Consider the following 54,883-nt stretch of genomic DNA (forward strand, 5'->3'; position numbering starts at 1 on the left):
AAACGCCCGGTTACATTCCGAACCCGGAAGCTAAGCCTTTCAGCGCCGATGGTACTGCAGGGGGGACCCTGTGGGAGAGTAGGACGCCGCCGAACTCCTTTTAGAGCTCTGGCTCTTGGGCACACAGCCCGAGAGCCAGAGCTTTTTTGCGTTGAGGTAAGGTCAGTGAGCATCGTTGGCACGTTTCCCACAGGAGGCCCCCGGGTGGAGGTTCAGGAGACTCGCGTCCAGACGGACCGTGTGCTCACCATCCCGAACATCCTCAGCATGGCTCGGCTCGTTGGCGTACCCCTCTTCCTGTGGCTGATTCTGAGGCCTGAGTTCGGTGGGCCCAAGAGTGACGGCTGGGCCCTTCTGGTACTGGCCCTGAGCGGCATCAGTGACTACCTGGACGGCAAGCTCGCACGGCACTGGAACCAGATCAGCAGCCTCGGCCGGCTTCTCGATCCCGCGGCCGACCGGCTCTACATTCTCTCGACTCTGGTCGGTCTCACCTGGCGGGAGATTCTGCCCCTCTGGTTGACCGCTGCACTTCTGGCGCGAGAGCTGGTTCTGCTGGTGATGGTGGGCATCCTCCGGCGCCACGGCTATCCGCCGCCCCAGGTGAACTTCCTGGGCAAGGCCGCCACCTTCAACCTGATGTATGCCTTCCCGCTGCTCCTGCTCAGTGACGGCACGGGATGGATCTCGTCACTGGCTGCCATTTTCGGATGGGCGTTCGCCGGATGGGGTACAACGCTGTACTGGTGGGCAGGAGTCCTCTACGTGGTACAAGTCCGCCGCCTGGTCCGTGCGGACGCCATGGCCGACTGAACTTGCGGATTGGTCCCACCGTGGCTGTCCGATGGCCCGTGGTCGAAAAGTGGGGGACAATCCTGGCGGGGGAAGTCGGCTAGACCGTCGTCTCTTAGAGGAGGACGCTTCCGACATGAAGGCCGTCGTGATGGCCGGAGGCGAAGGCACGCGTCTTCGCCCCATGACCTCAAGCATGCCCAAGCCGCTCCTGCCCGTGGCCAACCGCCCGATCATGGAGCACGTTCTGCGGCTGCTCAAAAGGCATGGGCTCAATGAAACAGTCGTTACCGTCCAGTTCCTGGCCTCGCTCGTCAAGAACTACTTCGGTGACGGCGAAGAGCTCGGTATGGAGCTGACCTATGCCAATGAGGAGAAGCCACTCGGTACCGCCGGAAGCGTCAAGAACGCCGAAGAGGCATTGAAGGACGATGCCTTCCTCGTCATCTCCGGCGATGCTCTGACAGATTTCGACCTCACCGAGCTCATCAATTTCCACAAGGAAAAGGGCGCGCTGGTCACGGTTTGTCTGACGCGTGTTCCCAATCCGCTGGAATTCGGCATCACCATTGTCGACGAGGAAGGCAAGGTGGAGCGCTTCCTCGAGAAGCCCACCTGGGGCCAGGTCTTCTCAGACACGGTGAACACCGGCATCTACGTCATGGAGCCCGAGGTCTTCGACTATGTCGAGCCCGATGTGCCCGTCGACTGGTCCGGTGATGTCTTCCCGCAGTTGATGAAGGAAGGCAAGCCCGTCTACGGCTTTGTGGCCGAGGGGTACTGGGAGGACGTCGGCACTCACGAGAGCTATGTGAAGGCGCAGGCCGACGTCCTGGAGGGCAAGGTCGACGTCGACATCGACGGGTTCGAGATCTCCGCCGGCGTGTGGGTTGCGGAGGGCGCGGAGGTGCATCCCGACGCCGTGCTCCGCGGTCCGCTTTACATCGGTGACTACGCCAAGGTCGAGGCCGGCGCGGAGCTCCGTGAGCACTCCGTCGTGGGCTCCAACGTGGTGGTCAAGAGCGGTGCCTTTCTGCACAAGTCCGTGGTTCACGACAACGTCTACGTGGGGCCGCACAGCAATCTGCGCGGGTGCGTGGTCGGGAAGAACACCGACATCATGCGTGCGGCGCGGATCGAGGACGGGGCGGTCATCGGTGATGAGTGCCTGATCGGTGAAGAATCGATTGTCCAGGGCAATGTGCGAGTCTATCCGTTCAAGACCATCGAAGCCGGTGCTTTCGTCAACACCTCGGTCATCTGGGAGTCCAGGGGGCAGGCGCACCTCTTCGGAGCCCGCGGTGTGTCCGGAATCCTGAACGTCGAGATCACGCCGGAACTGGCCGTGCGGCTTGCCGGTGCGTATGCGACCACCCTGAAGAAGGGCTCGACCGTCACCACGGCCCGGGACCATTCGCGTGGTGCCCGTGCGCTGAAGCGGGCGGTGATCTCCGCGTTGCAGGCCAGCGCCATCGACGTACGGGATCTGGAGAATGTTCCGCTGCCCGTGGCCCGGCAGCAGACCGCGCGGGGCAGTGCCGGCGGGATCATGATCCGGACCACGCCCGGGGTGCCGGACTCCGTGGACATCATGTTCTTCGACGGGAACGGTGCCGACCTGTCGCAGGGCAGCCAGCGGAAGCTGGACCGGGTGTTCGCGCGGCAGGAGTACCGAAGGGCGTTCCCCGGTGAGATCGGGGACCTGCATTTCCCGGCCAGCGTCTTCGATTCGTACACCGGGTCGTTGCTGCGGAACGTCGACACGACGGGCATCTCCGAGTCCGGGCTGAAGGTCGTCGTGGACGCGTCCAACGGCAGCGCCGGACTCGTGCTGCCGAGTCTGCTCGGGAAGCTCGGCGTCGACTCGCTGACGATCAACCCCGGTCTGGACGAGTCCAGGCCGACGGAGACGGCCGACATGCGGCGGTCGGGGATGGTGCGTCTCGGGGAGATCGTGGCGTCCTCCGGTGCCGCCTTCGGGGTGCGGTTCGACCCGGTCGGTGAGCGGCTGTCCCTAGTCGACGAGAAGGGGCGCATCATCGAGGACGACCGGGCGCTGCTCGTGATGCTGGACCTCGTGGCCGCGGAGCGGCGCAGCGGCAGGGTCGCGCTCCCGGTGACCACGACCCGGATCGCCGAGCAGGTGGCGGCGTACCACGGGACCCAGGTCGAGTGGACGACGACCTCCCCCGACGACCTCACACGCGTCGGTGGTGAGGAAGGGACGATCTTCGGCGGTGACGGCAAGGGCGGGTTCATCGTCCCTGAGTTCAGCAGCGTGTACGACGCCACCGCGGCCTTCGTACGGCTCATCGGGCTCGTGGCGCGGACGCAGCTCACGCTGAGCCAGATCGATGCCCGGATCCCGCGGGCGCACGTCCTGAAGCGGGACCTGGCGACGCCGTGGGCTGTCAAGGGGCTCGTGATGCGGCGGGTCGTCGAGGCGGCGGGAGATCGCTTCGTGGACACCACGGACGGCGTGCGTGTGGTGGAGACCGACGGGCGCTGGGTGATGGTGCTGCCCGACCCGGCGGAGGCGGTCACCCACCTGTGGGCCGAGGGGCCGGACGACGCCTCCGCGCAGGCCCTGCTGGACGAATGGTCGGCGGTCGTGGACAGCGCAGGCCGGTAGAACCGGCTGCACGTGTGCGTGCCGGACAAGTGTCCTCAACGGGGCCTGTCCGGCACGCCGGTGGGGCCGTTCGGAGGTAGTGGCCGCGACGTGCGACGATGTGCGGCATGCCGCAGCAACCCCCCATTCGGAGCACACCGACGCGGCCCCGGCGCCCGGATGCGTCCATGTCATTGCTCACCAACGTCATGGACCACAGCCTCGACGACGGATATGCCGAGGCCGCCGAGCGGAAGAAGGCCGCGGGCGACGCCGGGCTGCCGAAGACGCTCAGGGCGAAGCTGGGGCTCGCGGCGGGCCTGGTGCTCGCGGCCCTGATCGTGACCGTCGGAGCGGCCCAGGCACGGGTCGCCGCACCGGTGGTCGCCAAGGAGCGGGAAGAGCTGGTCGACCGCATCGATCGGGAGAGCGAGACGGCGGACAAGCTGGAGGACTCCGTCGACGAGCTGCGCGCGGACGTGAGCGCCCGGCAGCGCGAGGCGCTGAGGCACAGTGGCAGCGCCGGGTCCGACCTGGTGGGCATACTGTCCGGCGCCGCCGCGGTGCACGGTCCCGGCGTGAAGCTCGTGGTGAACGACGCCAAGGACACCGGTGCGGGCGGTGACGGCGATCCGCGCGAGAACTCGGGGTTCGCCGACACCGGCCGGGTGCGTGACCGGGACATGCAGCGCGTGGTCAACGGGCTGTGGGAGTCGGGCGCCGAGGCCGTCTCCATCAACGGGCAGCGGCTGACGGCGCTGTCCGCGATCAGGGCCGCGGGGGACGCGATACTGGTCGACAACAAACCGCTGGTGCCGCCGTACACGGTGCTTGCGGTGGGGGACGGGCAAGAGCTGAGCACGCGGTTCCAGAACAGCGCGGACGGCCTGTATCTGAACGCGCTCCAGGAGAGCTACGGAGTCAGGACGGCCATCTCCGCGGAGGACGACCTCCGGCTGCCTGCCGCACCGAGTGTGATCGTACGTACAGCACAGCCGAGCACTGAGAAGAGCGAGAAGGGCACATCGTGATCGCCGTACTGGGCCTCGTCGTGGGAGTCGTGGCCGGCCTGTTGGTCCGGCCTGAGGTTCCGGCGGTGGTCGAGCCTTATCTGCCGATCGCTGTCGTGGCGGCGCTCGACGCCGTCTTCGGCGGTCTGCGCGCCATGCTCGACGGCATCTTCGACGACAAGGTCTTCGTGGTGTCGTTCCTGTCGAACGTGGTCGTGGCCGCGTTGATCGTGTTCCTGGGTGACAAGTTGGGCGTGGGTGCCCAGCTGTCCACCGGTGTGGTGGTCGTCCTCGGTATCCGGATCTTCTCCAACGCCGCGGCGATCCGCCGGCACGTGTTCCGGGCGTGAGGCGGATGAGCGAGCACGACGACAAGCGCGCCGAGGAGAACGGCGACCCGCGCGCGGAGCAGCGCGACGCGACCGGCAAGCCCGGGAACCGGCTCCGCAAGGAGCTGCCCCAGGAGGTGGCCGCGGCGGAGCCTGCCGCCCAGGACACCCCGGAGCCTGAGCCGGCTCCCGAGCCCGTGCCTGATCCGGATCCGGAGTCGGAGCCGGAAGCGGCGCCCGAGCCGCGGCTGACCGGTCGGCAGCGGCTGGTGCAGGGGCTGTGGCCGCCGCGGCTCAGCCGGGCCCAACTCATCGTCGCGCTGCTGCTGTTCGGCCTGGGCTTCGGGCTGGCCGTGCAGGTGGCGTCGAACAGCGACAGTGACAGCGCCCTGCGCGGTGCGCGCCAGGAAGATCTTGTTCGCATCCTCGATGAACTGGATGACCGTACCCAGCGTCTTGAGGACGAGAAGCAGGGTCTCGAGAAGCAGCGCGACGAGCTGGAGAACAGCTCCGACCAGGCCGAGGAGGCCCGGAAGCAGACCATCGAGAAGGAGCGGCAACTCGGCATCCTGGCGGGCACGGTGGCCGCGCAGGGGCCCGGCATCACCATGACCATCGAGGACACGAAGGGGACGGTCGAGTCGGACATGCTGCTCGACGCTGTCCAGGAACTGCGTGCGGCGGGTGCCGAGGCGATCCAGGTGAACGGCGTACGGGTCGTCGCCGGTACGTATCTCACGGATTCCGGCAAGGGTGTGAGCGTCGACGGGAACAAGATCAACGCGCCCTATCGTTTCAAGGTCATCGGCAAGTCGCAGGACCTCGAGCCGGCGCTCAACATCCCCGGAGGTGTGGTGCAGACTCTCGAGAAGGAACAGGCCATCGTCACCGTGGAGCGGTCGACCAAGATCGTCGTGGACGCCTTGCGAGCAGCGAAGCGGCCTGACTACGCTCGGTCGTCCTCCCAGTGAACCGGCGGTGCATGGGCGGCGTCCGGCGAGGGCATGAGGTTGCGGGGGGTCGGCGCACCGAATGGGTGGTGCGTGGTGGAAACTGTCTGGTGCAGACGGACGTTGTCAGGATGTCCGGGTCGGCCAGAGTGTTCAGTCAGGGTTCGTCCTGCCCCACGGGCGGGTCTGTTTCGGTCAAGGGGAATCGCCCGTGAAGTTGTTTGCGAAGTTGTTCGGCAAGAGCCCGCGAGAGGGCAGCGACAATGCGACCGCCCGTCATCGCGCACAGCCTGACGCGGAGGGTCAGCGGCCGCTGTTCCGGGACCAGGTCGGCGGTCCGGGCGGCGACGTTTCCGGAGGTCAGGGCGCGCCGTCGGTTGACCCTGCGCAGCCCGGCGGCATAGGTTTCGGGCAACCCTCAAGTGCGGGTGGAGGGTTTTCCGACCCGTATGCGTCCAATGCTCCGGGTGGGCAGCCGCGGCAGGAGGATCCGATGTCGGCCCTGGTGTGTACGAGGTGCGGCAACCGCAACGCGGAGAACAGCCGCTTCTGCTCCAACTGCGGCGCGCCGCTGCGGCCGGGCGCGACGCCGGAGCGTCCGTCCGAGACGACCTCCACGATCTCCATCTCCGGTCTCGAGGCCTACGACGCCGAGGCCACCGGCCAGACGCCTACGCCGACGCTGTCTCCCGAGGCGCAGGCGGCCGTGGACGCGCTGCCGCTGGGTTCCGCGCTCCTGGTCGTGCGCCGCGGGCCGAACTCGGGCAGCCGTTTCCTGCTGGACGGCGATCTGACCACGGCCGGCCGTCATCCGCAGAGCGACATCTTCCTGGACGACGTGACGGTCTCCCGGCGGCACGTGGAGTTCCGTCGCGGTCAGGACGGCTCGTTCACGGTGGCCGACGTGGGCAGCCTGAACGGCACGTACGTGAACCGCGAGCGGATCGACCAGGTCGCTGTCAGCAACGGCGACGAGGTGCAGATCGGCAAGTACCGGCTGGTCTTCTACGCCAGCCAGCGGGGCTACTGACCCGGACCGCCTCCGGGTGATCCCAGCGAAGGTCCGTCCGTCAGGGAAGGTCCATGCTTCATACACCGAGCGGCGGTGCCGGGCACGGCGCCGCCGCCACGGACAGTGGGCTGATGAGCATCGGCACGGTGCTGAACGTGCTGCGCGACGAGTTTCCCGAAGTCACCATCTCCAAGATCCGCTTCCTGGAGTCGGAGGGGCTCATCGAGCCACAGCGGACTCCCTCGGGGTATCGCAAGTTCAGTGCCCGCGACGTCGAGCGCCTCGGTCACGTCCTGCGGATGCAGCGGGACCACTATCTGCCCCTGAAGGTGATTCGCGAGCACCTGGAGGCCATGGAGCGCGGTGAGGCGGTCCCGCTGCCGACCGTGGGCCGTCAGCGTGACGGCGATTCCGCGCCCGAGCCCTTCGAGGGGCCGCCCACGGCTGCCAGGGTCGGGCGTGAGGAGCTGCTCGCCGCCGCCGGGGTGGACGAGGAGGAGCTCAAGGAGTGGGAGTCGTACGGGCTGGTCACTCCACTGGAGGACGGGGCGTACGAGGCCGAGGCGGTCACCGTGGCGGCGCTCGTCGCCGAGCTGGGGCGGTTCGGGATCGAGCCGCGGCACCTGCGGGTGATGAAGGCCGCCGCCGACCGCGAGGCCGGGCTCGTGGACCAGGTGGTGGCCCCGCTGAAGCGGCACCGGAACCCGCAGACCAGGGCTCATGCGGAGGCCCGTACCAAGGAGCTGGCGGGGCTCACGGTGAAGCTGCACGCCGCGCTGGTGCAGACGGCGCTCGGGGTGCGGCTGCCATGAGGCGGCCGGACACGTGGGGGCCGGATCAGGCGCCCGATCCCGGCCCGACTACCCAAACGTCCCGAGCACGGCCTAGGGTTGCTGTGTGAACGAGCTCGATGTCGTAGGTGTCCGGGTCGAAATGCCCTCCAACCAACCGATCGTGCTGCTGCGTGAAGTGGGAGGCGACCGTTACCTCCCCATCTGGATCGGGCCGGGTGAGGCGACGGCGATCGCCTTCGCCCAGCAGGGCATGGCTCCCGCGCGGCCGCTGACCCACGACCTGTTCAAGGACGTGCTGGAAGCCGTCGGTCAGGAGCTCACGGAAGTGCGTATCACGGACCTGCGTGAGGGCGTCTTCTACGCGGAGCTGGTCTTCGCCAGCGGCGTCGAGGTGAGCGCGCGCCCGTCCGACGCCATAGCGCTGGCCCTGCGCACCGGGACGCCGATCTACGGGAGTGACACGGTCCTCGACGACGCCGGCATCGCGATCCCGGACGAGCAGGAGGACGAGGTGGAGAAGTTCCGCGAGTTCCTCGACCAGATCTCCCCGGAGGACTTCGGCAGCAGCAGCCAGTGAGCTCCGGAGGCCGGTGAGTGCCGGCCGGGCGGGGAGCATGAGCGGTCGTGAGACGCGTGGGCGGCCCGGCGGACGATGAGTCCGCGGCAGGGCCGCCGCCGTATGTGTGAGGGGTGAATTGCCCGCATGTGCCGGTGGCCGGTGCGAGCGTCACACGGCCCGCGCCGAAGGCATTCGGCTAGCCTTTCCCCGCGGTGGGGCACGGGAAACCACTCTTAGGGTGATTATCACTCGGCGTGGCGAGTGTGGCGATCGTTGACGCACCCCGGGTGACTGCCTACCGTCGAGAAGGCAGGTCAAGGACGGAGGTCGGCGTGAGCAGCAGCGGCGACGGTACGGCTGGGGGCGGCCCCGAGCGCAGTCTCAGGGCGAGCGGTCCGTACGCTCCCCCCGGCTCTCGGCTCCTTTCGGGCGGGGGGTACCCCCAGCCCGACGGTGCGGCCGATCAAGCTCCGCAGCGACCGTCGGCGGTGCCGAGCAGCGGAGGGACGACGTCCATGGCGTCCGAGCAGATCGGCTATCGAGGCCCCACGGCCTGCGCGGCCGCCGGTATCACCTACCGGCAACTGGACTACTGGGCCCGCACCGGTCTCGTCGAGCCCAGCGTGCGCCCCGCCTACGGGTCCGGGACACAGCGGTTGTACAGCTTCCGGGACGTCGTCGTCCTGAAGATCGTCAAGCGGTTCCTCGACACCGGGGTGTCGCTGCAGAACATCCGCACGGCGGTCCAGCACCTCAGGGAACGCGGTTTCCGCGACCTGGAGCGGATGACGCTGATGAGTGACGGTGCGACGGTCTACGAGTGCACCTCGCCCGACGAGGTCCACGCCCTGCTCCAAGGGGGGCAGGGGGTCTTCGGAATCGCCGTGGGAGTGGTGTGGCGGGATGTCGAGGGCGCGCTGTCCCAGCTGCACGGGGAGCGGATCGACACCGGCGAGACCCTGGTCGGGCCCAACCCGGCGGACGAGCTGGCGCGGCGGCGGAACCGGGCCGTCTGACCCGTTGGACGGTGCGGTGCGCAGGCGGCCGCAGGAGGCGGGACGTTTCCGCACCGGGTTGTAAGCGCTGTCTCCCGGGGCGGCCGGGACGGTTCGGCACGGCGTTGTCAGTGGCGTAGGGCAGCATCGGAGTTGTGAGAACCGCGCCCACGATCCTGCATCTCGACATGGATGCCTTCTTCGCCTCGGTGGAGCAGGCGTCCAAGCCGAGCCTGCGCGGGAAGGCCGTGGTCGTGGGCGGGCTCGGGCCGCGGGGTGTGGTCGCGACCGCGTCGTACGAGGCCCGGGTGTTCGGGGTGCACTCGGCGCTGCCCATGGCGCAGGCCCGGCGGCTCGCGCCCAACGCCGCGTATCTCGTGCCGCGCTTCGGGTTCTACCGGGCGATCAGCGAGCGGGTGATGGAGCTGCTGGGGGCGCTGTCGCCGCTGGTGGAGCCGCTGAGCCTGGACGAGGCGTTCGTGGACCTGGAGGCCGGAGGGGCGGCCTGGGACGAGCGGTCGGCGAAGTTGGCCGGGGTGAAGCTGCGTGCGGACATCCGGGCCGTCACCGGGCTCACGGGGTCGGTGGGACTGGCCGCGTCCAAGATGCTCGCGAAGATCGCCTCTGAGCAGGCCAAGCCCGACGGGCTGGTCGTGATCGAGCCGGGGACGGAGCGGGCGATGCTGGGGCCGATGTCGGTGCGGACCCTGCCGGGGGTCGGGCCGGCGACGGGCGACCATCTGCGGCGGGCCGGGATCACCACGGTCGAGGAGATCGCCGAGGCGGGTGAGGACGAGCTGGTCAGGCTGCTGGGAAAGGCGCACGGACACGGGCTCTACGCCATGGCCCTGGCGCGGGACGACCGGCCCGTGGTGGCGGAGCGGGAAGCGAAGTCGGTGTCGGTCGAGGACACCTACGACGTGGACATCCACGACCGGCTGCGGGTCGGGCTGGAGGTGCAGCGGCTCGCCGACCGCTGCGTACAGCGGCTGCGCGGGGCCGGGCTGTCCGGGCGGACCATCGTGCTGAAGGTGCGGCGGTACGACTTCTCGACACGCACCCGGTCCGAGACGCTGCGCGGGCCGACGGACGATCCCGGGGTGATCCGTGAAGCGGCGGCCAGACTGCTGGACTCGGTCGACACCACGGGCGGCGTGCGGCTGCTCGGAGTGGGTGTCAGCGGGCTCGCCGACTACACGCAGGAGGACCTGTTCGCGCAGGCGGCCGGAGAGCGGGCGGTCGCGGAGGGCCCGGTCGAGGAGCACGCCGCGGCGCCGGTCGTCGAGGAGCGGCCCGCGCCGGCCGAGCGGCGGTGGCCCGCCGGGCACGATGTGAGGCATGCCGGGTTCGGGCACGGGTGGGTGCAGGGCAGCGGCCTGGGGCGGGTCACCGTACGGTTTGAGACGCCCGGCTCCGAGCCCGGGCGGGTGCGGACCTTCCGGGTCGACGATCCGGAGTTGGAGCCGGCGGATCCATTGCCGTTGGTGTTACGCGAGTCCGAGGGGGGCCATGGGCCGGATGGTGAATCCGGGGGTGTGGGGCTGCGCTCCGCCGCCCCCTAGGCGTCCGCCGGGGGCCTTCAGGCCGTCTCGTCCTTGCCGGCCAGTTTGCCGAACTCGTGGTCCTGGAGCGGGGGAGGGGCGGCCACGTCGAGGCCGTAGTGGTGGTAGAGCTGGAGTTCCTGCTCCGGGGAGAGGTGGCGGCCCACGCCGAAGTCGGGGGCGTCCCTGATCAGGGCGCGGTCGAAGGGCACATGGAGGGCACCGTCGATCAGCTCGCTGGGCTCGAGGGGGACGAAGGCGTCCCTGCTGAACAGGCCGGTCCGTATCGCCGCCCACTCCGGGACGCCGGTGGCGTCGTCGAGGTAGACCTCGTCGATCGTGCCGATCCTGGTTCCGTTGCGGTCGAACGCCTTGCGGCCGATCAGGTTGCGCGGATCGATATCGGTTCGCACGGGCCCTCCACATGGTCGCAACTCATCCGTAAACACAACAAAACGGCACAATCGAGGAGGCGGCCACTCGAAGGTTCGTGCGTTGACCGCGCTGGTAGGCTGACAACGGCTGCTGACCCCGTGCGGGAGAGTCCTCCAGACACCATCGGAGGCGCCGAAGGAGCAAATCCTCCCCGGAATCTCTCAGGCCCACGTACCGCACGGACGAGGTCACTCTGGAAAGCAGGGCGGATGTCACGGCTTCCGCCCTCACCGACGGTGAAAGCCGGAGGCCTTCGGGCGATCCGGTGAAGCTCTCAGGTTGACATGACAGAGGGGGAGGCCGTCCGGGTACCCGTGCCGTGGTGCCCCTCGAAGGTCGTGTCAGACCAGGAGGCCTCCGCATATGACCGCCCATCGCATTCCGCTCTCCGAGCTCGAAGAGGCAGTTCCCTTCGAGCAGCGCCACATCGGCCCCGACCATGAGGCGTGCGCCAAGATGCTCGCGCACGTCGGCTACGGCTCGCTGGACGAGCTGACGGCCGCCGCGGTCCCGGCCGTGATCAAGAGCGCCGAGGCACTGGACCTGCCGGGCGCCCGCAGCGAGGCCGAGGTGATCGCCGAGCTGCGCTCCCTCGCCGACCGCAACCAGGTCCTCGGCTCCATGATCGGGCTCGGCTACTACGGCACGTTCACGCCGCCGGTGATCATGCGCAACGTCATGGAGAATCCGTCCTGGTACACGGCCTACACGCCGTACCAGCCGGAGATCTCGCAGGGCCGGCTCGAGGCGCTGCTCAACTTCCAGACCATGGTCGCCGACCTGACCGGACTGCCGACCTCCGGCGCCTCCCTGCTCGACGAGGGCACCGCGGCGGCCGAGGCCATGGCGCTGTCGCGGCGTCTGGGCAAGAACAAGAAGGGCCTGTTCCTGGTCGACGCGGACACGCTGCCGCAGACCATCGCCGTGATCGAGACCCGGGCCGAGCCCACCGGTGTCGAGGTCGTCGTCGCCGATCTCAGTGACGGCATCCCCGCCGGGATCGCCGAGCGCGAGATCAACGGCGTGCTGATCCAGTACCCGGGCGCCTCCGGAGCCGTACGGGACATCAAGCCGGTCATCGACCAGGCGCACGGGCTCGGGGCGCTCGTCACCGTCGCCGCCGATCTGCTCGCGCTGACCCTGCTGAAGTCGCCCGGGGAGCTCGGCGCGGACATCGCGGTCGGTACGACGCAGCGGTTCGGCGTGCCGATGGGCTTCGGCGGACCGCACGCCGGTTACATGGCCGTCGGGGAGAAGATGGCGCGCAGCCTGCCCGGGCGGCTCGTCGGTGTGTCCGTGGACGCCGACGGGAACAAGGCCTACCGGCTGGCGTTGCAGACGCGTGAGCAGCACATCCGTCGTGAGAAGGCCACCAGCAACATCTGCACCGCGCAGGTGCTGCTCGCCGTCATGGCCGGCATGTACGCCGTCTACCACGGGCCGGAGGGCCTGAAGAGCATCGCGCGGCGCACCCACCGGTACGCCACTGTCCTCGCCGCCGGGCTCGCGAACGGCGGTGTCGAGGTCGTGCACGGGGCCTACTTCGACACCCTGACCGCGCGCGTCGAGGGCCGGGCCGCCGAGGTCGTGGCCACCGCCGCCGAGCGGAACGGCGTCAACCTGCGGCTCGTCGACGCCGACCACGTCTCGATCTCCTGCGACGAGACCACGACGCGGGCCCAGCTGCGTGCCGTTTGGGCCGCGTTCGGGGTCGAGGGTGTCGTCGAGGCGCTGGACGCCGCCACGGAGGACGGGCTTCCGGGTGCCCTGCTGCGGACCGACGAGTACATGACCCACCCCGTCTTCCACCAGTACCGCTCCGAGACCGCCATGCTGCGCTACCTGCGCCGGCTGGCCGACCGTGACTACGCGCTCGACCGGGGCATGATCCCGCTGGGCTCCTGCACCATGAAGCTCAACGCGACCACGGAGATGGAGCCGGTCACCTGGCCCGAGTTCGGGCAGCTGCACCCCTTCGCCCCCGCCGCGCAGGCCGAGGGCTACCTCACGCTCATCCACGAGCTGGAGGACCGTCTCGCCGAGGTCACCGGGTACGACAAGGTGTCCCTCCAGCCGAACGCCGGGTCGCAGGGCGAGCTGGCCGGTCTGCTCGCCGTACGCGGGTACCACCGTGCCAACGGGGACGAGCAGCGCACCGTGTGCCTGATCCCCTCGTCCGCGCACGGGACCAACGCCGCGAGCGCGGTGATGGCGGGCATGAAGGTCGTCGTCGTCAGGACCGCCGAGGACGGCGAGATCGACGTCGAGGACCTGCGGGCGAAGATCGAGCAGCACCGTGACGAGCTGGCGGTGCTGATGATCACGTACCCGTCCACCCACGGTGTGTTCGAGGAGCACGTCTCCGAGATCTGCGCCCAGGTGCACGAGGCGGGCGGGCAGGTCTACGTCGACGGGGCCAACCTCAACGCGCTCGTGGGTCTCGCCAAGCCGGGGCACTTCGGCGGGGACGTCTCGCACCTGAACCTGCACAAGACCTTCTGCATCCCGCACGGCGGTGGCGGGCCCGGCGTCGGCCCGGTGGCGGTGCGTGAGCACCTCGCGCCGTATCTGCCGAACCATCCGCTGCAGCCCGAGGCGGGCCCGGAGACCGGGGTCGGTCCCATCTCCGCGGCGCCGTGGGGCTCGGCCGGAATCCTGCCGATCTCGTGGGCGTACGTCCGGCTGATGGGCGGCGAGGGGCTGAAGCGGGCCACGCAGGTGGCCGTGCTCAGCGCCAACTACATCGCCAAGCGGCTGGAGCCGCACTACCCGGTGCTCTACACCGGCCCCGGCGGGCTCGTCGCGCACGAGTGCATCATCGACCTGCGGCCGCTGACCAAGGCGACCGGTGTGAGCGTCGACGATGTCGCCAAGCGGCTCATCGACTACGGCTTCCACGCGCCGACGATGTCGTTCCCGGTGGCCGGGACGCTGATGATCGAGCCGACCGAGTCGGAGGACCTGGCCGAGCTGGACCGGTTCTGCGAGGCGATGATCGCCATCCGCGCGGAGATCGAGAAGGTCGGCTCCGGTGCATGGCCCGCGGACGACAACCCCCTGCGGGGCGCCCCGCACACCGCCGGCGCGCTCGCCGGGGAGTGGGAGCACGCCTACAGCCGTGAGGAGGCCGTCTTCCCGGCCGGAGTCGCGGCCTCCGACAAGTACTGGCCGCCGGTGCGCCGCATCGACCAGGCTTTCGGCGACCGGAACCTGGTGTGCTCCTGCCCGCCGCTGGACGCGTACGAGGACTGACCGACCGACCGGTCAGAGGGAGGGGCTCCGCTGATGCGGGGCCCCTTCGCCGTGCAGGGGTTCCGCGTCACGCGACGGCGAGTGACACCTCGGTCGACTTGATCAGGGCGATGACCGGGGTTCCGGCCGACAGGCGGAGGTCGTCCGCGGCGTCCTTGGTGATCGCCGCCGTCAGTTCGCCGCCCTCGACGGTGATCCGGACGGAGGCCATCGCGTCGCCGGCCGTGATGCCCGTGACCGTGCCGGGGAGCCGGTTGCGGATGGACAGGCCGTCGACCGGGGCGGTGGCCAGCGCGACCTCCGTCGACTTCACCAGGGCGCGTACGACGGTGCCCGGGGTGAGGCCGAGATCCTCGGCGGCCTCGCGGGTGATCGCGGCGGTGAGGTCCTGGCCGCCGCTGAGGCGAACCCTGACCGTCGCCATGGCCTCGCCCGGCGTGACAGCGGTGACGGTGCCGGGGAGCTGGTTGCGGATGCTCAGGCTCATGGGTGCACGGTAGCCCGGCGAGGCCCTTATGCCGGGTATGCGTTCGTCTGCGTCGCCTCGACCACCGCCCGACGAGATGGCGGGAGAGTTCTCGCGTACCGGTGGACCGCCCGAGGTGAGGGCCTCGCATGCGGACCGGGACCGGGTGGTGGAGGTGCTGCGCGTCGCCGCGGGTGACGGGCGGCTGACCATGGAGGAGCTCGACGAGCGGCTGGAGGCCGCGCTGTCCGCCCGTACGGTCGGCGAGCCGGCCGTGCTCACGACGGATCTGCGGTCAAGGCGCGCCGCCGGGCGGGGGCGGCAGCCGGCGCGCCTGTCGTGCTGCGGGTGCGGATCACCGGTGAGATCAGCTTCGGGCAGGTCGTGGTGCGCCGGCCCCGGAGAGGCTTCGGCAGGAGAAGAACCGGCGGCTGAGGCCCGTCAGCCGACGTGCACCCGCGGCCGCCGCTTCCGGTCGCGTTCCGCCTCGCGCAGGACCTCGCGGGTCACCGGGGCGACCTCGCCCTGGCCGAACAGGAAGAAGCGCAGGAGGTTGGTGAAGGGTCCGCCCTCGGTCCACTCGAAGTAGATGTGCGGGGTGCAGCCGGTCAGGTCGCGGGCGTGCAGGAGCAGGGCGGCCAGCGCGTTGGGGACGGAGGAGGACTCCAGGGTCAGAACGCGGTAGCGGCCGTGGAGCACCTCGCCGCGTACGGTCAGGCTCGCCTCGAACTCCGACGGGTCGGTGACCGTCACTTCGACGAAGACGAAGTCCTCCTGCCCGGGCACGTCGTTGTCCTGCCGGATCTGCTCGATCTTGTCCCGGTACTCCGCGATGTCGCGCCGGTCGGGCTCGTTGGCGATGAACCGCATCCTGCGGCTGGCCATGTCCCGGACGAAGCGCTCCGCCATGCCGTCCAGCGACACGCTGGTCACGCGCAGTTCGAACGCCCGGGCCAGCCGCGACAACAGGGAGACCAGGATGATCCCGGCGATGAAACAGGCACCGATCTTCACGCCGTCCGGGCGCTCGATCACGTTGAGCACGGTCGTGTAGAGGAACACCGCCGAGATGACCGCGAAGCCGATGGTCCAGTTCCGCTGCCGGGCCTTGCGGGCGGCGATGGTCACCGCGATCGCGGCGGAGCTGATGAGGACCAGCACACCGGTGGCGTAGGCGCCGCCCTGCGCGTTGACGTCGGCGTCGAAGATCCAGGTGACCAGGAAGGCGATCAGGGTGAAGACGATGACCATCGGGCGTACGGCGCGGGCCCAGTGCGGGGCCATGCCGTAGCGGGGGAGGTAGCGCGGCATCAGGTTGAGCAGGCCGGCCATCGCGGAGGCGCCGGCGAACCACAGGATGGCGATCGTCGAGACGTCGTAGACGGTGCCGAAGGCGTTGCCCAGGTAGTCGTGTGCCAGATAGGCCAGGGCGCGTCCGTTGGCCTGGCCGCCCGCCTCGAACTCCTTCTCGGGGATGAGGAGGGTGGTGATGAAGCTGGTGGTGATCAGGAAGACGCTCATGATGAGAGCGGCCGTGGTGAGCAGCTTCTTCGTGTCCCGGATGCGGCCCTTCGGGTTCTCCTCCGTGTCGCCGTCGTCGCCCTTGACATGCGGCATCACGGCGACGCCGGTCTCGAATCCGGACAGGCCGAGGGCCAGCTTCGGGAAGACGAGCAGGGCGACGCCGATCATGACGAATACGTTGCTGTGCTGCGTGGTGAGGGCGCTGGACCAGTCGGTGACCACATGGCCGGCGGTGACCACGTGGTAGAGGCCGACGACCACCACGACCGCGTTCAGCGCGAGGTAGGCGCCCACCAGGGCGACGGCGACGCCGATGGCCTCCAGGAAGCCCTTGAGGAACACCGCGCCGAGCAGCGCGACCAGGATCAGGGTGATCAGCAGCTGCTTGTCGTGCAGGGCGCTGTTCAGGTGCGGGTTCTCCACCAGGTGGGTGGAGGCGTCGGCGGCGGACAGGGTGATGGTGATCAGGAAGTCGGTGGCGGCGAAGCCGAGCAGGGTGAGGACGAACAGCTTGCCCTGCCAGAAGGAGAGCAGCCGCTCCAGCATCGCGATCGAGCCCTCGCCGTGCGGGCTCTCCTCGGCCACCCGGCGGTAGACCGGCAGGGCGCCCGCCAGCGTGACGATCACCAGCACGATCGTCGCGATCGGGGAGAGCAGTCCGGCGGCGAGGGCCGCGATGCCGGGCTGGTAGCCGAGCGTGGAGAAGTAGTCGACGCCGGTCAGGCACATCACCCGCCACCAGGGCTGGCCCTTGTGCGGGGGCTCCGGTTCGGCGTGGGGTCCGGTGTGGCCGCCGCCCTTGCCCATGTCGGACAGGCCCTCCAGCATCCAGGCACGCAGGCGACTGGGCGGGGTGGGCTCCGTACGGCTCGGTGGCACGTGCTCAGTGGTGGCCATCGAAGGTGCTCCCGAGAGGCGGCGCAGGGTCATTTCGGCCATCACTGGACGGCCCGATCAGCGTAAGCGGAGCGTGATGTCGTGGCCCGAGGATGAGAGGGCTGAGGGCGTCAAGCTTCCGTTAAGACTCGGCGTCGGGCGTCCGCGGCCGGGGCGCCGGGGTGTGAAACGCGAGCTGAGGGCGGGTGGGGTGGCGGATGGGCGTCCCGTCCGTGCGTCGGTGCGGTGTCCGCGGCCGGACCGTGTCTGAACACCCTGTGTGATCGCAGGCCGAGTGGTCTCCGTAAGGTTCGTTCAGTATTCCGAATGTTTCGCCCAACCTCACACTCTTGCATCGGGGTGAGATTCGCCGTGCGCGAGGGGTTGTCACCCTTTGGCGACTGTCTCTAGGGTGCGGCAACGACGCAGCTTTCTGGAGTTAATCCGAAACTTTCGAGGAGCATGATGGGCGACCCGGCACTGTCCCGCCGCGGCTTTCTGGCGGCTTCCGCCGCGGCCGGTCTGGGGATGACGGCACTGGCCGCATGCGGCGGGGACTCGGACGGAGGGTCGTCGGGGACGACCACGATCGAGTGGTGGAACATCTCCACCACCGAGCCGACCAAGGGTGTCTGGGCTGCGCTCGCCCGCAAGTTTGAGGCGCAGAACCCCAAGGTCAAGATCAAGATCGTCCAGCTGGAGAACGACGCCTACAAGTCGAAGATGACGGCCCTGACCTCCTCCGGGAAGCTGCCCGACATCTTCCACACCTGGGGCGGCGGAGTCCTGAAGCAGCAGGTCGACGCCGGACTCGTCGAGGACCTCACGGACAGCACCAAGCCGTGGGGCGACGCCCTGCTCCCGGTCGCCAGAGAGCCGTACCTGATCGACGACAAGGTCTACGGCATCCCGTTCGACATCGGCATGATCGGCTTCTGGTACAACAAGGCGCTCTTCGAGAAGGCCGGCATCAGCGCGCCCCCGACCACGTGGACCGGCTTCCTCGACGCCGTACGGAAGCTGAAGTCCGCCAAGGTCACGCCCCTCGCCCTGGCCGGCAAGGAGAAGTGGCCCGGCATGTACTACTGGGCCTACCTCGCGATGCGCACGGCCGGCGCCGACGCGTTGCAGAAGGCCTATGTGGACAAGGACTTCACCGGCGCCCCCTTCGTCGAGGCGGGAGAGCACCTCGACGAACTCGTCGGTCTCCAGCCGTTCCAGAAGGGCTACCTCGGCGCCGCCTACTCCTCGCCCACCGGCCAGGCCGCCAGCGTCGGCAACGGCAAGGCCGCCATGGAGCTCATGGGGCAGTGGGCCCCCGTGGTGCAGGCCGACGCGGGCAAGGGTCTCGGCAAGGACCTCGGATTCTTCCCGTTCCCCGCGGTCGAGGGCGGCAAGGGCGCTCTCACCGAGGTGTTCGGCGGAGGCGGCGGTCACGCCCTGCGCCGGGGCGCCCCGCAGGCGGCCGTCGACTTCCTGAAGTTCTTCGCGTCCGAGGCCACCGACCTGGAACTGGTCAAGAAGACCGGTATCCTCCCCGTGGTCCCGGCGGCCGAGAACGCCATCGCCGACCCCAACATCAAGGCCGTACAGGAGCAGTTGAAGAAGGCCACCGGCTTCCAGCTCTACCTCGACCAGGCCTACGCGCCCGCCGTCGGCCAGGAGGTCAACGACAGCGTCGCCGCGCTCATCGCCGGTTCCAAGTCTCCCGAGCAGGTCGGCCAGTCGATCACCAGGACCGCGAAGGAAGAGCAGTAGCCGGCGATGACCTCCACGTTCCTGCCGGACGAACGGACCGGCCCCGACGCCGGCCTGCCGCCCCAGCCCCCGGCCGCGGACCGGGCCCGGAGCCGGGCCCGGCGACGCGCGCTGAACTGGCTGACCGCGACCGGCTTCCAGCTGCCCGCCCTGGTGCTGTTCATGGGGCTCGTGCTGCTGCCGATGCTGTTCGCCCTGTACGCCGCGTTCTTCCGCTGGGGCGGCTTCGGCATGCCCACCGACTACATCGGCGGCGAGAACTTCACCCGGCTCTTCCAGGACGAGGTCTTCCTGGGCGACCTGTGGCGCTGTCTCGTCCTCGTGGCGCTGTCGCTCGTCCTGCAGCTGCCGTTCGCACTCGGCATGGCCGTCCTGCTCAACCAGCGCATGCGCGGCCGGGCGGTGTACCGGATGCTGTTCTTCGCCCCGTACGTCCTGTCCGAGGCGATCACCGGGATCCTGTTCGGCATGATCTTCGCCCCGGACGACGGCTTCGCCGACCAGCTCCTCGGCAGGATCGGGCTGGAGGGACTCGGCGGGGAGTGGTTCGCCGACCCGTCCATGGTCATGGCGACCCTGTTCCTGGTCATGACCTGGAAGTACTTCGGCTTCCACATGATGCTGTACCTGGCCGGACTCCAGGCCGTCCCGAGGGAGCTGACCGAGGCGGCGCTCATCGACGGGGCCGGTCCCTGGCAGCGTTTCCGCAACGTGACGCTGCCGCTGCTCGCGCCCACCCTGCGCATCAGCGTCTTCCTGTCGGTCATCGGGTCCATCCAGCTCTTCGACCTGGTGTGGGTGACCACCGCGGGCGGTCCCGACCACCACTCCGAGACCATGGCCGTGACCATGTTCCAGTACGGCTTCAAGCGCTACCAGGTCGGCTACGCCAGCGCGATCAGCGTGGTCATGTTCGGCATCAGTCTCGTCTTCGCCCTCACCTACCAGCGGTTCGTGCTCCGGCGCGATCTGGAGGGGGCCACCACGACCATGCGGGGTGACGGAAAATGACATCTCGTCAGAAGAGTGGCCGGAGCCTTCCGCTGCACCTCGTCCTGATCGCCGTCGGCGCGTTCATGGCCGTCCCTCTGCTCTACGCCGTGCTCTCCGGCTTCAAGTCCACCGACGAGCTGTCACGTAACCCGGTCGGTCTGCCCGAGTCGTGGGTGACCTCCAACTACACCCAGATCCTCGGCTCGGGGGACTTCTGGCGGCTGATCGGCAACAGCACGCTGATCGCGGTGGGCACGACCGTCCTGGTCGTCGCGGTCTCGGCCCTGTCGGCCTTCTCCTTCGCGCGGTTCGCCTTCCGCGGCCGGGAGGTGCTGTTCACGCTGTTCACGATGGGGCTGATGTTCCCGTTCGCGGTGGCGGCCCTGCCGCTGTTCCTGCTGCTGCGCTCCCTGGGGCTGCTGGACAACCCCCTCGGTGTGATCCTCCCGCAGGCGGCCTTCGGACTGCCGATGACCATCATCATCCTGCGGGGCTTCTTCCGGCAGATCCCCGGTGAGCTGGAGGAGGCGGCCACGCTCGACGGGTGCAGCTCGTTCGGCTTCTTCTGGCGGGTGCTGCTGCCCATGGCGCGGCCCGCGCTCGGCACGGTCTCGGTGCTGGCCGTCGTCACCAGCTGGAACAACTTCTTCCTGCCGCTGCTGGTGTTCACCGACGCGCAGTGGTGGACGCTGCCGATCGGGGTGCAGCAGTTCCAGGGGCAGTACTCCGCGGAGTACGCCAAGGTCTTCGCCTATCTGGTGCTGGCCATGGTCCCCGCACTCGCCTTCTACTCGGTCGCCGAGCGGCAGCTCGTCGGCGGCCTCACCGCGGGCGCCACGAAGGGCTGACGCGCGCCGCGCGTACGGCTCACCCATCCGTTTCGACGTCGAGGAGTCGCACCATGCGCAGAACCGCCATACGGCTCAGACTGGCTGGGGCGCTGACCGCCGCGCTGGTGGCCGGATCCATCGCCGCCGGCCCGGCGGCACAGGCCGGCGAGGAGCACGGCAAGGAACCCACCCTCGCCGATCTCGCCCAGCGGCACGGCCGCTACTTCGGGAGCGCGACAGACAATCCCGAGCTCGTCGACGCGCCGTACAAGGCCCTGCTCGGCAGCGAGTTCGACCAGATCACGCCCGGCAACGGCATGAAGTGGTACGCGACCGAGCCGCAGCAGGGCGTGTTCGACTTCTCCAAGGGCGACGAGATCGTGAACCTCGCCCGTGCCAACCGGCAGAAGGTGCGCGGCCACACCCTGGTCTGGCACAGCCAGTTGCCCGGGTGGCTCACGGGTCGGGAGTGGACGGCGCCGGAGCTGAGGGCCGTGCTGAAGAAGCATGTCCAGGCGGAGGTACGGCACTACCGGGGCAAGGTGTTCGCCTGGGACGTCGTCAACGAGGCGTTCAACGAGGACGGTACGTACCGGGAGTCGGTCTTCTACAAGACGCTCGGGCCCGGGTACATCGCCGACGCGCTGCGCTGGGCGCATCAGGCCGATCCGCGCGTGAAGCTGTATCTCAACGACTACAACATCGAGGGGATCGGCCCGAAGAGCGACGCGTACTACAAGCTGGCCAAGGAGCTGAAGGCCGACGGCGTCCCCCTGCACGGCATCGGCCTCCAGGCCCACCTCGCCCTCCAGTACGGCTATCCCACCACCCTGGAGGACAACCTCCGCCGCTTCTCCCGGCTCGGCCTCGACACCTCGCTCACCGAGGTCGACGTACGGATGATCCTGCCGGCGACGGAGGAGAAGCTGGCCCAGCAGGCCGAGTGGTACCGGGATCTGACGGAGGCGTGCCTGGCGGTACGCCGGTGCGTCGGTGTCACCCTCTGGGACTACACGGACAAGTACTCCTGGATCCCGGCGTTCTTCCCGGGCCAGGGCGCGGCCCTTCCATGGGACGAACAGCTCAAGCCGAAGCCGGCGTACTTCGCGCTGCGTGAGGCGCTTGGGGGGAGGTAGCGGGGGTGGGTGGCGCCCTGCTGTTGAGGGGGTTGGCGGGGCGCCAACCGGGATGGGCGGGGTGGGGCGGCCCGCGGCAGGTGTACGGGACGCGGCGCCCCCGTTGGCTCCTTGCCGCGCGCCCGCGTCGGTCGGCGCGATGCTGTGGGGACTCGGGGGCAGGGGCCGGTGCCGCTGTCCGGTTGGTGCGGGGGTGTTCGAAGGGCGCGGCGGGGGTGCCGTCTGGTTGGCGGCAGGCCTTGCTCGTGGGCGGTCAGGCTCGCACCGCCGGGGGACTCGAGGGGTGCGGTCGGTGGGGTCAGGCCTGCCCCGGAGGCATCGTGCTGGCGCGGATCACCAGGTCTGTTCCGAGTTCCACCCTTGGGGAGTCCGGCTGTTCGTCGCGGGTGAGGCGGAGGGCCGTGCGGGCGGCCAGTTTGCCCATGTCGGCGAGGGGCTGGCGGATCGTGGTCAGTGGGGGAGCCGACCAGCGGACTTCCGGAAGGTCGTCGAAACCGACCACGCTCATGTCCTGCGGCACCCGCAGCCCGCGCCGTCGCAGTGCCTCGATCGCGCCGAGTGCCATCTGGTCGCTGGCCGCGAACACGGCGGTGGGCGGCTCGGGCAGGTCGAGCAGCGTGTTGCAGGCGGTGAAGCCGGACTCGGGGCGGAAGTCGCCGGGGACGACGAGGGACGTGTCCATCGCGACACCGGCGCCTTCGAGGGCCGCTCGGTAGCCGTCCAGCCGGGCTCGGGAGCACAGCAGGCGCGGCGGGCCGGCGATCAGGCCGATCCGGCGGTGGCCGAGGGACAGCAGATGCTCGGTGGCCGCCATGCCGCCCGACCAGTTCGCGGCGCCGATCGTGGGCGCGTCCAGGGCGGGGGAGCCCGCCGGGTCGACGACGACCAGCGGGACGCCGAGGATCCGCAGTTCCTCGTGGAGCATCGGCTCCAGCGCCGACGTGACGAGGATGACGCCGTCGGACGCACGGGCCCGGAGGTTGCGCATCCACTCGCGGGCGTCGCCCGACCGACCGTGGATGGCCGACACCACGGTGCCGACCCCGGCCGCGTGCGCGACCTCCTCGACACCGCGGATGATCTCCACGGCCCAGGGACTGTCGAGGTCGTTGAAGACCAGGTCGAGCAGGGCCGCACGGGTGCCCGGCGCCGCGGGGCGCTTGCGGTAGCCGTGCCGGCGCAGCAGCTCCTCGACCCGGGCCCGGGTCCGCGGCGACACGTCGGACCGGCCGTTGACGACCCGGGACACGGTCGGCACGGACACGCCGGCCTGCCGGGCGATCTCCGTGATCGTGACCTTGCCCTCGGCGTCGGCCTCACGTGCTGCCACTTGCCCCACCTCCGTCGACGGGTGACCGCGAAACTTCCAGGAGTCTTCCGGAAAGCGGGCATCCGTGGGAAGGCGTACGAGCCAGGAACGGAGAAGTCGCCGCGGGTGACGGGGAGTGACGACCCCCGGACATGCGTCGGGGCCGGTTCGCAGAGTGTCCTGCGGCCGGCCCCTCATGTCTGCGGGCGGGGCGTCACCCTGCCCGGCGGCCCTCAGGCAGCCGTCATCACCTGGCTGCCGGCCAGCGGACGGTGCGGGGCGATGACCCGGCCGTCCGGCAGAAGCTCACCGGTGTCCTCGAAGAGCACCACGCCGTTGCACAGCAGGCTCCACCCCTGTTCCGGGTGGTGCGCCACGAGACGGGCGGACTCCCGGTCGGCGGATTCGGCTGACGAGCATGGTGTCTGGTGCTGGCACATGGGTGGGATCTTTCGCTCTGTCGTGATGGATGAGGTGACTGAGTTGTCTGAGTCGGTCGTCGTGTCTGTTCCGCGGCTAGAAGTGTCGTTCATGGCCGCCCCCCGTGATAAGTCGTCGGAACCCAGTGTTGCCCCATGGGCGTCATTCCGCAGGGATTTCGCGGCACCGCTTCTCACAGATTCAGGACGCATCACCCGCGCGGACGGTTCATCCCAACTGGGCTGTCACTTCGGGTGGTTCGCAGTGGCCGGATAGGGCTAGTCAGGTCGGGCCGGGAGTCTTTTCGGCTCGTACGAGCTATTAGGTGCTCGTACGAGCGATAAAAAGCCCGCACCCCGACGCCGGGAATTCGGCGACGGGGTGCGGAAGGCTTCACGCGTGGCCTTTCAGGCGGGTGAGCCGAGCAGTCGCGTGGGAGTCGCGCGGTGGGTCAGCACCGGGAGGAGTTCGGCGACGCGGTGCGGGCGATGGGCCGCGATGCCGGGAGGCGCGGGCGCCAGCGGGACGAGCAGGTCGGTGGCGGCGGGGTGGCCGGCGGCACCGTCCGCGGTGCAGTCCTCGTGCAGCCAGAGCGTCAGCATGTACAGGCTGGGCACCGACAGCAGGCGGGGCTGGTACGGCTGCGGCATCGTCTCGGCCTGGCGCAGGGCACGCTCGGTGGAGGTGATGTACGGGCCTTCGAAGAAGTGGGAGAAGGCCCAGCCGTCGGGGGTCAGCATGGTCTCCGCCGCGGCCACGGCACGCTCGCCGCAGCGGATCAGGAAGCGCCACCCGGTCAGCCGGGTGGCCGATACGCCCTCGGCCGTGACCCGGTCGAGAACGTGGACGGGCAGCGGAAGCTCGGCTGCGACGGGTCCCTGGGCGCGGAGCAGGGAGGGAGTTCGGGCCTCCCGGACCGCGGTCGGCGAGGAGAGCGCGGTCAGGACGGAACGGAGTGCGGGCGCGGGAGCCGGGGGGACATGCAGCGGCATGGTGGGTCGCCTCTCATTCAAAGGCACGGTGGCACGAGGGCGGGGGCGGACGGCGCTGTCTGCTCACGAGGGTCGACAGAGGCAGGGCCGGGTCTCATGAGCGAGAGGGGGGTGGGGTCCGCCGATCACCGACTCGACGGCAGGACCCATCGACCGTGGGCGCCAAGCTTCTGCCTTGCCGCGGAGTTTATACGACACGGGATCAGGGTGTGTTTCGCCTAGCCGTTTCCGGTGAGTAGAACAAGGGTACATTCGGTCGGCGATACGCGAGAATTATCCCGACTTCAGGCGGGGGTGTGAGGTGATGACCTCGGTGAATGTCCGTGAACCGGTCGGCCCATTCTCGTCGGCGTTTTTCACGAGTTCGCGGACGCCGAGTGGACACCGAAACCTGTTCTGTGCGACATGCCGAGTGAATGTGCCACTGGTCACACACGACCAGCGTAGCGGTCAGCGGACCCGTCCGGGACGTTATCGATCGCTTTCGCTGGGCATCCTCCACCTGACCGTGACCCCGGCGGCCGGATCTTGAGGCCCGCATCATCCGAGGAGGGACGCTTCGATGGGGGAGAAGGTCGTGGCAGGGCGGTTCGACCTGTCCGATCGCCAGCGCTACCGCGACAAGCTCCGTCGGTGTCTGACGGGCTTGGAGCGGCTCCTGGCGGAGAAGCGGTTCGATCGCCCGAAGAACCTCATGGGGCTGGAGATCGAATTGAATCTCGCGGGCTCCGACGGCATGCCGAAAATGTTGAATGCGCAAGTCCTGGAACGTATCGCGAGCCGGGACTTCCAAACAGAACTCGCCATGTTCAACCTGGAAGTGAACATTCCTCCACACCGTCTGGGTGGCCGGGTATTCGACCGGCTCGGGGAGGAACTCCGTACGTCACTGGCATATGCCGACCGAAAAGCAGGGGAAGTCGACGCGGGAATCGTGATGATCGGCATTCTGCCGACGCTCGACCGGGACGACCTGGTGTCGTCGAACCTCTCCGACGTCGACCGCTACACGCTCCTCAACGACCAGATCGTGGCCGCCCGGGGTGAGGAGTTCACCCTCGACATCGCCGGCGTGGAGCACCTCACCTGCACCTCGAAGTCCATCGCGCCGGAAGCCGCCTGCACCTCCGTGCAACTGCACCTCCAGGTCACCCCGGGTCGGTTCGCCGACGTGTGGAACGCGGCCCAGGCGGTCGCCGCCGCACAGATCGCCGTCGGCGCCAACTCGCCCTTCCTGTTCGGCCGCGAGCTGTGGCGCGAGTCGCGGCCCCCGCTGTTCCAGCAGTCCACCGACACGCGCCCGCCCGAACTCCAGGCCCAGGGCGTCCGGCCGCGCACCTGGTTCGGCGAGCGCTGGGTCGCCTCGGCGTACGACCTCTTCGAGGAGAACCTTCGCTACTACCCGGCCCTGCTGCCGATCTGCGACGACGAGGACCCGCTCGAGGCGCTCGACCGAGGCGGCACCCCCTCGCTCGCCGAGCTCGTCCTGCACAACGGCACGATCTACCGCTGGAACCGCCCGGTCTACGGCATCGCCGACGGCGTCCCCCACCTGCGCGTGGAGAACCGCGTCCTGCCCGCCGGGCCCACCGTCACCGATGTGGTCGCCAACGCGGCGTTCTTCTACGGTGTCGTGCGCGCCCTCGCAGAGGAGCCCCGGCCGGTGTGGACCCGGCTGCCGTTCGAGGCGGCCGCCGCCAACTTCGACGCCGCCTGCAAGGACGGCATCGACGCCCGCTTCACCTGGCCCCGGCGCGGCCGGTACGGCGGCACCACGCAGGTCGACGCGGTGAGCCTCGTACGGGACGAACTGCTGCCGCTCGCCGAGGCCGGGCTGGACGCGTGGGGTGTCGAGCCGGCCGACCGCGACCTGTACCTGGGCGTGATCGAGGAACGGTGCCGGCGCCGGGTGAACGGGGCGAGCTGGCAGGCCGCGACCTTCCACAAGGCGCTGGACGCGGGCCACACACGGGAGGCCGCACTGGCCGCCACCACCCGGCGCTACCGCGAGCTGATGCATCAGGGGGATCCGGTCCACACCTGGCCGGTGGGCCTGCCGGAGCCGGTGCCACTGGGCTGACGCGTCGCTCGGGTGACATCCTGCTGCCTTCATACTGATCCGACAGATCGTTTCCGGCGGATCGATTTCCGACGGATCGGTCCCGGCAGGTCGGTGAAGTGGAGGCAGGTGTGCAGGCGGAGGCGGGCCCGGTGGCGGACGATTCCATTCCCCAGCAGCGGCTCTCGCGGCAGATGCTGCGCAACGAGACCCTGCTCGTCCTGGCGCTCTCGCTGGGGGCGAGCGGAGTCTCCGCCCTGATCAGCTTCATCGGCTCGGTCACCAAGCCCGGCGGGCTCAAGGACCAGGCGGCCACGATGAACGCCTCGGCCGCGCCCGGCCGTCCCTGGCTCGACCTCGCCTGGCAGCTCTTCGGGATCACCACGGCGCTCGTGCCCGTCGCGCTCGTCGCGCACTTCCTGCTGCGCGAGGGCGCGAGTCTGCGCACCATCGGCTTCGACCGCACCCGCCCCTGGCCCGACCTCGGCCGCGGCGCGGCGATCGCGGCGGTCATCGGCAGCACCGGCATCGCCTTCTATCTGGCGGCCCGCGGCCTCGGCTTCAATCTCACCGTGGTGCCCGAGGCGCTGCCCGGCGTGTGGTGGAAGTACCCGGTGCTGATCCTCTCCGCGATCCAGAACGCGGTGCTGGAGGAAGTGATCGTCGTCGGCTATCTGCTGCGCCGCCTCGGGCAGCTGGGCTGGACCCCGATGGCCGCGCTGGTCGGCAGCTCGGTGCTGCGCGGCTCGTACCACCTGTACCAGGGCATCGGCGGCTTCATCGGAAACCTGGCCATGGGCGTCGTCTTCGTGTACCTGTACCGCCGCTGGGGCCGCGTCGGCCCCCTCGTGGTGGCCCACTCGCTGCTCGACATCGGGGCGTTCGTCGGGTACGCGCTGCTGGCGGGCAAGGTGGGGTGGCTCCCGACAGCGTGAACGACCGGCGGAGGGGCGTACGACGGTGTCGTACGCCCCTCGTTTCATGCTGCCCTGTCGTCTCAGGCCAGGAGTTCGCCCTCGATGACGGTGACCGCCCTGCCCGTGAGCAGGGTGCGCTCGCCGCGCAGTTCCGTGCGGACGCGGCCGGAGCGGCGTGACGCCTGGCGGCCCGTGAGGACGGGGCGGCCCAGGCGCTCGGACCAGAACGGGGCGAGTGCGGTGTGGGCGCTGCCGGTCACCGGGTCCTCGTCGATGCCGACGTTCGGGAAGAAGCAGCGCGAGACGAAGTCGTAGCCCTGGGCCGGGTCTTCCGCGCGGGCGGTGGCGATGACACCGCGCGCGGAGTGGGCGGCGAGGGCCTTGAGGTCGGGGCCGAGGCCGCGCACCGTCTTCTCGTCGGCGAGCTCGACGAGCAGATCGCCGACGTTCGGGCCGGTGTCGAGGACCGTCAGCGGCTCGGCTCCCAGGGCCTCGGCGAGGCCGCGGGGCGGGTCGACGCGGGTGAGCGGAGCTGTCGGGAAGTCCATGGTGACGGAGCCGTCGCCGGCGGGCGTGGCGACGAGGACGCCACTGCGGGTCGCGAACCGCACCGGCCCCTCGTGGGCGCCGGTGGTGTGCAGGACATGGGCGGTGGCGAGGGTCGCGTGGCCGCACATCGCGACCTCGGCGGCCGGAGTGAACCAGCGCAGCGCCCAGTCGGCCGCGCCGCCCTCGGGGAGGGGACGGGCGAAGGCGGTCTCTGCGTGATTGACCTCCAGCGCGATGTTCTGCAGCCGGCTGTCGTCCGGGAAGGCGTCCGCGTCGTTCAGGAGCATGACCCCGGCCGGGTTGCCGGTGAAGGGACGGTCGGTGAAGGCATCGACGATTCGAATCCGCATGCCCCGACGCTAGAGGCCCGCCGAGGCCGTGGACCAAGGCCAATTCACGAGTCCTGGCCCGATTCACGGCCCGGCAGGCATCGGCTCACTCGGCGTGGTCCCGCTTGACCTTGACACGATGACAAGGTCTTCACTGTGGCCGAGGAGGTGGTTGCGATGACCATGCCGAAAGAGGACACGACCCTGATACGCGCTCTCCAAGGGCTGGAGGACAGCGGCTCGTCGGTCCGGCTGCGGGCGGCGCTGGCGGTCGGCACGACCCCGGATCCCCGGTCGGTCGACAAGCTCATCGAACGATGCGCGATCGAGCCCGAGTTCCAGGTGCGCGAAATGCTGACATGGGCGCTCACCCGCCATTCGGCGTCCATGACGGTGCCCAGGCTCATCGATGAACTCCGCGCGGAGCACACGCAGGCACGAAGCCAGGCGTTGCACACGCTGTCCAAGATCGGGGACCGGCGGGCGTGGCCGGCGATCACCCGGGCGCTTCTGACCGACCCCGACGACGAGGTGGCGCGGAGCGCCTGGCGAGCAGCGGTCGTCCTCGTGCCCGAAGGTGAGGAAGCCGGGCTGGCCGGAGTGCTGGCGGCACAGCTCGGACGCGGCGAGCGGGAGACGCAGTCGAGCCTCAGCCGGGCGTTGATCGCGCTCGGAGAGACGGTCATGCCGACCCTGCGCGCCGCGATGACGGATCCCGACCCCCGTGTGCGTCGGCACGCGATCGCCACGGAACGGCTGCGGCGCGACCCGGACGCCGGATTCGAGTGCGCCATCGAGGAGGCGAAGCGCGTCGTCGCCCTCGGCGCGATCGGCCAGGAGGGATGAAAGGGCAGTGTTGATCGGTGAGGTGGCACGACGGTCCGGGGTCAGCGCCCGGATGCTCAGGCACTACGAGTCGCTCGGCCTGGTGCGGCCGACGGGCCGGACCGACGCCGGCTATCGCGCGTACTCCGGCGAGGACATCCGGCGGATCTTCCACATCGAGAGCCTGCGGTCGTTGGGGCTGTCACTGCGTGAGGTGGGGCGCGCGCTGGACGAGCCGGGCTTCCGGCCCGCGGAGCTCGTCGACGACCTCGTCCACCGGACGCGGGAGCGCATCGCGGCGGAGACCGAGCTGCTCACACGACTCCGTCGGATCGGTGCCGCGGAACCCGCCGGCTGGGAGGACGTCCTGCAGATCGTCGGACTCCTCCACGCGCTGGGATCGAAGAGCGCCGGGACGCGCCAGCGCGCGGCCCTGTCCTCGGTCGAAGAGATGTCGTGGCCGGTGGAGGCCCTGGTCGAGGCAGCGTTGAGCGAGACGGACCCGAATGTCGCCGGAGCCCTTCGATGGGCTTTGGCGCAATCGGGCGAGGACGGATCGGCCCTGCTCGCCGAGGGCCTCGGCTCACCCGTGGCCCAGGTCCGGAAGCGTGCAGTGCAGTCCCTCGTCGAGATGCCGGACGGTGAGGCGACCGCACTGCTGAAGGACGCTCTCGCGCATCCCGACATCGTGGTCCGCAGGTACGCGGCGCTGGAGCTCGGGGCACGTGGAGTGGCCGACGCGGTCCCGACGCTCGTCGACATGGTCGTCGAGGAGGCGAACGACGTCGACGCGGCCGATGCGCTGAGCGCGCTGGCGAGTGACCCCGCGTCGGCGGACCGGATCGCCACCATGCTCGTCGACTGCCTCGCCCACGGCACCGCCGGACCGTCCGTGCGCCGGCGGCTGACCCAGGCGCTCGCGGACATCCCGGGACCCACGGCGTCCCGTGCCCTCGCCGATCTGGCGCTGGACGAGGACCGCGTCGTCGCACTGACCGCCACCTACATTCTCGGGATGCGCGACGCCCGCTGAAGCCGCTGGTCCGGCAGGGCCTTGCCATAAGAACACTACCGATATATCGTTGAGGCATCGCGACAGATCAACGACTGAATGGAGAGTGGTTGCGATGCGTACCCACGGTTACGAGCACGGACATGGCCACGGCGGATCGCGTCACGGCCGGGGCGGCTTCGAAGGGCTGCGTGCGGCCTTCGGTCCCTTCGGGCCCGGCGGTTCCGGTGGCCCCGGCTGGGGAGGGCCCGGTGGTCCGGGCTTCGGTCCCGGCCCCTGGGGCGGACGAGGACGCGGCGGGCCGAGGGGAAGGGCGCGGCGCGGTGACGTGCGGGCCTCGATCCTCGCCCTGCTGAAGGACCGGCCCATGCACGGCTACGAGATGATTCAGGAGATCGCCGAGCGCAGCGGCGGGGCGTGGAAGCCCAGCCCGGGTTCGGTGTACCCCACCCTTCAGCTGCTGGAGGACGAGGGCCTCATCATCAGCGAGTCCGAGGGCGGCAAGAAGCTGTTCTCGCTCACCGAGGCCGGCCGCACGGCGGCTGAAGAGGGACCCGAGGCGCCCTGGGAGGAAGCCTCCCGCGGGGTCGACTGGGAGGCCCTCGGCGAGATCCGCCAGGCCGGTTTCGGGCTGATGGAGGCCTTCGGGCAGGTCTGGAAGACCGGCAGCAAGGAGCAGAAGGAGAAGGCGCTCGGCGTCATCAACGAAGCGCGCAAGAAGCTCTACCTGATCCTCGCCGACGAGGACTGAGGGCCGGCCCCTTGTGGCACGGGCGCCCCCTGGAGTGATCCGGGGGGCGCTTCTTCGTGCCGGGGTGTCAGGCCACCAGCCCGTCCAGCTTGCGCAACGACTCGCTCAGCGCCGCCGTGGCCGAGTCCTTGAGCTTGCCCGCCATCAACGACACGGCCGCGCCCGTGAACTCGCCGTCGATGCGGACCGTCGTCGCGTCGCCGTCGGGCGTGAGGGTGTAGCGCGTCGCGACGGTCACGGCCATCGGGCCCTGGCCGCGGATGGCGAGCACCCGGGCCGGTTCGAGTTCCTCGACGGTCCACTCCACCTCGGCCGGGAAGTTCATCAGCCGCATGTTCTCCCGGAAGGTCGCGCCCACTTCCAGGCTCTCGGGGCCGCCCGCCGGGAAGCTGGTGTGGGTCGCGTTCCACTGGCCGTACGCGGGCCAGTCCGTGAGCCTGGCCCACACCTTCTCGGCCGGCGCCCCGATGCGTGCCTCCGCGCTGACTTCGGCCATGCGACCACCTCTTCGTGTCGGGTGTCGCGGAACGTAGCCGTGGTGGCCGCAATGTTCAATACTGACGAACAGTCAGGCGTGCTGGGTTCGCGCACGAAACAGCCTGATCTCCTCCGTAAGGAGGAGATTCCGGCCGTGGAAGTCCACTTCCTGTGGGACGCCAAAATGCTCCCCCTCGGGGATGCCCCGGGCTCGCGGGACTGATGAGGTAGGGGATGTGCAATCCCGTATCCCCAGGCAGTCGGCCCCTGAGCACGGCATCCACCGCGCGGAGAACGATGCCCGGCTCAGTGACGAGCTGGCGTCGGTGATCGCTGGTGCCCGTCGCCGGGCGGTCAGGGACGGGGACCGGCAGATCGACACGGCCCATCTGCTCCACTCGCTGCTGGAGTCCGACCCCGAGGCGCGTGGCGTCTTCGGTGACGGACCGCAGATCGCGCGACTGCTGGGCTATCTCGTCCAGCGCAGCATCGGCTACGGCCTGCGCTGGCAGAGCGGCGTCGAGGACTCCGGAGCCGTCCCCGTGGTGGCGGGGTGCGCGGGTTTCTCGCCGCTGGCCGCGGCGTCGATGGAGTACGCCTGCGAACGCGCCGCACGCCGCGGCGGACCGGCCCGCGGCATCGACCTGCTCGCGGCGATCGTCGTCGACGCACAGGCGCGCGCCGTCGAGGTGCTCGGACGCGCCGGGATCGACCCGCACGAGGTGCTCGCCCGGCTCGACGGCCGGTTCGGCCGGCCCGGGGAGTGGGCCGGGGGCGGCGAACCCGCGCACTGACCGGTCCGGTCCGGAGCGTTCGCCCGTCCAGGCAGTGAGACAGGTGCCATAAGGGGTGACGCTCCTGTCAGGGCCTGTCATCATGTGCCGGTGCGTACGTCTGAGAGCAGTCCGACCAGGCGCGGCAGGGGCATGGGGCTCGGCCTCGCGCTGCTGTCCGCGCTCGCCTTCGGCGGATCCGGGGTCGCGGCCAAGCCGCTGATCGAGGCGGGCCTCGACCCGCTGCACGTGGTGTGGCTGCGGGTGACCGGGGCCGCCCTGGTGATGTTGCCGCTCGCCGTACGCCACCGCGCGCTGCTGCGCCGCCGCCCCGGACTCCTCGCCGGATTCGGGCTGTTGGCCGTCGCCGGTGTCCAGGCCTTCTACTTCGCCTCGCTCTCCCGTATCCCCGTCGGGGTGGCGCTGCTCATCGAGTACCTGGCGCCCGCGCTCGTGCTCGGCTGGGTGCGGTTCGTGCAGCGCAGGCCCGTGACACGTGCCGCCGCGGTCGGTGTCGTCCTCGCGGTCGGAGGGCTCGCGTGCGTCGTCGAGGTGTGGTCGGGCCTCGGCTTCGACGCCCTGGGGCTGCTGCTCGCGCTCGGCGCGGCCTGCTGTCAGGTCGGCTACTTCGTCCTCTCCGACCAGGGCAGTGACGCCGGCGACGAGGCGCCCGACCCGCTCGGGGTCATCTCCTACGGCCTGCTCGTCGGCGCGGCCGTGCTGACCGTCGTCGCCCGGCCCTGGACCATGGACTGGTCCGTGCTCACGGGCACCGCGCGCATGGACGGCACGCCCGTCGCCGCCGTCGTCCTGCTGGCCTGGATCGTCCTGGTCGCCACGGTCGTCGCCTACGTCACCGGCGTGGTCTCCGTGCGCCGGCTCTCCCCGCAGGTCGCCGGTGTCGTGGCCTGCCTCGAAGCGGTCATCGCGACCGTCCTGGCCTGGGTCCTGCTCGGCGAGCACCTGTCGGCGCCGCAGATCGCCGGCGGCGTCATCGTGCTGGTGGGCGCGTTCATCGCACAGTCCTCGACGCCGGCGAAGGGCTCCGAACGGCCGGTGGCCGGCGGCGGCCCGGACAGGGAGCTGTCCATGCCAGGAACGGCCGCGTAGGGCGCCGATCCGCTCGGCGGCGGGGAGACGCATATCAGCGCGCCCCGAAACCCCTGAAGAAGGGGGTTCGACATCACCGTGCCTTCAAGTAGTCAGGCAGTTCGGTGCCGGCGGACAGGCCCGGGTCGGGGACCGGTGTGCCGTAGGTCTTCCGGACCGGGACGACTCCTGCCCAGTGGGGGAGGGCGAGGTCCTCCGGTTCGTCGTTCACGCCGCCCGTGCGGAGCTTGGCGGAGACCTCGGCCAGGTCCAGGCGGAGCACGGCGGTGGCGGCCAGTTCCTTCTTGTTGGCCGGGCGGGAGTCGGCGGCGCGGCCCGCTACGACCTGGTCGACCAGCGCGTCCAGGGCCTGCCGCTTCTCCTCGGGGTCCGTCACGTCGTGGGCGACGCCGTGCACCACCACGGAGCGGTAGTTGATCGAGTGGTGGAAGGCCGAGCGGGCCAGGACCAGGCCGTCGACGTGGGTGACGGTCAGGCAGACCGGGAGGCCCGGGTCGGTCTGGCCGGCCTCCCGCAGCGGGCGCGAGCCCGTCGAGCCGTGCACGTAGAGCCGCTCGCCGACCCGGGCGAACAGCGTGGGCAGCACGACCGGCGCGCCGTCGCGGACGAAGCCGAGGTGGCAGACGTAGGCCTCGTCGAGTATCGCGTGCACCAGTTCCCTGTCGTAGGAGGCCCGGCCCGGGGAGCGGGTGGGGACGGTGCGGTCGGTCGGGGCGTAGGCGGCGGCGGGCTGCGACGACGTCTGTGCGGTCCCCTGCATTGGCGGTCTCCATTGCACTAGTGCATAATCAGCTTTGTGCTAGGAGAGTATCCGATCAGTGGGCGCCGCGCAGCGGACATTTCCGCGAGCGTCGAGCGGGCGGTGGGGGCCGGTGAGCTGCGGCCGGGGCAACTACTTCCGCCCATGCGGGAGTTGGCGGAGCGGTTGTTGGTGAATCCCAACACGGTCGCGGCCGCGTACCGCACCCTGCGCGAGCGCGGGGTCATCGAGACCGCCGGCCGGCGGGGCAGCCGGGTACGGCCCGCCCCGGCCACGACCGGGCGGGACCAGATCAGGGTGGACGTCCCCGAGGGCGTGCGCGATGTGGCGGCGGGCAACCCGGACCCGGCGTTGCTCCCGGCGCTCGCGGCCGCCTTCGCGGCGGCGGCCGCCGAGGCCGACCGTGCGCCCGTGCTCTACGGAGAGGCCCCCGTGGACCCGGAGCTGGCCCGGATCGCACGGGCCGGTCTCGACGCCGACGGGGTGCCGGACGGGCCGCTCGCGGTGGTCTCCGGGGCACTCGACGGCGTCGAACGCGTGCTGGCGGCCCACCTCAAGCCCGGCGACACCGTCGCCGTCGAGGACCCCGGCTGGGGACGCACCCTCGACCTCGTGCCGGCGCTCGGGCTCAGGACCGTCCCCGTCGGCGTCGACGACGACGGTCCGTACGCCGAGGACGTGCGCCGGGCGCTGGAGGCCGGGGCCCGGGCCCTGATCGTCACGGACCGGGCGCAGAACCCGACCGGCGCCGCGGTGAGCGCCACGCGCGCGCGTGCCCTGCGGTCCGTGCTCCGGGAGCACCCGGAGACCCTGCTGATCGAGGACGACCACGGCCACGGCATCGTCGACCTCCCCCTCCACCCCCTCGCCGGCGTCACCCGGCACTGGGCCCTCGTGCGCTCGGCCGCCAAGGCCTACGGCCCCGATCTGCGCCTCGCCCTGCTCACCGGCGACGCCGTCACCGTCGACCGGGTCCGCGGCCGGCAGCGCCTCGGGCCGGGCTGGGTGAGCCGGCTGATGCAGCGGGCCCTGGTGCGGCTGTGGGCCGACGGGGCGGTGGACCCGCGCGAGGTGGCGGCGGCCTACGGGCGGCGTCGGGACGCGCTGATCGAGGCGCTCGGCCGACGGGGCATCGCGGCGCACGGGCGCAGCGGAATGAATGTGTGGGTGCCCGTGCCGGACGAGACCGGAGCCGTCGCCCGGCTGCAGCACGCCGGCTGGGCGGTCGCCCCGGGCGCGCGCTTCCGGTTGAGCGCACCGCCCGGCATCAGGATCACCGTCTCGACGCTCGCCGAGAACGGGAGCGGGGCCGGGGGCCGGAAGGAGGGTGAGATCGAGGCGCTGGCCGACGCGATCGCCTCGGCCCTCGGCCCGGCCCCGGCGCGCAGTTACGTCTGAGGCCTCGACTGTGCACGGGGCCTCGGCCGGACCTGGGTGAGGGCCGCGCCCGTCAGTACGATCACCGCGCCGACCGGTGTCGACCAGGCGAGCGATTCGCCGAGGAGTACGACGCCCGCGGCCGTGGCGATGACCGGCACGAGGTACGTGACCATCTGGGCGGTCGTCGGGCCGACCTCGGCGACCAGGCCGTACTGGAGGAGCATGGCGAGGCCGGTGCCCAGGGCGCCCAGGGCGGCGATCGCCAGCAGCGGCACGACGGGCGCACGGGTCGGCAGGGTCGTGAACACCGGCGTGACGACGGCCAGTTGGAGCGTCGCGAGCAGCAACTGCGCGCCGGTCATCGACAGGTGCGACTGGCTCGTGCCGGCCAGGGTGCGACGGACGTAGATCCAGCCGATCGGGTAGCTGAGGGACGCCAGCAGGGCCAGTGCCGTGCCGGTGGCGTCCAGGCCGTGGAAGCCCTGCCAGGCGCCCAGCACCGTGAGCACCCCGAGGAAGCCGAGACCGAGGCCCGCGACCCGTACCCGGGTCGGGCGGTCCTCCGACAGGGCGACCAGCGACAGCGCCATGCCCCACAGCGGCGAGGTCGCGTTGCAGATGCCCGCCAGGGTGGACGGGATGGTCAGCTCGGCGTACGCGAACAGCGAGAACGGCAGGGCGTTGAGCAGGAACGCGGCGACCGCCAGATGCCCCCAGGTGCGCGCCCCGCGCGGCAGCCGCTCGCGGCGCACGACCATCGCGGCGGCCAGCACCGCCGTACCGAACACCAGCCGGCCGAGCGTGACCTGGAACGGCGCGTATCCCTGGGTGCCCACCTTGATGAGCAGGAAGCTGAAGCCCCAGATCAGGGAGAGCGCGGTGAAGCGCAGACGCCAGTCGAGGCGGCGCCGGGTCCGGTCGGGCGAGGCCGCGCCGGCCCGGCCGGGCGTGGTGGTGACGGTGGTCATGGCAGCCACGATGCTGGAGCGCGACCGCGTAGCACAATCGAGAATTCGCACCCGATATTGCGTAGCATCGCTTAGGTGTTGAATCTGGAGCGCCTGCGCACCCTCGACGCCCTCGCGCGGCACGGCTCGGTCAGCGGCGCGGCCGAGGGCCTGCACATCACGACCTCCGCCGTCTCCCAGCAGATGTCCAAGCTGGAGCGGGAGGTCGGCCAGCGACTGCTCGCCAAGAACGGCCGGGGCGTGCGGCTCACCGACGCGGGCCGGCTGCTCGCCGAGCATGCCGCGCGCATCCTGTCCCAGGTCGAACTCGCCCGGTCCGACCTGGAGGCGCAGCGCGGGGAGGTCGTCGGCGAGCTGCGGCTGTCGGCGTTCCCGACGGCCGCCCGCGGCCTGTTCCCGCACGCGCTGTCCGCGCTGCGCGAGCGGCATCCAGCGCTCCGGCTGCGCTCCTGCGAGCTGGAGCCGGAGCACGGAATCGCCGGAGTCGTGCGCGGCGACCTCGACCTCGCCGTGGTGCTCGACTGGCACAACAAGCCGATGGCGCTGCCCGACGGCCTGGTCAAGGCGCCGATCCTGGACGACCCCGCCGATGTCGCCATGCCGGTGGACCACCGGCTCGCGGGGCGGGACGAGGTGGACCTCGCCGACTTCGCCGACGACGAGTGGATCACCTGGGGCGAGGGCGAGTTCTGCCACGAGTGGCTGATGTTCACGCTCCGCTCGAAGGGCATCGAGCCGATCGTGGGCCATCGTGCCGCCGAGACCCATACGCAGCTCGGGCTGGTCGCCGCCGGCCTCGGGGTGTGCATCGCCCCGCTGCTCGGCCGCCACCCGGTGCCCGACGGCGTCGTGACCGTCCCGGTCAGGCAGCGGGTGCGGCGGCATGTGTACGTCGTCTGGCGCGCGGACGCCGACCGCCGCCCGTCGATCAGGGCCGCGGTCGAGGCCCTGCGGGCGGCGGGGGAGAGCGTCACCTGAGCGCTCAGCGCCGCCTCCCGTGCTTCTCAGGCAGGCCCGAGCTTGCGGAAGTCCCAGGAGACGATCTTCTGCGGGGTCAGACGCACCCAGGCGTGCCGGCCGTCGTGCGGCATCTCCTCAAGGCCGAAGTTCTTCCGGGCGAACAGCGTCTCCGGGACGTCGAGCTCGGCGCGCAGCTCACCGGTGCGCGGTATCTCGCCCACGAACTCGACGGCGCCCGACAGCTCGGCGCCGCGCAGCTCGTCGTACTCCTCGCCGGTGTCGACCACGATCGCCACCCGAGGGTCGCGCCTGAGGTCGGTCCACCGCTTGCTGCGAACCACCGAGTACAGCCACATCGAGGCGCCGTCCCAGGCGAACCACAGTGTGCTCACGTGCGGAGCGCCGTCCGCCGAGATCGTGGCGACCCGGCAGGTGCGCTGCGTGGTGAGGAAATCGTCCAGCTCGCCCGGCGTCATCATGATCTTCCGGCCCCGGCGCTGCTGCGTGACGGTCATGCTCCCCCTCTTTCTTCTTCTCACGTCGTGTCAGAGGAGATCCTCTGACATCACGTCAGAAAAGAATGAGTGCTCTTCCCTCCGTTAGCAACGGTGGCTACGCTCCCCCGACCCGCCGTCGGCGCCCAGGGGGAACCGTGCCCTCGTACGAAGAACTCAGCGAACTCCTCGATCCGCGGACCACCGTGCTGCTCACCGTCGAGTGCCAGGAGGGCGTCGTCGGAGCGGACAGCGCACTGCCCGAACTCGCCGCCGAGGCCCGCTCCGGCGGAGTTCTCGCCAATGTCGCCCGCCTGGTGGACGCCGCCCACGAAGGCGGTGTCCAGGTCGTCCACGCCGTCGCCGAGCGCCGCCCCGACGGCCGCGGCGCCAACCGCAACGCCCGCCTCTTCCGGGCCGCCGCACGCCTGCCGGTGCAGCAGCTGTCCGGCTCGCCGGCGGTGCGGGTCGCGGCCCCCATCGTGGTCGCCGAGGAGGACCTCGTCGTACGACGCCTGCACGGGCTGTCGCCCCTCCAGGGCACCGATGTCGATCCGCTGCTGCGCAACCTCGGCTGCCGCACCCTGATCGTCACCGGCGTATCGGCCAACGTGGCCGTTCCCAACGCCGTGTTCGACGCCGTGAACCGCGGCTACACCGCCGTCGTCCCGGCCGACGCCATCGCGGGGGTGCCGTCCGACTACACCCCCGCGATGATCCGCCACACCCTCGCGTTGGTCGCCACGGTCGCGACCACGGACGAGGTACTGGCGTGTCTGAAGCGAGCGCGTGAGGTCAGGCGAGCGTGATCGAGTCGCCGTTCACGGTCACCTGCTTCGCCGCCAGCGGTTCGACGGCCGGCCCCTTCTTCACGCTGCCGTCGAGGACGGAGAACTCACTGCCGTGGCACGTGCAGGAGATGATGTCGTCCTTGAGGTCCACCATCGGACAGTCCCGGTGGGTGCAGATCGTCGAGAACGCCTTGTACTGGCCCGCGGCCGGCTGGGAGACCACGACCTTCTCGTCCTTGAAGATCTTGCCGCTTCCCTCGGGGATGTCCGCCGTCTTCGCGAGTGCCGCGCCACCGGCGCCCGCCTCGGGCGATGAAGCACTGCCGCCGGAGCCCTGTTCGGTGGACGAGCCGGATGCCTTGTCGTCCGACCCGCACGCCGTCAGCGCGACGGTGAGCCCCGCCGCGCCAGCTGCCGCCACGACGGCACGGCGGCTCGGTCCGGACATCGGCTGAACTGATTCGCTGGTCATGCTGACGTTCCTTCCGGGGATTCGTGATCTGCGCAGAGGTACGGCCCTTGAGGACCGGCTGTTCAGACAATGTCGAGATCCTGACCCGTTCGCGGAACGGCGTGGGCAAAGCGGAGCTGTCGGTTCGCTGTCGGGTTCCGGCCCGCCTCCGCGAGGCCGGCACCCGAGCCCCCGTCCACCTCAGTAACCTGGGGCGATGCTCAAGGAAGTGATCGCGACCCGATTCATCGCGCCGCTGCGCGAGGGCGGTTCGCTGCCGGGACTCGTCGAGGCCGACGACCACGGGATGTACGTCCTGAAGTTCAGCGGCGCGGGACAGGGCCGCAAGACGCTCGTCGCCGAGGTGGTCTGCGGGGAGCTCGCCCGCCGGCTGGGGCTGCGGGTGCCCCGCCTGGTCACGGTCGAGCTCGACCCGGAGCTGGGGCTGGGCGAGCCCGACCAGGAGGTGCAGAACCTGCTCAGGTCCAGCGGCGGCACCAACCTCGGCATGGACTTCCTCTCCGGCGCGCTCGGCTTCGACCCACTCGCCTTCCGGGTGAGCCCCGAGGAGGCCGGACGGATCGTCTGGTTCGACGCGCTGGTCAACAACGTCGACCGGTCCTGGCGCAACCCCAACCTGCTGATGTGGCGGGGCGAGTTGTGGCTCGTCGACCACGGCGCGACCATGATCTGGCACCACAACTGGCCCGGCGCGCAGGCCTCGGCGGACCGCCCCTACGACGCCTCCGACCACGCCCTGGCGCCCTTCGCGCCCGATGTCGCCTCCGCCGCGGCCGAGTTGGCGCCCCTGGTCACCGGGGAACTGCTCGCCGAGGTCACCGCGCGGATCCCGGACGCCTGGCTGGCCGACGAGCCCGGCTTCGACGCGCCGGACGACCTGAGGCAGGCCTACGCGCGGCCGCTGCTCGCGCGGGCCGCCGTCATCCACGACCGCATCCGGGGGACAGAGTGAGCGACCGGCACATCATCAGGGGCGGGACACGGGACCGCCAGATCTACGAGTACGCCGTCCTGCGCGTCGTCCCGCGCGTCGAGCGCGGCGAGTGCATCAACGCCGGGGTCCTCGTCTACTGCCGTGCCGAGTCCTACGTCGGCGCGCGCACCCACCTCGACGAGGCACGGCTGCTGGCACTCGACCCCCGGGCGGACGTCGCCGGCGTCCGGGCCGCGCTGCGCGCCGTGGAGAACATCTGCGCGGGCGGCCCCGCGGCCGGCCAGGCCGCGAGCGACGACCCCGGCCGCCGTTTCCGCTGGATCGTCGCCCCCCGCTCGACGATCGTCCAGCCCGGGCCCGTGCACACCGGGCTGACCACGGATCCGGCGGCGGAGACGGAGCGCCTGCTCGACCTGCTGGTGAGGTAATGGATCACACGCGGGCCGTGGCCGTTGACACCGCGTGCCAGGGCTTCTAGCGTCACACCCACTGAAGGTACTAAGCGGTCGCTCACCTGAGGAGAAGCAGCCATGTCCACCACTGAGCAGCGGGTCGCCGTAGTCACCGGTGCCGCGCGCGGTATCGGTGCCGCCACCGCCGTACGACTGGCCGCCGAGGGCCGCGCGGTCGCCGTGATCGACCTCGACGAGGCCGCCTGCAAGGACACCGTCGAGAAGATCACCGCGGCGGGCGGCAAGGCCATCGCGGTCGGCGCCGACGTCTCCGACGAGGCCCAGGTCGAGGCCGCGATCGCCCGTGTCGCCGAGGAGCTCGGCGCGCCGACGATCCTGGTCAACAACGCGGGCGTGCTGCGCGACAACCTGCTGTTCAAGATGAGCGTCTCCGACTGGGACACCGTCATGAACGTGCACCTGCGCGGCGCCTTCCTGATGTCCAAGGCCTGTCAGAAGCACATGGTGGACGCGGGATTCGGCCGGATCGTCAACCTCTCGTCGTCCTCGGCGCTGGGCAACCGCGGCCAGGTGAACTACTCGGCGGCCAAGGCGGGTCTGCAGGGCTTCACCAAGACCCTCGCCAAGGAGCTCGGCAAGTTCGGCGTGACCGCCAACGCCGTCGCCCCCGGCTTCATCGCCACCGAGATGACCAAGGCCACCGCCGACCGCGTCGGCATGGGCTTCGAGGACTTCAAGGCCGCCGCCGCCACCCAGATCCCGGTGGCCCGCGTCGGTGAGCCGGACGACATCGCCAACGCCATCGCCTTCTTCACGGGCGAGGCGGCCGGGTTCGTCTCCGGCCAGGTGCTGTACGTGGCCGGCGGACCGCTCGACTAGAGGACGACAGACATGACTTCCGTGGAACTCTCCGGCAAGGTCGCCCTCGTCACGGGCGGCAGCCGCGGCATCGGCTACGGCGTCGCCGAGGCGCTCGTCGCGCGCGGCGACCGCGTGTGCGTCACCGGCCGCAACGAGGACTCCCTCAAGGAGGCCGTCGAACAGCTCGGCGCCGACCGCGCGATCTATGTCGCGGGCAAGGCGCACGACGAGGCCCACCAGGCCGTCGCCGTCGAGCGCACGATGGAGGCCTTCGGCCGCGTCGACTTCCTGGTCAACAACGCCGGTACGAACCCGGTGTTCGGGCCGATCGCCGACCTCGACCTGAACGTCGCGCGCAAGGTCTTCGAGACCAACGTGGTCTCCGCGCTCGGCTTCGCCCAGAAGACCTGGCACGCCTGGCAGAAGGACAACGGCGGCGCCATCGTCAACATCGCCTCGGTCGCCGGCCTCTCGCCCTCGCCGTTCATCGGCGCGTACGGCATCAGCAAGGCGGCGATGATCAACCTGACGGTGCAGCTCGCGCACGAGTACGCGCCCAAGGTGCGGGTCAACGCGATCGCCCCGGCCGTCGTGAAGACCAAGTTCGCGCAGGCCCTGTACGAGGGCCGGGAGGAGGAGGCCGCCGCGGCCTACCCGCTCGGCCGCCTCGGCGTGCCCTCCGACATCGGCGGCGCGGCCGCGTTCCTCACCTCCGGGCAGTCCGACTGGGTCACCGGCCAGACGCTCGTCGTGGACGGCGGCATCTTCCTCAACGCCGGCACGGGCTGACGCACGCGGTTCGGCACGGGCGCCCCTGGACACCAGCGGCGCCCGTGCCGACGTAAAGCCCTCGCAAAGGGCGATGACAACGTCGTCAAAGGTTTATCGATCAAGGAGTCATGCACCGGGAGGGGCGGCGGGCCGGGCACTGCGGTATGGTCTGCCGACCCTTGGTATGGCAGATCGAGGAGCGTGCGCGTGTTCAACCGGAACCGATGCCTGCGGCAGGTGGCGGCCATCGCGTCCATATCGTCCCTTCTCGCCGGGTGTGGCGTGTTGTCGTCCGACACCCCGGAGGACGAGGGGCCGATCGTCGTGGGCACCACCAGTGCGCCCAGCACGCTCGATCCCGCGGCGTCGTGGGACAGCTCCTGGGAGTTGTTCCGCAACATCTACCAGACGCTGCTGAGCTATCCGACGGGCGCGAGCGACCCCCAGCCGGACGCCGCCGAGCAGTGCGGCTTCAGCGACTCCTCGAACCAGGTGTACCGCTGCGAGCTGCGCGAGGGCCTGAAGTTCTCCAACGGCGACGCGCTGGACGCCCAGGCGGTCAAGTACTCCTTCGACCGGATCCGCAAGATCAACGTCAACGGCGGCCCCGCCGGTCTGCTGGGCAGCCTCGAGCGGGTCCAGGCACCGAACGAGCGTGAGGTGATCTTCCACCTCAACAAGCCCGACGCGACCTTCCCGTTCGTGCTCGCCACCCCCGCCATGTCGATCGTCTCCCCGCAGGCCTACCCGGAGAACTCCCTGCGCAAGGGCGGCGACGCCGTCGGGTCCGGGCCCTACACGCTCGACTCGTACGAGGAGGGCAAGGAGGCCGCCCTCGTCCGCAACGACGGTTACAAGGGCTACGCGGAGCGCCGGAACGACGCGGTGACCATCCGCTACTTCCAGGACTCCGGCGCCATGGTCAAGGCCCTGCGCGACGAGCAGATCGACGTGACCTACCGCGGTCTGGCCGCCGGCGACGTCGTCGACCTCCAGAGCAAGTCCTCCAACGAGGAGGAGATCCAGCTCGTCGACGGCACGGGCACGGACATCAACTACCTGGTGTTCAACCCGAAGGACTCCTGGGCCAAGCGCAAGCCCGTGCGCCAGGCCATCGCGCAGGTCATCGACCGGGCGGCGATCACGCACAAGGTCTACAAGGACACCGTCGACCCGCTGTACTCCATGGTCCCCAAGGGCCTCGCGGGCCACACCACGGGCTTCTTCGACGACTACGGCGACCCCGACGTCGACAAGGCCCGCGAGATCCTCAGCGACGCGGGCATCAACCAGCGGGTCCCGCTCACCTTCTGGTACACGAGCGACCGCTACGGCTCCGAGACCGCCGAGGAGTTCAAGGAGCTGAAGCGCCAGCTCGAGGCCTCCGGCCTCTTCACGATCAGCCTGAAGAGCCGCCCCTGGAAGACGTACGTCGAGGGCTACCAGAAGGGCGAGTACCCGGTGTTCGGGCGTGGCTGGTTCCCCGACTTCCCGGACGCCGAGAACTTCATCGCGCCGTTCGTCGGCGAGCAGAACGCCCTCGGAACGCCCTACCCGGCCCCCGAGATCACCGGCGACCTGCTGCCCCGCTCGCGCCGCGAGAGCGACCGCGCGAACGTGGAGAAGGAGTTCGAGGAGGCCCAGCGGATCCTGGTGGACGACGCGCGACTGCTGCCGCTGTGGCAGGGCAGGCAGTACGTGGCCGCCAGCAGGGACGTCTCGGGCGCGGAGCGGGCCCTGGACCCGTCGACGATCATGATGATGTGGGAGCTGCACCGCAAGACCGCCTGGTAGGCGGGTCGGCACCGGGCTTCCCGGGCACGTTGTCAGTGGTCGCCTGTAGGTTCTGAGGCCTGGAAGTGACCGCACATCGTGAGGACGTTGACGTGACCGACACCGCCATGCTGCCCGAGTCCTGGCGCGGGGTTCTGGGCGACGAGCTGCAGCAGCCCTATTTCAAGGAGCTGACGGAGTTCGTCGAGGAGGAGCGGGCGAAGGGTCCCGTGCATCCGCCGCGGGAGGAGGTCTTCGCCGCGCTGGACGCCACGCCGTACGAGAAGGTGAAGGTCCTGATCCTCGGTCAGGACCCTTACCACGGAGAGGGCCAGGGGCACGGGCTGTGCTTCTCGGTCCGGCCGGGTGTGCGGATCCCGCCGTCCCTGCGCAACATCTACAAGGAGATGCACGAGGAGCTGGGCGCGCCGGTCCCGGACAACGGCTATCTGATGCCGTGGGCCGAACAGGGCGTCCTGCTGCTCAACGCGGTGCTCACGGTCCGGGGCGGCGAGGCCAACTCGCACAAGGGCCGCGGCTGGGAGAGGTTCACCGACGCCGTGATCCGCGCGGTCGCCGACCGGCCCGACCCGGCGGTGTTCGTGCTGTGGGGGAACTACGCGCAGAAGAAGCTCCCGCTGATCGACGAGTCGCGGCATGTGGTGGTCAAGGGCGCGCATCCGTCGCCGCTGTCGGCGAAGAAGTTCTTCGGCTCGCGTCCGTTCACGCAGATCGACGCTGCGGTGGCCGCGCAGGGGCACGAGCCGATCGACTGGACGATCCCGAACCTGGGCTGAGGACGGGCGGCGGACGGCGGGGCCTTCCTCCCGGAAGGCCCCGCGCGTACGGACCGGCCTGAGCCGCATCGCCTCCCTCTCCGGTTAGCGTCGGAGGATCAGCCGGCGAGTGCGCGGAGGGCGTGGCGATGGAGCGACAGGAGCAGACGGCGCCGGACACCGTGCTGACACGGATCGGGCAGGTCGTCATGCTGCACCACGCGGGGGACCGGGAGGAGGCCCGGCACCGGTTCCTGGACCTGTGGGCGGAGATCGGGGAGCACGGCGACCCCCTGCACCGCTGCACCCTCGCGCACTACCTGGCCGACACGCAGGACGACCCCGGGGACGAACTGGCCTGGGACCTGCGTGCGTTGACGGCGGCGCAGGAGATCTCCGAGGACGGCCGGCCCGCCTCGCCCGAAGGCGCTCTCGCGGTGCGCGCGTTCTACCCGTCCCTGCACCTGAACCTGGCCGACGACTACCTCAAGCTCGGCCAGTGCGACGCGGCCCGCACCCATCTGCGACGGGCCAGGAGAACTGCCGCCGCCCTCGCCGACGACAGGTACGGCGACGGCGTGTGGGCCGCCATCGAACGGCTGGAGTCCCGGCTCGGGGAAGGCGGCGGAGGGACCGAGTCCTGGACGCCGCCCCGGCAGCGGCCCTGAGCCGGTCGGTCAACGCCGGTACGTGTCACGGCAGATCGTCGACTCCGGGCTGTCCGCCCGCCACCCCCCGTAGCGCGTGCCCAGCGCGCACACGTCCGCGCTCTTCGGGACGTTCTTGTGGACGTCCTGCCGTACCGACTCGGAGACGTCGGGCAGGTCGGCGGGTGGCCGCTGCGGGCTGCGCGGGGCCGGTGCCCGGCGCTCCGGGCGGGCGGGGCGCGGGCGGGCGTCGAGCGTGCCGGACGGCCGCTGCTCCTGCCGCGGCGAGGCCGACGGGGGCGTGGTCCGTCGGGGCGCGGACGCGGACGGCTCCGGGCGGCGCGACCCCTCGATGAGTTCCAGGGCCTCCCGGGCCGGTGCCTGCACGACCTGCTCCTCCGGCCGGGGCGCGGGCGGCCGGGACGGTGCCGCCGGCGGCCCGGGAACGGGGGGATCCTGGACCGTCACACAGCCGGAGAGGGCCGAGACCGCCACGGTCACCAGGAGCGTCGCTGTGGTCGTCGTTCGATGCACCCGCGCAACTCTGGTGCGTCCGGCCCCTGGTGGGACAGCGGACAGGCGGAGGATGCCCCGCACGGGTGATGTCCCGCCCCGTACGGAGGTCGCCGGTGGGTCGTGGGTGACGTCAGTCGCCGGTCGAGCCGTCGAGGCGCTCGCGGATCAGATCGGCGTGGCCGTTGTGCCGGGCGTACTCCTCGATCATGTGGGTGTAGATCCAGCGCAGGTTGAACTGCTCGCCGGTGCGGCGGTGTCTGCCCTCGGAGAGATCGTCCAGGGCGAAGCGGGCGGCGTTGCGCCGGGCGGTCTCGATCTCGGCCTGCCAGGTGGCATACGCCTCCTGGTAGGTGTCCGCCTCGGTCAGATGGAACTCGCCGTCCCGGTCCTCGTCGCTGTAGTAGATCGGCGGCGCGTCCTCGTTCGTCAGCACCTTGCGGAACCAGCCCCGCTCCACCTCCGCCATGTGCCGCACCAGCCCCATCAGGGACAGTTCGGAGGGCTCCACGGAGGCTTTCCTGAGCTGTTCGTCGCTCAGGCCCTCGCATTTCCAGGCGAGAGTATTCCGGTGATAGTCGAGCCAGCCTTCCAGCATGGCGCGTTCGGCGGCGTCGGTGGCGGGTTCGGTGCGCTCGATGGTCATGCCCGCATCCTTTCCCGACTCGCCCGGACGGACCAGGGGTTTTCAGTCGCCGAGCATCCCCGCGAGCAGTTCCCGCAGCCCGGCCCGTACCTCCTCCAGGCTCGGCGTCCCGGAACCGAACGACCCCGCGACACAGCTGAACATCAGCCCGTCCGCCCAGGCGATCAGCGACAGCGTGTGCCGGGCCGGGTCCGTCGAACCCATCCCCGTGACCAGGGCGGTGAGCCGGTCGCGGAAGCGGGCGCCCGTCGCGTCGAAGTAGGCCCGCAGTTCGGGGCGGCGGGTCGCCTCCAGGGCCAGTTCGTAGCGGGCGAGCGTGAGGGCGCGGTTGTCCGTCAGGGCGCGATGGGTCGCCAGGGCCAGGACGCTGGCGAGGGAGTCGGTCCCGGACCGGGGGTCCGGCAGCTCGTGCAGGGCCAGGACCCGGGCCTCGCGGTCGGCCAGGCGCCGCACCGCCAGTTCCAGCAGGGCCTGCCGGGTCCGCGCGAGGTTCGAGGTGGAGCCCTGGGGGAGTCCGGCCGTCTCGTCGACCGCCCGGTGCGTGAGGCCCCGCATCCCGCGCTCGGCGAGCAGGGCGAGGGCGGTGTCGGCGACGAGGTCGGCGCGGGAGGGGCCGGTGGTGCTTACGGACATGAGGCTCACGCTACCCGTCTCACTACGGCTGTAGTAATGTCGAACGCGAACTACACCTGTAGTCGACGCGGTGTCGAGGAGGAGCCATGGCACAGTCGAGGAGGGCCGTCGTGATCGGCGGCGGTATCGGAGGCCTCGCCGCAGGGGCAGCCCTGCACCGGCGCGGCTGGCATGTCACCGTGCTGGAGCGCGCCCGCTCGCTGGAGCCGGTCGGCGCCGCCATCTCCCTCGCTCCCAACTCCCTGCGCGCGCTGGACGTCATCGGCCTCGGCGACGAGATCCGCGGCCTCGCCGCCTGGGCGGGGGACGGCGGACTGCGCACCCCGTCCGGCCGGTGGCTCTCGCGCTCCTCGGCCGACGCCGCCGCCGAGCGCTTCGGCGGCCCGCTCGTGCTGCTGCACCGCGCCACCCTCGTCGAGCGCCTGGCCGCACAGCTCCCGCCGGGCGGCGTCCGCACGGACGCCGCCGCGACCCTCGCCGACAGAGGCGACACCGACCGGCCCGCCCGGGTCACCACCGAGGACGGCGAGTTGGAGGCCGACCTGGTGGTGGGCGCCGACGGGGTCCGGTCCGCCGTACGCCGGGCGCTCTTCCCCGGCCACCCGGGGACGGTGTACTCGGGGTTCACCACCTGGCGGGTCGTGATCCCCGTCCCCGGTGCCGAGTTCGCCTCGCACGAGACCTGGGGGAGGGGCCGCATCTGGGGCACGCACCCACTCAAGGACGGCCGTGTCTACGCCTACGCCGCCGCCATGACGCCCGCCGGCGGAAGCGCGCCCGACGACGAGAAGGCCGAGCTGCTGCGTCTCTTCGGCGACTGGCACGACCCGATCCCCGCCGTGCTGGCCGCCGCCCGCCCCGACGACATCCTGCGCCACGACGTCCACCACATCGCCGAGCCCCTGCCCGCCTACCACCACGGCCGGGCTGCCCTTGTCGGCGACGCCGCGCACGCCATGCCCCCGACCCTCGGCCAGGGCGGCAATCAAGCCATCGAGGACGCGATCGTCCTCGCCCACCACTGCGACGACCTCCCCGCCTACACCGCCGCCCGGCTGCCGCGTACGACCGCCGTCGCACGGAAGGCCGTCAAGGTCGCCCGCCTCAACCTCATGACCAGCCGCGCCGGGATCGCCGTACGCGACACGGCCGTGGCCGCGCTGTCGAAGGCCGGGCCCGCCCTGTTCCTGCGCGGCTTCGACGGCATCGCCGACTGGCGGCCCCCGCACCAGCCGTATGCTTCCGAGCAGACCCCGGCAGGCAACCGCTAGAGGAGAACCCCCGTGAAGGTCGGCTGCATCGGACTCGGCGACATCGCGCAGAAGGCCTACCTCCCGGTCCTCGCCTTCCAGCCCGGGATCGAACTGCACCTGCAGACCCGCACGCCCGCCACCCTCGACCGGGTCGCCGACGGCCTCCACGTCCCGAGGGAGCGGCGCCACACCACCCTCGACTCCCTGCTCGACCAAGGCCTCGACGCCGCCTTCGTGCACGCGCCCACGCTCGCGCACCCGGAGATCGTGACGCGGCTGCTGGAAGCGGGCGTACCGACGTACGTCGACAAGCCGCTGGCCTACGAACTCGACGACTCCGCGCGGCTGGTGGCGCTCGCCGAGGAGCGGGACGTGAGCCTCGCCGTCGGGTTCAACCGGCGCTACGCCCCCGGCTACGCGCAGTGCGCCGACCATCCGCGCGAGCTGATCCTGATGCAGAAGAACCGCATCGGGCTGCCGGAGGAGCCGCGCACGATGATCCTCGACGACTTCATCCACGTCGTCGACACCCTGCGGTTCCTGGTGCCCGGCGAGGTCGACGACGTGACCGTGCGCGCCCGCGTCCGGGACGGCCTGCTGCACCATCTGGTACTCCAGCTCGCCGGGGACGGCTTCACGGCGCTGGGTGTGATGAACCGGCTCAGCGGTTCGGCCGAGGAGATCCTCGAGGTGTCCGGGCAGGACACCAAGCGGCAGGTGGTCAACCTCGCCGAGGTGGTCGACCACAAGGGGCAGCCGACCGTGCGGCGGCGCGGGGACTGGGTGCCGGTGGCCCGGCAGCGCGGGATCGAGCAGGCGGTGCTGGCGTTCCTGGACGCCGTCCGCGCCGGGAAGGTGCTCAGCGCCCGGGACGCGCTGGAGACCCATGAGCTGTGCGAGCGGGTCGTACGCGCGGTTCAGGAGCGGACCGCCTGAGCCGCAGGGTCCGTACGCCCTCGCCGGCGGCCCAGGCGGCGAGGATCAGCAGCGCCCCGTGCACCGTCCAGTCGCCGAGGCGGACGTACGGCGTCGTGCCGTGGGCGAGGGGCACCTCGTAGACGTGCGCGGCGGACGCGTCCGTCCCCAGCCACGGCCCGATCCGCAGGCCGCTCGGGCCGTAGACGGCCGAGACACCCGTCAGCGTCGCGTGGACCATCGGGCGGCCGGTCTCGGCGGCACGCAGCGCGGCCAGTGAGGCGTGCTGCTCGGGCGCCCAGCTCCGCTGGAAGGTGGACGTCGACGACTGGCCGACCAGCACGTCGGCGCCTTCCCGGGCGAGGTGGCGGGTCATGTCCGGGAAGGCGGTCTCGAAGCACACCATCGGGCCGACGCGCAGCCCGTTCCCCACGTTCATCACGACCGGCTGGGTGCCGCGCCTGCGGTCCTCGCCGGCCGCCTTGCCGACGGAGGTGGCCCAGCCGAGCAGGGAACGGGCCGGGACGTACTCGCCGAACGGCACCAGCCGCATCTTGTCGTAGCGCTCGCCGGTCAGGCCGTCCGGGCCGATCAGGATCGAGCTCTTGTAGATGCCGGGCTTGTCGGAGCGCCGGGCGTCGACGTTGACCAGGATGCCGGCGTCCGTCGCGCGGGAGAGCGCCGCGAGCCGCCGGGCGAGGTCGGGCCGGTTCCCGAGGTCGAAGCCGACGCTGCTCTCGCCCCAGACGATCAGGTCGAGGTCCTGCCCGGCGAGCCGGCGGGTGAGCTGTTCCTCCCGGTCGAAGCGGCGGTCCGCGCTCTTGCCGCCGTCGACGACGCCCGGCTGGACCACGGCGATCCTGACCTCGCCGTCGACGTCCGGGCGGGGTGCGAAGGACCAGGCCGCCGAGGTGGCGGCGGCCGTGGCGACGAGACCGGCCACGGCGGGCACGCGGGCCCGTTCGACCGCCACCAGGACGGCGAGGGCGACGTTGACGGCGACGATCAGGAAGCTCAGCAGCCACACGCCGCCGACCGAGGCGAGCCGCAGTGCCGGTTCCACCTGCCACTGGCTGGAGCCGAGCATGCCCCAGGGGCCGCCGAGGCCCTGCCAGGAGCGGACCAGCTCGACGGCCAGCCAGCCGGACGGCAGGACGAGAAGCGCGACCGCGATCCGCCGCCGCGAGGGCGCGCCTGCCAGCAGCCGGTGTGCGAGCCGGCCCCACAGGGCCCACAGGGCGCCGAGCAGCGCGGCGAGGACGAAGGTGAAGACGTGCAGGAAGGGGAGCAGCCAGTGGTGCATCGCCAGCATGAAGCCGAAGCCGCCGTACCAGCCGTCGTACGCCGCGCGTTTGCCGGTCGGCGCGGTGCGCAGCAGCAGGAGCCAGGGGACCAACGCTACGTAGGCGAACCACCACAGGGACGGGGCGGGGTAGGCGAGTACGGGAAGAGCGCCCGCGATCACGGTGGCGACCGAGCGCCGCCACGGGGAGGCGAGCCAGTGGCCGAGCGTCTTCATAGGCGCCTCCTACCCCGCGGGTGCCTCCAGTGTGCGCCCTGCGGACGATCTAGGACAGAGGACGCCGGGTCAGTTGATCACAGGTGTCTTCCGCCGCTCGGGAAGGCGTCGCCACTTCTCCTGGACGACCACAGCGCTCAGCCGCCAGCCGTCGCCCGTGCGCAGCAGCGCGAAGGAGTACCGGCCGCCGCACACGAAGTCGGGTGCGGGGCCCGCGGTGGCCATGGGGTTGACGTAGTCGGCCTGGACCTGGGCCGTGTCGCCGGTGTCCTGTTCCCAGATCCCGAAGCGCACCCGCCGGTTGACGATCAGGTGCTGTCGCATGGTGAACAGGCGCATGCTCTCGGCGAGCCAGGAGGCGACTGCCGTGGCCTCTCCCTCGATGCCGCCGGCCGAGCGGTAGTCCGCCCGCCCCTCTGGGGCGAACAGGCCTCGGTACGCCTTCCAGTCGCCGTCGTCGACCGCCACCGCGTAGTCGGTGATCAGTTCGTCGACCGCCAGCCGGTCCCTCACGGTGGCGAGCTCTACGCGCTGCGTCATCGGCTCAGTGTTGGGCATGGCGGGGGTGGAGCCAAGGGGTGGGACGAAAAAGGGCAGTTGAGTGAGGAGGGGCCGGGGGCGATCAGGCCGCTTCGACGACCTCGCCGCGGATCGCGGCCGCCCACTCGACGACCAGGAATTCGTACTCCGCGCGCTCCTCGGCGGACAGCTTGCCGCCCGTGCGCAGCCACAGCGCACGGATCTCCTCGTTGACCTCGGCAGCGGACCGCACGGAACCAGGGATCGAGAAATCGGGGGACATGCGGACAGCCTAGGGGCACCCACTGACAGACCGCTACCGGACGGCTACGGGAACGCTATGCGGTTGGTCACGAGACGCGGCTCACAGGCCGCCGAATCAGCCCGCCGACTCGGCCGCGTGCGGGCTGAGCTCACCCATCGACACCAGGACGATGATGAGGATGCCGAGAGCGATGCGGTAGTAGACGAACGGCATGAAGCTCTTGGTCGTAATGAACTTCATGAACCACGCGATCACCGCGTATCCGACCGCGAAGGCGATGACCGTCGCGAAGATCGTCGGACCCCATGAGACATGGCCGCCCTCCGTCGCGTCCTTGAGCTCGAACAGGCCGGACGCGAGCACCGCGGGGATGGCGAGCAGGAAGGAGTAGCGGGCCGCGGCCTCGCGCGTGTAGCCCATGAAGAGGCCGCCGCTGATGGTGGCGCCGGAGCGGGAGACGCCCGGGATCAGGGCCATGGCCTGGCAGGCGCCGTAGATCAGTCCGTCCCGGACGCCCAGGTCCTCCAGGGCCTTGCGCTGCTTGGGCGCGCGATGGCGGCCGCTCTTCTCGTCCCGGGCGGCGAGCCGGTCGGCGATGCCCAGGACGATGCCCATGCCGATCAGCATCGTCGCCGTGAGCCGCAGGTCGCGGAACGGTCCCTCGATCTGGTCCTTCAGCGTCACGCCGAGCACACCGATCGGGATCGAGCCGACGATGACGAGCCAGCCCATCCGCGCGTCGGGGTCGCCGCGCAGTTCCTTGTTGGTGAGCGAGCGCGTCCACGCGGACAGGATCCGCCCGATGTCCTTGCGGAAGTAGATCAGCACGGCGGCCTCGGTGCCGATCTGAGTGATCGCCGTGAAGGCCGCGCCCGGGTCCTCCCATCCCGAGAAGGCCGCCGTCAGGCGCAGATGCGCGCTGGAGGAGACGGGGAGGAACTCGGTCAGCCCCTGGACGAGTCCGAGGATGAGTGATTCGAACCAAGACATGAGGTAGCGGAGTCCAAGTGCCGATGCGGGACGGACGACGGGCACACCGGGTCACCGTATGAGATGACTGTGGGATCAGGTGTACCGAGGGGGAAGCGTAGCGTCCCCGGATGAACCCCTGGGACGCAGGGGTTCGGCAGGCGCTCCGCGGCGGCCGGATCAGGCCGCCGTCGGGCCGGTCACCGTCCAGCCGGGCGCCTGGGGGCGGGCCGTGAGGTCCTCGTGGCGCACCTCGTCTCCGCAGGCCCGGCAGGTGACGGCCGGGGTGAGTGCCCGGCCACAGGAGTGCTCGAGGATCATCGGGCGGTCGCCGTCCGTCCGCAGATGGCGGTCGCCCCACGCCATGAGGGTCATCAGCACCGGCTCCAGCTCCAGCCCCGCCTGCGAGGGCCGGTACTCGAAGCGCTGCGGGCGCTCGCTGTAGGGCTCCTTGCTCAGGATCCCGGCGTCGACGAGCCGGCGCAGCCGGGTGGCGAGGATGTCGCGCGGGGCGCCGATGTTGCGCACCAGCTGATCGAAACGGCCGTTGCCGAGGCACACCTCCCGCAGCACGAGCAGGGAGTACTTCTCGCCCACGAGCGCGAGGGTGTCGGCGATGGAGCAGGGGCGCGGGTCTTTGCTGGCGGCCATGGACCTCAGTCTAGGAGAGGGTTGGATTTTCCAACCCGCAGGGCTACGGTGAGTTCGGATTTCCTACTCGCTGGTAGTCCCCGTTGGCCATGGAGGAGCGCACCATGCGTGACGCAGTCATCGTCGGAGCCGTACGCACCCCGATCGGCAAGGGCAAGGAGAACGGCGCCCTCGCGCACGTCCACCCCGTGGAGCTGCTCGCCCACACCCTGCGCACCCTCGTCGAGCGGTCCGGCGTCGACCCTGCGCTGATCGACGACGTCATCGGCGGCACCGTCGACCAGGTCGGCGAGCAGGCCATGAACACCACCCGCTACGCCGTCCTCGCGGCGGGCTTCCCCGAGTCGGTGCCCGCGACCACCGTGGACCGCCAGTGCGGCTCCTCGCAGCAGGCCGTGCACTTCGCGGCGCAGGGCGTGCTCTCGGGCGCGTACGACCTCGTGGTGGCCTGCGGGGTCGAGTCGATGAGCCGGGTGCCGATGTGGTCGAACGTGCCCGCGGGTAAAGATCCCTTCGGCCCCGGTGTCGCCGAGCGGTACCCCGAGGGGCTCGTCCCGCAGGGCATCAGCGCCGAGCTGATCGCCGCCAAGTGGTCGATCGGCCGTGAGCGGATGGACGCCTTCGCGCTCTCCTCGCACCGGAAGGCCGCCGTGGCCTGGGAGAACGGGCTCTTCGACGTGGAGATCGCGCCCCTGGAGGGCGTCACACGCGACGAGTGCGTACGGCCCGGCAGCACCGCCGAGATCCTCGCCGGGCTCAAGCCCGCCTACTACGATCCCGGTTTCGCCGAACGCTTCCCGCAGATCGAGTGGAACGTCACGGCGGGCAACGCCAGCCCGGTCAACGACGGCGCCTCGGCCGTGCTCATCACGTCGAGCGAGACGGCGGCCCGGCTCGGCCTGCGCCCGCTCGCCCGGCTGCACAGCTTCGCCGTCACCGGCTCCGACCCGCTGCTGATGCTGACCGGTGTCGTACCGGCGACCGAGAAGGTGCTGCGCAAGGCGTCGCTGACCCTCGACGACATCGACCTGTTCGAGGTCAACGAGGCGTTCTCCAGTGTCGTACTGGCCTGGCAGCAGGAGACCGGCGCGGACCTCGCCCGGGTCAACGTGCACGGCGGCGCCATCGCGCTGGGCCATCCCCTCGGCGCGAGCGGGACCCGTCTGACGACGACGCTCGTGCACGCGATGCGGGAACGGGGCGCCCGGTACGCGCTCCAGACGATGTGCGAGGCGGGCGGGCTCGCCAACGCCATGGTGCTCGAACGGGTGTGACCTGACCGGGGCGCGGCCCCGGTCAGGCGTAACGGTTCGTCAGAGGCGGCGCAGCTGGTGCCGCTTGCGCCACGCCACCACCACGCCCACCAGCGCGGGCACGGCGATGCAGGCCAGGGCGATCAGGAAGGCGGGGGACGTCGGAGTGGAGGCGCGGGCGCCGGCGACGGCGTAGGCGGCGGTGTTCGGGATCGAGCCGAGGCCCGTCGCCAGCAGGAACGGCAGCAGGCCCATACGGGAGAAGGAGGCGCAGTAGTTCGCGGCCCAGAACGGCACACCGGGGAACAGCCGCACCACCATCATCGAGCGGAAGCCGTGCCGGCTGAGCTGGCCGTCCGCG

Annotated in this window: 55 protein-coding genes, 1 rRNA gene, 2 pseudogenes and 1 riboswitch (1 of these 59 cut by a window edge); of the genes and pseudogenes, 37 read left to right on the forward strand and 21 right to left on the reverse strand. The window is 70.6% G+C overall.

The annotated features are described in order from the left end of the window. The 11 genes and pseudogenes from rrf to ACFT4A_RS00055 all read left to right on the forward strand — a co-directional run. A 5S ribosomal RNA gene (rrf, locus tag ACFT4A_RS00005) occupies window positions 1-95 on the forward strand; the annotation flags it as partial. Window positions 96-204: 109 nt separating this feature from the next. Beyond that, on the forward strand, window positions 205-813 hold the full coding sequence (locus tag ACFT4A_RS00010; RefSeq protein WP_382824434.1) for a CDP-alcohol phosphatidyltransferase family protein: 609 nt from the start codon (window positions 205-207) through the stop codon (window positions 811-813). Between the two features lie 115 nt (window positions 814-928). Then, on the forward strand, window positions 929-3,424 hold the full coding sequence (locus tag ACFT4A_RS00015) for a sugar phosphate nucleotidyltransferase (protein ID WP_382825193.1): 2,496 nt from the start codon (window positions 929-931) through the stop codon (window positions 3,422-3,424). 98 nt (window positions 3,425-3,522) lie between these two features. After that, window positions 3,523-4,434, forward strand: coding sequence for a DUF881 domain-containing protein (locus tag ACFT4A_RS00020; protein WP_382824435.1), 912 nt, complete (start codon window positions 3,523-3,525; stop codon window positions 4,432-4,434). After that, window positions 4,431-4,763: a small basic family protein gene (locus tag ACFT4A_RS00025; protein ID WP_003988855.1), complete on the forward strand. Its 333-nt coding sequence runs from the start codon at window positions 4,431-4,433 to the stop codon at window positions 4,761-4,763. The genes ACFT4A_RS00020 and ACFT4A_RS00025 overlap by 4 nt, the downstream gene beginning before the upstream one ends. A 5-nt stretch (window positions 4,764-4,768) precedes the next feature. Then, a complete protein-coding gene (locus ACFT4A_RS00030; RefSeq protein ID WP_382824436.1) occupies window positions 4,769-5,713 on the forward strand; it encodes a DUF881 domain-containing protein in 945 nt (314 codons plus the stop codon). Between the two features lie 61 nt (window positions 5,714-5,774). After that, window positions 5,775-6,722: an FHA domain-containing protein gene (locus tag ACFT4A_RS00035; RefSeq protein ID WP_328415869.1), complete on the forward strand. Its 948-nt coding sequence runs from the start codon at window positions 5,775-5,777 to the stop codon at window positions 6,720-6,722. A 53-nt stretch (window positions 6,723-6,775) separates the two neighbouring features. Beyond that, window positions 6,776-7,516 (forward strand): MerR family transcriptional regulator, encoded by a 741-nt coding sequence (locus ACFT4A_RS00040; protein WP_382824439.1) that lies wholly within the window; start codon window positions 6,776-6,778, stop codon window positions 7,514-7,516. A gap of 85 nt (window positions 7,517-7,601) precedes the next feature. Then, window positions 7,602-8,075: a bifunctional nuclease family protein gene (locus ACFT4A_RS00045; RefSeq protein WP_003988851.1), complete on the forward strand. Its 474-nt coding sequence runs from the start codon at window positions 7,602-7,604 to the stop codon at window positions 8,073-8,075. Between the two features lie 314 nt (window positions 8,076-8,389). After that, window positions 8,390-9,073, forward strand: a complete 684-nt coding sequence (locus ACFT4A_RS00050) for a MerR family transcriptional regulator (RefSeq protein ID WP_382824440.1) — start codon at window positions 8,390-8,392, stop codon at window positions 9,071-9,073. Window positions 9,074-9,207: 134 nt separating this feature from the next. After that, window positions 9,208-10,713 (forward strand): annotated as a pseudogene (locus tag ACFT4A_RS00055) (DNA polymerase IV). Here the strand turns inward: ACFT4A_RS00055 and ACFT4A_RS00060 are convergent. Next, complete coding sequence (locus ACFT4A_RS00060) at window positions 10,632-11,006, reverse strand: PRC-barrel domain-containing protein (RefSeq protein ID WP_382824442.1); 375 nt, start codon at window positions 11,004-11,006, stop codon at window positions 10,632-10,634. The pseudogene ACFT4A_RS00055 and the gene ACFT4A_RS00060 sit on opposite strands and share 82 nt — an antisense overlap. 113 nt (window positions 11,007-11,119) lie before the next feature. Then, a riboswitch (glycine riboswitch) is annotated at window positions 11,120-11,215 on the forward strand. Between the two features lie 176 nt (window positions 11,216-11,391). Between ACFT4A_RS00060 and gcvP the strand changes: the two genes are divergently transcribed. Beyond that, a complete protein-coding gene (gcvP, locus tag ACFT4A_RS00065) occupies window positions 11,392-14,280 on the forward strand; it encodes an aminomethyl-transferring glycine dehydrogenase (protein WP_382824443.1) in 2,889 nt (962 codons plus the stop codon). Window positions 14,281-14,347: 67 nt separating this feature from the next. Here gcvP and ACFT4A_RS00070 read toward each other — a convergent pair whose 3' ends face one another. Then, entirely contained in the window at window positions 14,348-14,767 is a 420-nt protein-coding gene (locus ACFT4A_RS00070; RefSeq protein ID WP_382824444.1) for a molybdopterin-binding protein, read from the reverse strand. A gap of 76 nt (window positions 14,768-14,843) precedes the next feature. On the opposite strand from ACFT4A_RS00070, the pseudogene ACFT4A_RS00075 reads away from it, so the two are divergent. Continuing rightward, window positions 14,844-14,978: pseudogene (locus ACFT4A_RS00075) on the forward strand (DUF1707 domain-containing protein); the annotation flags it as partial. Window positions 14,979-15,187: 209 nt separating this feature from the next. Here the strand turns inward: ACFT4A_RS00075 and ACFT4A_RS00080 are convergent. Beyond that, on the reverse strand, window positions 15,188-17,167 hold the full coding sequence (locus ACFT4A_RS00080; RefSeq protein ID WP_382824446.1) for an amino acid transporter: 1,980 nt from the start codon (window positions 17,165-17,167) through the stop codon (window positions 15,188-15,190). A 444-nt stretch (window positions 17,168-17,611) separates the two neighbouring features. Here ACFT4A_RS00080 and ACFT4A_RS00085 point away from each other — a divergent pair, with 444 nt between their 5' ends. Genes ACFT4A_RS00085 through ACFT4A_RS00100 form a run of 4 tightly spaced genes read left to right on the forward strand, consistent with a single transcriptional unit; the run spans window position 17,612 to window position 21,863 of the window. Further along, complete coding sequence (locus tag ACFT4A_RS00085; RefSeq protein WP_382824448.1) at window positions 17,612-18,904, forward strand: extracellular solute-binding protein; 1,293 nt, start codon at window positions 17,612-17,614, stop codon at window positions 18,902-18,904. Window positions 18,905-18,910: 6 nt separating this feature from the next. Then, window positions 18,911-19,915 (forward strand): carbohydrate ABC transporter permease, encoded by a 1,005-nt coding sequence (locus tag ACFT4A_RS00090; RefSeq protein ID WP_382824450.1) that lies wholly within the window; start codon window positions 18,911-18,913, stop codon window positions 19,913-19,915. Further along, a complete protein-coding gene (locus ACFT4A_RS00095) occupies window positions 19,912-20,745 on the forward strand; it encodes a carbohydrate ABC transporter permease (RefSeq protein ID WP_382824452.1) in 834 nt (277 codons plus the stop codon). Before ACFT4A_RS00090 ends, ACFT4A_RS00095 begins: the two co-directional genes overlap by 4 nt. A gap of 53 nt (window positions 20,746-20,798) precedes the next feature. After that, the gene (locus ACFT4A_RS00100; RefSeq protein ID WP_382824454.1) at window positions 20,799-21,863 is read left to right on the forward strand and encodes an endo-1,4-beta-xylanase; all 1,065 of its coding nucleotides are present in this window, start codon (window positions 20,799-20,801) and stop codon (window positions 21,861-21,863) included. A gap of 298 nt (window positions 21,864-22,161) precedes the next feature. Here the strand turns inward: ACFT4A_RS00100 and ACFT4A_RS00105 are convergent, their stop codons facing one another. The 3 genes from ACFT4A_RS00105 to ACFT4A_RS00115 form a co-directional block, all read right to left on the reverse strand. Continuing rightward, window positions 22,162-23,193: a LacI family DNA-binding transcriptional regulator gene (locus ACFT4A_RS00105; RefSeq protein ID WP_382824456.1), complete on the reverse strand. Its 1,032-nt coding sequence runs from the start codon at window positions 23,191-23,193 to the stop codon at window positions 22,162-22,164. Between the two features lie 212 nt (window positions 23,194-23,405). Beyond that, complete coding sequence (locus tag ACFT4A_RS00110) at window positions 23,406-23,612, reverse strand: DUF5999 family protein (protein WP_193482070.1); 207 nt, start codon at window positions 23,610-23,612, stop codon at window positions 23,406-23,408. A 387-nt stretch (window positions 23,613-23,999) separates the two neighbouring features. Next, complete coding sequence (locus ACFT4A_RS00115; RefSeq protein ID WP_382824458.1) at window positions 24,000-24,584, reverse strand: hypothetical protein; 585 nt, start codon at window positions 24,582-24,584, stop codon at window positions 24,000-24,002. 562 nt (window positions 24,585-25,146) lie between these two features. On the opposite strand from ACFT4A_RS00115, the gene ACFT4A_RS00120 reads away from it, so the two are divergent. Together ACFT4A_RS00120 and ACFT4A_RS00125 are read left to right on the forward strand one after the other, a co-directional pair. Beyond that, entirely contained in the window at window positions 25,147-26,664 is a 1,518-nt protein-coding gene (locus tag ACFT4A_RS00120) for a glutamate-cysteine ligase family protein (protein ID WP_382824459.1), read from the forward strand. A 110-nt stretch (window positions 26,665-26,774) separates the two neighbouring features. Then, window positions 26,775-27,578: a CPBP family intramembrane glutamic endopeptidase gene (locus ACFT4A_RS00125; protein ID WP_382825194.1), complete on the forward strand. Its 804-nt coding sequence runs from the start codon at window positions 26,775-26,777 to the stop codon at window positions 27,576-27,578. Between the two features lie 62 nt (window positions 27,579-27,640). Here the strand turns inward: ACFT4A_RS00125 and ACFT4A_RS00130 are convergent, their stop codons facing one another. After that, window positions 27,641-28,459, reverse strand: coding sequence for a PhzF family phenazine biosynthesis protein (locus ACFT4A_RS00130; protein WP_382824461.1), 819 nt, complete (start codon window positions 28,457-28,459; stop codon window positions 27,641-27,643). A 156-nt stretch (window positions 28,460-28,615) separates the two neighbouring features. Here ACFT4A_RS00130 and ACFT4A_RS00135 point away from each other — a divergent pair, with 156 nt between their 5' ends. From ACFT4A_RS00135 to ACFT4A_RS00145, 3 genes are all read left to right on the forward strand, one after another. After that, entirely contained in the window at window positions 28,616-29,284 is a 669-nt protein-coding gene (locus ACFT4A_RS00135) for a HEAT repeat domain-containing protein (RefSeq protein ID WP_382824463.1), read from the forward strand. A 7-nt stretch (window positions 29,285-29,291) separates the two neighbouring features. Further along, on the forward strand, window positions 29,292-30,296 hold the full coding sequence (locus ACFT4A_RS00140) for a HEAT repeat domain-containing protein (protein WP_382824465.1): 1,005 nt from the start codon (window positions 29,292-29,294) through the stop codon (window positions 30,294-30,296). Between the two features lie 94 nt (window positions 30,297-30,390). Continuing rightward, window positions 30,391-31,026, forward strand: coding sequence for a PadR family transcriptional regulator (locus tag ACFT4A_RS00145; protein ID WP_382824467.1), 636 nt, complete (start codon window positions 30,391-30,393; stop codon window positions 31,024-31,026). 67 nt (window positions 31,027-31,093) lie between these two features. Here ACFT4A_RS00145 and ACFT4A_RS00150 read toward each other — a convergent pair whose 3' ends face one another. After that, window positions 31,094-31,522, reverse strand: a complete 429-nt coding sequence (locus tag ACFT4A_RS00150) for an SRPBCC family protein (RefSeq protein WP_382824469.1) — start codon at window positions 31,520-31,522, stop codon at window positions 31,094-31,096. Between the two features lie 217 nt (window positions 31,523-31,739). On the opposite strand from ACFT4A_RS00150, the gene ACFT4A_RS00155 reads away from it, so the two are divergent. Further along, window positions 31,740-32,297 (forward strand): Clp protease N-terminal domain-containing protein, encoded by a 558-nt coding sequence (locus tag ACFT4A_RS00155; RefSeq protein WP_382824471.1) that lies wholly within the window; start codon window positions 31,740-31,742, stop codon window positions 32,295-32,297. An 84-nt stretch (window positions 32,298-32,381) separates the two neighbouring features. Further along, window positions 32,382-33,386, forward strand: coding sequence for a DMT family transporter (locus tag ACFT4A_RS00160; RefSeq protein ID WP_382824473.1), 1,005 nt, complete (start codon window positions 32,382-32,384; stop codon window positions 33,384-33,386). Window positions 33,387-33,459: 73 nt separating this feature from the next. On the opposite strand, the gene ACFT4A_RS00165 is transcribed toward ACFT4A_RS00160, so the two are convergent. Continuing rightward, the gene (locus ACFT4A_RS00165; protein WP_382824475.1) at window positions 33,460-34,146 is read right to left on the reverse strand and encodes a pyridoxamine 5'-phosphate oxidase family protein; all 687 of its coding nucleotides are present in this window, start codon (window positions 34,144-34,146) and stop codon (window positions 33,460-33,462) included. Between the two features lie 36 nt (window positions 34,147-34,182). Here ACFT4A_RS00165 and ACFT4A_RS00170 point away from each other — a divergent pair, with 36 nt between their 5' ends. After that, complete coding sequence (locus tag ACFT4A_RS00170; protein WP_382824476.1) at window positions 34,183-35,544, forward strand: aminotransferase class I/II-fold pyridoxal phosphate-dependent enzyme; 1,362 nt, start codon at window positions 34,183-34,185, stop codon at window positions 35,542-35,544. Here the strand turns inward: ACFT4A_RS00170 and ACFT4A_RS00175 are convergent. Further along, complete coding sequence (locus ACFT4A_RS00175) at window positions 35,535-36,494, reverse strand: DMT family transporter (protein WP_382824478.1); 960 nt, start codon at window positions 36,492-36,494, stop codon at window positions 35,535-35,537. The genes ACFT4A_RS00170 and ACFT4A_RS00175 overlap by 10 nt on opposite strands. 75 nt (window positions 36,495-36,569) lie before the next feature. On the opposite strand from ACFT4A_RS00175, the gene ACFT4A_RS00180 reads away from it, so the two are divergent. Further along, entirely contained in the window at window positions 36,570-37,472 is a 903-nt protein-coding gene (locus ACFT4A_RS00180) for a LysR family transcriptional regulator (protein ID WP_382824480.1), read from the forward strand. 26 nt (window positions 37,473-37,498) lie between these two features. Here ACFT4A_RS00180 and ACFT4A_RS00185 read toward each other — a convergent pair whose 3' ends face one another. Next, window positions 37,499-37,969, reverse strand: a complete 471-nt coding sequence (locus ACFT4A_RS00185; protein ID WP_215122756.1) for a pyridoxamine 5'-phosphate oxidase family protein — start codon at window positions 37,967-37,969, stop codon at window positions 37,499-37,501. 137 nt (window positions 37,970-38,106) lie between these two features. Here ACFT4A_RS00185 and ACFT4A_RS00190 point away from each other — a divergent pair, with 137 nt between their 5' ends. Continuing rightward, entirely contained in the window at window positions 38,107-38,757 is a 651-nt protein-coding gene (locus ACFT4A_RS00190; RefSeq protein WP_382824482.1) for a cysteine hydrolase, read from the forward strand. Here ACFT4A_RS00190 and ACFT4A_RS00195 read toward each other — a convergent pair. Next, window positions 38,744-39,211 carry a Rieske (2Fe-2S) protein gene (locus tag ACFT4A_RS00195; RefSeq protein WP_382824484.1) on the reverse strand — a complete coding sequence of 156 codons (468 nt, stop codon included), beginning with the start codon at window positions 39,209-39,211 and terminating at the stop codon, window positions 38,744-38,746. The two genes, ACFT4A_RS00190 and ACFT4A_RS00195, sit on opposite strands and share 14 nt — an antisense overlap. 196 nt (window positions 39,212-39,407) lie before the next feature. Here ACFT4A_RS00195 and ACFT4A_RS00200 point away from each other — a divergent pair, with 196 nt between their 5' ends. From ACFT4A_RS00200 to ACFT4A_RS00230, 7 genes are all read left to right on the forward strand, one after another. After that, window positions 39,408-40,163, forward strand: coding sequence for a HipA family kinase (locus ACFT4A_RS00200; RefSeq protein ID WP_382824486.1), 756 nt, complete (start codon window positions 39,408-39,410; stop codon window positions 40,161-40,163). Then, the gene (locus ACFT4A_RS00205; RefSeq protein WP_382824488.1) at window positions 40,160-40,573 is read left to right on the forward strand and encodes a DUF3037 domain-containing protein; all 414 of its coding nucleotides are present in this window, start codon (window positions 40,160-40,162) and stop codon (window positions 40,571-40,573) included. The genes ACFT4A_RS00200 and ACFT4A_RS00205 overlap by 4 nt, the downstream gene beginning before the upstream one ends. A 102-nt stretch (window positions 40,574-40,675) precedes the next feature. Next, a complete protein-coding gene (gene fabG, locus ACFT4A_RS00210; RefSeq protein WP_189724524.1) occupies window positions 40,676-41,437 on the forward strand; it encodes a 3-oxoacyl-ACP reductase FabG in 762 nt (253 codons plus the stop codon). A gap of 12 nt (window positions 41,438-41,449) precedes the next feature. Then, window positions 41,450-42,208, forward strand: coding sequence for an SDR family oxidoreductase (locus ACFT4A_RS00215; protein WP_193482095.1), 759 nt, complete (start codon window positions 41,450-41,452; stop codon window positions 42,206-42,208). 189 nt (window positions 42,209-42,397) lie between these two features. Continuing rightward, window positions 42,398-43,984, forward strand: a complete 1,587-nt coding sequence (locus ACFT4A_RS00220; protein ID WP_382824490.1) for an ABC transporter substrate-binding protein — start codon at window positions 42,398-42,400, stop codon at window positions 43,982-43,984. Window positions 43,985-44,076: 92 nt separating this feature from the next. Continuing rightward, on the forward strand, window positions 44,077-44,760 hold the full coding sequence (ung, locus tag ACFT4A_RS00225) for a uracil-DNA glycosylase (protein WP_382824492.1): 684 nt from the start codon (window positions 44,077-44,079) through the stop codon (window positions 44,758-44,760). A gap of 128 nt (window positions 44,761-44,888) precedes the next feature. Further along, window positions 44,889-45,407: a hypothetical protein gene (locus ACFT4A_RS00230; protein ID WP_382824493.1), complete on the forward strand. Its 519-nt coding sequence runs from the start codon at window positions 44,889-44,891 to the stop codon at window positions 45,405-45,407. Between the two features lie 9 nt (window positions 45,408-45,416). Here ACFT4A_RS00230 and ACFT4A_RS00235 read toward each other — a convergent pair whose 3' ends face one another. From ACFT4A_RS00235 to ACFT4A_RS00245, 3 genes are all read right to left on the reverse strand, one after another. Then, window positions 45,417-45,920 carry a hypothetical protein gene (locus tag ACFT4A_RS00235; protein ID WP_382824495.1) on the reverse strand — a complete coding sequence of 168 codons (504 nt, stop codon included), beginning with the start codon at window positions 45,918-45,920 and terminating at the stop codon, window positions 45,417-45,419. 112 nt (window positions 45,921-46,032) lie between these two features. After that, window positions 46,033-46,545 carry a DinB family protein gene (locus tag ACFT4A_RS00240; protein ID WP_382824497.1) on the reverse strand — a complete coding sequence of 171 codons (513 nt, stop codon included), beginning with the start codon at window positions 46,543-46,545 and terminating at the stop codon, window positions 46,033-46,035. A gap of 42 nt (window positions 46,546-46,587) precedes the next feature. Then, complete coding sequence (locus ACFT4A_RS00245; RefSeq protein ID WP_382824499.1) at window positions 46,588-47,178, reverse strand: TetR/AcrR family transcriptional regulator; 591 nt, start codon at window positions 47,176-47,178, stop codon at window positions 46,588-46,590. 86 nt (window positions 47,179-47,264) lie between these two features. Here ACFT4A_RS00245 and ACFT4A_RS00250 point away from each other — a divergent pair, with 86 nt between their 5' ends. Beyond that, complete coding sequence (locus tag ACFT4A_RS00250) at window positions 47,265-48,449, forward strand: FAD-dependent monooxygenase (RefSeq protein ID WP_382824500.1); 1,185 nt, start codon at window positions 47,265-47,267, stop codon at window positions 48,447-48,449. Between the two features lie 12 nt (window positions 48,450-48,461). Next, window positions 48,462-49,367, forward strand: coding sequence for a Gfo/Idh/MocA family protein (locus ACFT4A_RS00255; RefSeq protein WP_382824502.1), 906 nt, complete (start codon window positions 48,462-48,464; stop codon window positions 49,365-49,367). On the opposite strand, the gene lnt is transcribed toward ACFT4A_RS00255, so the two are convergent. From lnt to ACFT4A_RS00280, 5 genes are all read right to left on the reverse strand, one after another. Beyond that, entirely contained in the window at window positions 49,291-50,865 is a 1,575-nt protein-coding gene (gene lnt / locus ACFT4A_RS00260; protein ID WP_382824504.1) for an apolipoprotein N-acyltransferase, read from the reverse strand. The genes ACFT4A_RS00255 and lnt overlap by 77 nt on opposite strands. A gap of 69 nt (window positions 50,866-50,934) precedes the next feature. Then, window positions 50,935-51,405 (reverse strand): nuclear transport factor 2 family protein, encoded by a 471-nt coding sequence (locus tag ACFT4A_RS00265; protein WP_382824506.1) that lies wholly within the window; start codon window positions 51,403-51,405, stop codon window positions 50,935-50,937. Window positions 51,406-51,487: 82 nt separating this feature from the next. Beyond that, window positions 51,488-51,667: a hypothetical protein gene (locus ACFT4A_RS00270; RefSeq protein WP_215122774.1), complete on the reverse strand. Its 180-nt coding sequence runs from the start codon at window positions 51,665-51,667 to the stop codon at window positions 51,488-51,490. Window positions 51,668-51,763: 96 nt separating this feature from the next. Next, window positions 51,764-52,639: an undecaprenyl-diphosphate phosphatase gene (locus tag ACFT4A_RS00275; RefSeq protein ID WP_382824509.1), complete on the reverse strand. Its 876-nt coding sequence runs from the start codon at window positions 52,637-52,639 to the stop codon at window positions 51,764-51,766. 159 nt (window positions 52,640-52,798) lie between these two features. After that, complete coding sequence (locus tag ACFT4A_RS00280; RefSeq protein ID WP_382824511.1) at window positions 52,799-53,269, reverse strand: winged helix-turn-helix transcriptional regulator; 471 nt, start codon at window positions 53,267-53,269, stop codon at window positions 52,799-52,801. Window positions 53,270-53,373: 104 nt separating this feature from the next. Between ACFT4A_RS00280 and ACFT4A_RS00285 the strand changes: the two genes are divergently transcribed. Then, complete coding sequence (locus ACFT4A_RS00285; RefSeq protein ID WP_382824513.1) at window positions 53,374-54,543, forward strand: thiolase family protein; 1,170 nt, start codon at window positions 53,374-53,376, stop codon at window positions 54,541-54,543. A 39-nt stretch (window positions 54,544-54,582) separates the two neighbouring features. Here ACFT4A_RS00285 and ACFT4A_RS00290 read toward each other — a convergent pair whose 3' ends face one another. Then, a protein-coding gene (locus tag ACFT4A_RS00290; RefSeq protein WP_382824515.1) for a TVP38/TMEM64 family protein crosses the window boundary here: on the reverse strand, window positions 54,583-54,883 show its 3' end. The gene runs 491 nt beyond the window's last position; the window shows 301 of its 792 coding nt (coding positions 492-792); the start codon falls outside the window, past its right edge; it ends in the stop codon at window positions 54,583-54,585.

The organism is Streptomyces sp. NPDC057099 (assembly GCF_042671245.1).
GTDB classification, from domain to species: domain Bacteria; phylum Actinomycetota; class Actinomycetes; order Streptomycetales; family Streptomycetaceae; genus Streptomyces; species Streptomyces purpurascens.

Excerpts from the sequence above, each read along its gene's own strand:
- ACFT4A_RS00150 (WP_382824469.1), bottom strand. The coding sequence starts at position 31,522 with ATGGCCGAAGTCAGCGCGGAGGCACGCATCGGGGCGCCGGCCGAGAAG.
- ACFT4A_RS00200 (WP_382824486.1), top strand. The coding sequence starts at position 39,408 with ATGCTCAAGGAAGTGATCGCGACCCGATTCATCGCGCCGCTGCGCGAG.
- ACFT4A_RS00095 (WP_382824452.1), top strand. The coding sequence starts at position 19,912 with ATGACATCTCGTCAGAAGAGTGGCCGGAGCCTTCCGCTGCACCTCGTC.
- ACFT4A_RS00100 (WP_382824454.1), top strand. The coding sequence starts at position 20,799 with ATGCGCAGAACCGCCATACGGCTCAGACTGGCTGGGGCGCTGACCGCC.
- ACFT4A_RS00030 (WP_382824436.1), top strand. The coding sequence starts at position 4,769 with ATGAGCGAGCACGACGACAAGCGCGCCGAGGAGAACGGCGACCCGCGC.
- ACFT4A_RS00035 (WP_328415869.1), top strand. The coding sequence starts at position 5,775 with ATGGGTGGTGCGTGGTGGAAACTGTCTGGTGCAGACGGACGTTGTCAG.
- ACFT4A_RS00240 (WP_382824497.1), bottom strand. The coding sequence starts at position 46,545 with ATGACCATCGAGCGCACCGAACCCGCCACCGACGCCGCCGAACGCGCC.
- ACFT4A_RS00015 (WP_382825193.1), top strand. The coding sequence starts at position 929 with ATGAAGGCCGTCGTGATGGCCGGAGGCGAAGGCACGCGTCTTCGCCCC.
- lnt (WP_382824504.1), bottom strand. The coding sequence starts at position 50,865 with ATGAAGACGCTCGGCCACTGGCTCGCCTCCCCGTGGCGGCGCTCGGTC.
- ACFT4A_RS00175 (WP_382824478.1), bottom strand. The coding sequence starts at position 36,494 with ATGACCACCGTCACCACCACGCCCGGCCGGGCCGGCGCGGCCTCGCCC.
- ACFT4A_RS00270 (WP_215122774.1), bottom strand. The coding sequence starts at position 51,667 with ATGTCCCCCGATTTCTCGATCCCTGGTTCCGTGCGGTCCGCTGCCGAG.
- gcvP (WP_382824443.1), top strand. The coding sequence starts at position 11,392 with ATGACCGCCCATCGCATTCCGCTCTCCGAGCTCGAAGAGGCAGTTCCC.
- ACFT4A_RS00130 (WP_382824461.1), bottom strand. The coding sequence starts at position 28,459 with ATGCGGATTCGAATCGTCGATGCCTTCACCGACCGTCCCTTCACCGGC.
- ACFT4A_RS00285 (WP_382824513.1), top strand. The coding sequence starts at position 53,374 with ATGCGTGACGCAGTCATCGTCGGAGCCGTACGCACCCCGATCGGCAAG.
- ACFT4A_RS00115 (WP_382824458.1), bottom strand. The coding sequence starts at position 24,584 with ATGCCGCTGCATGTCCCCCCGGCTCCCGCGCCCGCACTCCGTTCCGTC.
- ACFT4A_RS00135 (WP_382824463.1), top strand. The coding sequence starts at position 28,616 with ATGACCATGCCGAAAGAGGACACGACCCTGATACGCGCTCTCCAAGGG.
- ACFT4A_RS00275 (WP_382824509.1), bottom strand. The coding sequence starts at position 52,639 with ATGTCTTGGTTCGAATCACTCATCCTCGGACTCGTCCAGGGGCTGACC.
- ACFT4A_RS00195 (WP_382824484.1), bottom strand. The coding sequence starts at position 39,211 with ATGACCAGCGAATCAGTTCAGCCGATGTCCGGACCGAGCCGCCGTGCC.
- ACFT4A_RS00230 (WP_382824493.1), top strand. The coding sequence starts at position 44,889 with ATGGAGCGACAGGAGCAGACGGCGCCGGACACCGTGCTGACACGGATC.
- ACFT4A_RS00215 (WP_193482095.1), top strand. The coding sequence starts at position 41,450 with ATGACTTCCGTGGAACTCTCCGGCAAGGTCGCCCTCGTCACGGGCGGC.
- ACFT4A_RS00185 (WP_215122756.1), bottom strand. The coding sequence starts at position 37,969 with ATGACCGTCACGCAGCAGCGCCGGGGCCGGAAGATCATGATGACGCCG.
- ACFT4A_RS00090 (WP_382824450.1), top strand. The coding sequence starts at position 18,911 with ATGACCTCCACGTTCCTGCCGGACGAACGGACCGGCCCCGACGCCGGC.
- ACFT4A_RS00165 (WP_382824475.1), bottom strand. The coding sequence starts at position 34,146 with ATGCAGGGGACCGCACAGACGTCGTCGCAGCCCGCCGCCGCCTACGCC.
- ACFT4A_RS00265 (WP_382824506.1), bottom strand. The coding sequence starts at position 51,405 with ATGACGCAGCGCGTAGAGCTCGCCACCGTGAGGGACCGGCTGGCGGTC.
- ACFT4A_RS00120 (WP_382824459.1), top strand. The coding sequence starts at position 25,147 with ATGGGGGAGAAGGTCGTGGCAGGGCGGTTCGACCTGTCCGATCGCCAG.
- ACFT4A_RS00080 (WP_382824446.1), bottom strand. The coding sequence starts at position 17,167 with ATGGCCACCACTGAGCACGTGCCACCGAGCCGTACGGAGCCCACCCCG.
- ACFT4A_RS00040 (WP_382824439.1), top strand. The coding sequence starts at position 6,776 with ATGCTTCATACACCGAGCGGCGGTGCCGGGCACGGCGCCGCCGCCACG.
- ACFT4A_RS00110 (WP_193482070.1), bottom strand. The coding sequence starts at position 23,612 with ATGTGCCAGCACCAGACACCATGCTCGTCAGCCGAATCCGCCGACCGG.
- ACFT4A_RS00070 (WP_382824444.1), bottom strand. The coding sequence starts at position 14,767 with ATGAGCCTGAGCATCCGCAACCAGCTCCCCGGCACCGTCACCGCTGTC.
- ACFT4A_RS00250 (WP_382824500.1), top strand. The coding sequence starts at position 47,265 with ATGGCACAGTCGAGGAGGGCCGTCGTGATCGGCGGCGGTATCGGAGGC.
- ACFT4A_RS00280 (WP_382824511.1), bottom strand. The coding sequence starts at position 53,269 with ATGGCCGCCAGCAAAGACCCGCGCCCCTGCTCCATCGCCGACACCCTC.
- ACFT4A_RS00020 (WP_382824435.1), top strand. The coding sequence starts at position 3,523 with ATGTGCGGCATGCCGCAGCAACCCCCCATTCGGAGCACACCGACGCGG.
- ACFT4A_RS00245 (WP_382824499.1), bottom strand. The coding sequence starts at position 47,178 with ATGTCCGTAAGCACCACCGGCCCCTCCCGCGCCGACCTCGTCGCCGAC.
- ACFT4A_RS00145 (WP_382824467.1), top strand. The coding sequence starts at position 30,391 with ATGCGTACCCACGGTTACGAGCACGGACATGGCCACGGCGGATCGCGT.
- fabG (WP_189724524.1), top strand. The coding sequence starts at position 40,676 with ATGTCCACCACTGAGCAGCGGGTCGCCGTAGTCACCGGTGCCGCGCGC.
- ACFT4A_RS00085 (WP_382824448.1), top strand. The coding sequence starts at position 17,612 with ATGGGCGACCCGGCACTGTCCCGCCGCGGCTTTCTGGCGGCTTCCGCC.